Raw genomic sequence first — 57671 nt, forward strand, 5'->3', positions numbered from 1 at the left:
AGCTTCCTGATTCACTTCGTGATCATAATCGGACTTTTTGAACAACCTCTTAAAGCTTCGGGAGGTACACGACAACGTGAGTTCCATTTTGCAGGGTCGCTGGTGGGGCTGGGGATTTCGCAGCGCCGTCATGCTTTATTTCGTCGTATTGATCATTTTTCCGATTTTGGGCATCTACGGGCAATCGTTATCCAAAGGCTGGGCCAGCTTCGCTGAAAATATTACGGAGCCGCTCGCATGGAAAGCCGTACTGCTCACCGTTCGAATGGCGATTATCGCCACGGTCGTTAACGTATTCGTCGGCACGATGGCCGCATGGGTGTTGATCCGCTACCGCTTCCCCGGACGGCGACTGCTGAATAGCCTGGTGGATTTGCCTTTCGCGTTGCCGACGGCTGTGGCGGGGCTCATGATTTTGCTGTTGCTCGGCCCCCACAGCTTCGTGGGCGAGCTGGCGGAGAAGCTCGGCTTTACGATCCTGTTCCACCAGCCCGCGATCGTGATCGCGATGGTATTCGTCACGTTCCCGTTCGTGATTCGGGCGGTTCAACCTTTGCTCGAAGAGATGGACGCCGCCGAAGAGGAAGCCGCGTACATGCTCGGCGCTACGAAAGCGAAGACGTTCTGGCGCGTCGTTCTTCCGAACATGCTCCCGGGCATCCTAAGCGGGGCGATGCTCGCATTCTCTAGGGCGCTCGCCGAGTTCGGAGCGGTCGTGCTCGTGGCCGGCAATATTCCGGGCCGTACATTGATCGCCTCTGTGTACATTTTCGGGGAGATCGAGAGCGATAACGCCGTCGGCGCGACCGCCGTCAGCGTGCTTCTCTTAACTTTTTCTTTCGTCATTCTATGGACGGTCAATTACGTTCAGATGAGGAGGAAAAACGGATGAGAAGACTATGGATCGGATTAACGGTCGCCGTGTTCGGTTTGCTGCTCGTCGCTCCTCTCGTCAGGATCGTAGAAGGAGCCTTCAACGAAGGATGGAACGGTTTCTCGGCCGGTCTTTCCCGGCCGGAGACGCTGCACGCATTGTATATGACCGCATTGATCGTCGTCATCGTCACCGCGGTGAACGCCGTGTTCGGCGTTATGCTTTCCTTATATCTCGTTCGAGCGACGTGGTTGGGCCGCAAGCTTAAGCAGTTGCTCAATAGCATCGTCGATTTGCCGTTCGCGGTATCGCCGGTCATCGGCGGACTCATGATCGTGTTGCTTCTCGGACCGGAAACGGCGCTGGGCGCGTTGTTTAACGACGCCGGCATCGACATCTTGTACGCGTTGCCGGGCATGATCATCGCGACTTTGTTCGTGACGTTCCCGCTTATTATCCGAGAAGTCATGCCGGTACTTCAAGAGATCGGAAGCGCTCAGGAAGAAGCGGCTTCGACGCTCGGCGCCGGCGCGTGGACGACGTTCTGGCGCGTGACGTGGCCTTCGATCCGATGGTGCGTCGTCTACGGCGTCGTGCTGACGGTCGCGAGGGCGCTGGGGGAATTCGGCGCCGTGCTCGTCGTCTCCGGCAACATTTTGTTCAAAACGCAAACAGCGACGACGCTTGTGTACCAAGACGTCGAGAACTTTAGCCTGACCTCCGCCAACGCGATAGCGCTCGTACTCGCGGCCGGCTCGGTCACGCTGCTCTTATTCATGGAATGGGCCAAATCGAGAAGGGAAGTGCATTGAGATGCATATCGAAGTCAGCGGATTGAACAAGAAATTCGGCGAGTTTCAAGCAGTCAAGGACGTCAGCTTCGAGATCGAGAAAGGCCAACTGATCGGCCTGCTCGGTCCGAGCGGCGGCGGCAAGACTTCGATCCTTCGTATGCTAGCTGGCCTCGAATCCGTCGATACGGGTGAAATACTGTTCCACGGCAAACGGGTGAACGATCTGCCTCCGCAGGAGCGCGGCATCGGCTTCGTCTTCCAGAACTACGCGCTCTTCAAGCATATGACCGTCGAAGGCAACATCGCTTTCGGGCTCGAAGTGAAGAAGTGGGCGAAGGATAAAATCAAAGCCCGCGTCGCCGAGCTCGTCGAGCTGACGGGACTGTCCGGCTTCGAGAAGCGTTATCCGCACCAATTGTCGGGAGGCCAGCGCCAACGCGTCGCTTTCGCCCGGGCTCTTGCCCCGGAACCGCAATTGCTGCTGCTCGACGAGCCTTTCGCCGCGATCGACGCGAAGATCCGCCACGAGCTGCGTTCATGGCTGCGCGACATGATCGACCGGTTGGGCATTACTTCGATCTTCGTGACGCACGACCAGGACGAAGCGATCGAAGTCGCGGACCAAATCATGATCATCAACAAAGGCCGCCTGGAACAGAAGGGCACGCCTTGGGAAATATATAAAAATCCTCAATCGCCTTTCGTCGCGGGCTTCATCGGCGAATCGACGATCGTGGAAGACGTCGCCTCGCTGCGCGGCTTCGGCGAAGCGTCGGGATGGCCGGGAACGAAGGCGCTCATTCGCCCGGAATACGTGGAGATCGGCAAGCCGTCGGACTTCGAGCTGTTGTCGGCGACGGCCGCCGGACGCGTCCGCCATGTCCATTTTCGCGGAAGCGAATGGCTGGTGGAAGTCGAAGTCGGCGCGACGCGCCTCGTGACGTATCGTTCGCTGGAGAAAGCCATTTTACATCCGGGCGAGGAAGTCCAAGTGTTGATTCACCGCGCTTACTTGTTCAACGATAACGACAGCTGGGTCATGGAGAACAAACTCAAGGAAGACCCGATGCCGGTTCATATTTAAGTGCGTGTTCAAAAAGTTCGGTTTTCAGCACCGAGAAGGTTGGATGAAGCTAGGGAATGAGGATCGGAGCGTAGGCAAACCTACGTGAGAACCGGAAGTCCCGGCTGAATTCAAGATTCGACGTCGAATAGGCTCCCTGTTATGCTTCGTGATCAAAATCGGACTTTTTGAACTACCTATGATTGGCGGAAGCCTACGAAGGCACCGCGGGAGGACAGCGATGAAGGGAAACCGCATGGCCGATGTTGCGAGCAGAAGCGGCCGAATGGGTTGGATAGCGGCAATATTCGTTCTATTGATCGTTAGCGGCTGCGGCAACGGCCAACCGAAATCGAATGAGGCCGGCGCTTCGGCGAAACCGGCGGGCGACGTGACGCTCGTGATCGGGGCTTACTCCGTCGCCAAAGACGCGTTGCAGGAAATCATGCCGGCGTTCAAAGCCGAGTGGAAGAAGAAGACCGGGCAGACGGTCGCGTTCCAAGAGTCGTACGAGGCGTCGGGCACGCAAGCCCGCGCGATCATCGGCGGCTTCGAGGCGGACGTGACGCTGCTCGCGCTCGAAGGGGATATGCGGAAGCTCGCGAAAGCCGGGCTCGTCGACCAAGAGTGGGCGAACAATTCGTACAAGGGCATGGTCACCCGCTCGATCGTCGTGCTCGGCACGCGGTCCGGCAATCCGCTTGGCATTCGGGATTTCGACGATCTGGCGAAGCCGGGCGTAAAGGTGCTGTATCCGAATCCGAAGACGTCCGGCGGCGCGCAATGGGACATAAACGCGATCTACGGCGCGGGCTTGAAGAAGGCCGAGCGGGAGACGGGCGCGAAAGATCCGGCCGCGGCCAAAAAGTTCCTCGAGGACGTCCACCGTAACATCGAGTCGATGGACAAAAGCGGGCGGGCGTCGATGGCGGCGTTCGAATACGGCGTCGGGGACGTCATCGTGACGTACGAGAACGAGCTGTTGGCGCGGATCGCGCAAGGAGTCGCGTACGACATCGTCGTGCCGTCCAGCACGATCCTGATCGAGAATCCGGCGGCGGTCGTGGATCGCAATGCCGATCGTCACGGCGTCCGGGAAGCGGCCGACGCGTTCGTGGCGTACTTGTACTCGAGCGAAGCGCAGAAGCTGTTCGCCAAGCACGGCTTCCGTCCGGTCGAGGAGAAGCTGGCGGCCGAACTGGGCGATAAGTTTCCGCAACCGAAGGATTTGTTCACGATCGACTATCTCGGAGGTTGGGATCAGGTGCGCGATACGCTGTACTCGAAGCGCGGAATCTGGTATCAAGTGCTGGCGGGTCGATAAAAAGAAAAGCCGACGTAGGTGCGCTAGTCACCGCTCGGCTTTTTTTGGTATACTATTCGAATATCGACGGTCGACGAACAGGGAGGACTTTTTTTGACGAAACCAACCAGCATTCGCATCATGCAGTACGTGTCCTACTTCAAAATCGCTATGTTTCTCGTCATTCTCGCGAGCCTCAATTACGGCGAGATCAAAGAGCAAATGAGCTTTTACGTTCCGTTCTTTATTTTCTCTTTGCTATCGATGATTTACTTTATCGTGGCGATCAACAAACGGAAATATTTCCTGTCCATCGTCTTCGCGTTTCTGAATTTTCTGTTCGGGTTTTTCATTAATCCGATACAGTTAATGGCTTCTTTCCTCGTGATGTTGCTCTACTTGCTCAAGCCGACGAGGGATTACTTCCGCGGCGACACGCGGATCACAACGGCGCCCGCGCAGGAATCGACGGAATCCGGCGAAGCGGCCGGGAACGCGGACGGCGATTCGGATGCCGGCGAGGCAGCGGAGGCGGGAGGGAAGCCTGCCGTCGTATTGGCCAAGCCCCAAGGTCAGCCGAAGCTTCGCAAGGATCCCGAGATCAGCGTTCGCGAAGCGACCGCGGAAGACGCGGATACGTTATACTCGCTCATGATGATCGCATTCGAGGAGTACCGGACGGCGATCCCGCCTTCCAGCGCCCTCGAGGAGACGGAAGAAGGCATCGCGCAAGCGCTCAAGGACGGAACGGAGTCCGCCGCGATCCTGTACGAGGACGATACCGCCTCCGCCATGGTGCGGTTCAAGATCGAAGGGGATTCGATCTACTTCTTCCGGTTGTCCGTCATCCCGAGCCGCCGCAGAAGGGGACATGCCCGCAAGCTCGTCCAATGGATCGAGCGGCACGCGGTGTCCAAAGGGCTTAACGTCAGCCGCTGCAAAGTGCGCCAATCGGTTCAGAACAATCTCGTACTGTACCAGAACATGGGGTACGAGATCGTTGACCAGGAACTGGTCGTCCGTCCGCAAGGCACGGTCAAAGCGCTTACGATGGAGAAAAAGCTGGGCGTCTGAACCGTGGCGTGTCGCCTCCAATCGAATGTTGACGAGCATGCTGCCTCAATTAACGATGAATTTCATCGTTCACATAGGTGGTAACGGCGGAATTCGCGGAAACGGATGCGAAAAAAGTGTCGGCTCAAGACTGTTCGTCTTGAGCCGGCACTTTTTTTATAATCGCGTTACGCGTTCAGCACGAACTTGTCCAGCACGTGCTTGACGCCGTCCTCGTTGTTGCCGAGGGTGACGAAGTCGGCGACGGCTTTCAGCGCCGGAACCGCGTTCGCCATCGCGACGCCGAGACCGGCCGCTTCGACCATCTCGTGGTCGTTCATGGCGTCGCCCATCGCGATCGTTTGTTCCATCGGAATGCCGTAATGGGCGGCTAGGAACCGAAGCGCATGGCCTTTCGTGCCTTCGGGATGCATGAACTCGAGATAATTCGGCTTGGACTTGGTCAAGTGGACGCGCCCGCCGAAACGTTCCTTTAATCCGGGCAGCATCGCGTCGAGCTTCGCGGGCTCGTCGATGATCAGCAGCTTCGTCTGCCGGTCGCTGGCGATGATGCGGGAGAAGTCGGACTCGACGAGATATGGAATTTTGGACTGCTTCGCGTAGCCTTTGACCTTGTCGTTGTCTTCGGGGACGTACAGCTTGTCGTCGATGTAGCTTTGCAGGTGCAAGCCGTTCTGTTGGCAGTAGGCGTGTAGCTCCTCGGCGACGTCGACGGGAACGGAGCGCTCGTACAGCACTTCTTCGTCGAGCAAGTTCTTGATCAGCGACCCTTGGTACGTTATGATCGGGACGTTCAGTCCGACCTGGCGGGCGATTCGTTGGGCGGAGTCGAACATCCGGCCGGTAGCGATCGTCAGATGGACGCCTTTCGCGACGGCTTCGGCCATCGCTTGCCGGGTCGCATCGGTCACCGTCAGCTCGTCGGTCAACAGCGTGTCGTCTAAATCCATGGCGATAAGTCGGTAAGTCATCGGTTTGGTTTCTCCCTTTCCGTCTCTGTTTGTCGTTATATTGTACCGTATCCTTGCGGTCGCGTGAAAGGGAATCTCCACCCGGAGAGAAACAAATCATACTTTCGAACCGTCTAATTCGTATGGAATCGAAACCGTTAGCGATCCTCTTCGCAGCCATCGCAACATAACCCGGCACCGGTTCGTTCAATGGTTACATGAAGAAGGAGGTTTTACCCCTATGAACTTACGTTTCAAAGCGACGACAGGAATCATCGCGTTAACGCTCCTGTTGGCGGGCTGCGGATCCAAGTCCGGAGGCGAGGAATCGCCATCCGCGTCGCCATCCCCGTCGCCGTCGGCTTCGCCTTCCGCGTCCTTCCAATTGCCGTCGGAATCGCCTTCCGAATCGCCTAGTGCGGATCCGGGCGTGTCGATCTTGAAAGATTTCGTCCAGCTTGCGTCGCAAGGGCCGGCGGTTGACGAATTATACGGAAAGCTGAAAACCGATATCGGGCAAGTAAAGCCCGAGCAAGCGGATGAAATGATTCGCGAGTTGGAAAAGTATTACGAGTCCGATCTGCCCGTGCTCGAGAAGAAATACGAAGCGGACGACGTGCAGGCCAAGCTCATCGGCCTGAAATGGCCGATCGACGAGAAGCAGGTCGACGGTCTGAAAGACGATTCGCTGAGCAGCCTCGTTCACGGCACGCTGGAAGGCGGCTATAAGCTGGAAACGGCCGAAGGCTTTATTTTCCCCGTCGTGGATTACGGGAAGTTGACGGATTACTCGGCTAAGACGACGGAAGCGATGAGCGCGTATTTGGACGTAAGAGCCGCGGAGTCGGACAACCCTTCCGCAAGCGACGGAGGACTCATCATTTCGCTCGACGAGCTGGCTTCGCGGACGCTCGCCGCCGAAAGCTACGTCGTCGCTTTCCCGGACAGCCCGGAGCGGGAAGCCATCGAGCAGACTTTCGTTAATTATTTGCAAATGTATTTGATCGGCCTCGATAATACGCCGATTTTCGATTGGGAGACGTTCCATCTGTTGCCGGATACGAAGAAGCAATTCGAGCAGACGGTCGCCGACCATGGCGGTACGGTCACCGGGAAGATGACGAAGCAGCTTCTCGACGTGCTCGCCGAAACGAAAGGCGCCGTATTCGTCGAAGGCATAGACGGCATGCAAGAGGACGTGCCGGCGGTTAAGCAATTCCGCGACAAGCTGGAATCCACGGCCAGAGCCCTGTTGCCGACTGGCAAAAAATAAATAAAACGTTTTCCGTCCCTCCGGGCAGGATTTTCTTCGGGCAAAGCGAATATTCTAGTGATAGAAATCGTTTTCCATCAACGATAACCACTTGGAGGGATTTGCAGTGGCAAGAATCGATTTTCCGAAAGATTTCGTCTGGGGAACGGCGACCGCCTCGTACCAGATCGAAGGCGCCTATCAAGTAGACGGACGGGGATTGTCCATTTGGGACACGTTCTCCCATACGCCGGGCAAAGTGTTCAATAACGACAACGGCGATCTCGCGTGCGACAGCTATCACTGTTACGAGGAAGATATCGCGCTGCTGAAGAAACTCGGCGTGAAGGCTTACCGTTTCTCGATCGCGTGGCCCCGCATTTTTCCGCAAGGAACGGGCGAAGTGAACGAGAAAGGCTTGGACTATTACCGTCGCGTCGTCGACGGGCTGATCGCAGCGGGCATCGAGCCGTGCGTGACGCTGTATCACTGGGATTTGCCGCAGGCGCTGCAAGACAAGGGCGGCTGGGACAATCGCGATACGATAGACGCGTTCGTGAAGTACGCCGAAGTCGTGTTCAAGGCGTTCGACGGCAAAATCAAGCAATGGATCACGTTTAACGAAACGTGGTGCGTCTCCTTCCTCTCCAACTACATCGGCGCCCATGCGCCGGGCAACACGGATTTGCAATTGGCCGTTAACGTCGCCCATCACTGCATGGTCGCGCACGGGGAAGCGGTCAAGCTGTTCCGCGAGCTCGGCATCCCAGGCGAGATCGGCACGACGCACAATCTGTACTGGTTCGAGCCGTATTCGACGAAGCCGGAAGACGTGGAAGCCGCTCGTCGCAACCGCGCTTACAACAACGAGTGGTTCATGGAGCCGACGTTCAAGGGCACGTACCCGCAGTTCATGGTCGACTGGTTCAAGACGAAAGGCGCTACCGTGCCGATTCTGCCGGGCGACATGGAGACGATCTCCCAGAAAATAGATTTCATCGGCGTGAACTTCTACAGCGGCGGATTCGGCCGTTACAAGAAGGACGAAGGCTTGTTCGACTGCGAAGAGGTGCAAGTCGGCTTCGACAAAACGTACATGGATTGGAACGTGTACGCGGACGGCTTGTACAAAGTGTTGTCTTGGGCGCACGAAGAGTACGGCGATACGCCGATCTACATTACGGAGAACGGCGCGTGCTACGAGGACGTACTGGCCGAAGATAACCGCGTACACGACGTGCTTCGCACGGAGTACTTCCGCAAGCACTTCATCCAGTGCCATCGCCTGATCGAGTCCGGCGTTCCGCTGAAAGGCTACTTCGCATGGTCGCTGCTCGACAACTTCGAATGGGTGGAAGGCTACCGCAAGCGGTTCGGCATCGTCTACACGAACTACGAGACGTTCGAGCGTCATCCGAAGGACAGCTACTATTTTATCCAAAAAGTGATCGCAGACGGCGGATTGGACGTATAACCCTCGCCGAGCCTGCCGGAGACAACCCGCCTGCTAACCAGCTGAGCAGGTTGTTTTGCCAGCATTTCTAACAACTTAATCGAAACTGGTTACCATATGATCTGAAACTGGTTACGATGAGATCAAAATCCATCGCTCCGCAGTGTTATAATCTTCCTGCCGGTCGGAATATTCTAATCGTGAACGGGAGTGATGATTGATGAAGAAAGCTTTGCTCAAACAGGTTGGACTTTGGATGTTGGCGATGGTGATGCTGTTTGCCTTCGCGGCGACCGCGTTCGCTGCGAGCGAAACTGAGTCGAACAACACCCTGGCGACAGCCAACGCTTACAATTACGGAGAAGGAGCCGGCGGATTCGTTAACGACAGCGATACGGTCGACTATTGGAAAATCAACAATGTGCCCATGGGATCACATATGTTGAACGGGTATTCCGCGATGTCAATGTCCGTGCTCAGCAGCGGCGGCAGCGTTATCGCAACGAAGCCGGTCGGCGTTTCCAGCATTTCGTTCAGCACGGGTTCGACTGGCCCGATCTATGTCGTCGTCAATTATAACCCGGGTAGCGGTATCTATTATTACGGGTATAGTGTAAATTGATAAGTTGTACGGCCGGCGAAAAAGACGGGCATGTGCCGCTTGCGGGCGAGCGCAGCTCGTTTTTTTTATTTTCGGCTCTTTTTCTTGTACAATATAAGCAAACCCCTGCAAGAGAAAGGATACCGTCATGAAAGTCGTTCTCGCGACGTTGAACGCCAAATACATTCACACTTCGCTCGCCTTGAGATATTTGAAAGCTTATGCCAAGGACGAGTTCGAGGTGGAAATCGCCGAATATACGATCAAAGACCCGTCAATGGGCGTCGCCGCCGATTTGTATTCGAAGAATCCCGACGTCATCGGCTTTTCCTGTTATATTTGGAATATCGAAGAGACGATCGTCATCGTCGATATGCTGCGCAAGGTGCTGCCGGACGTGAAGATCATGCTCGGCGGTCCGGAAGTGTCCTACGACACCGAATATTGGATGAACCGGCTGACTTCCGTCGACTTCATCGTCATGGGGGAAGGCGAGGAGACGTTCCGGGATTTGCTTCGCCAGATCGCGGGAGAACGGAAATATCACTTCGTGTTCGGCATGGCCTACCGCGGCAAGGACGGACAAGTCGTCATTAATCCGCCGAGACCGAAGCTCGAATTGAACGCGATCCCGTCCCCTTACCGGTTCGACGAAGATTTGATTCCGATGCGCAACCGCGTCGTTTATTTCGAGACGAGCCGGGGTTGTCCGTTCAGCTGCCAGTTCTGCCTGTCGAGCATCGAGGTCGGCGTCCGTTACTTCGATATCGAATGGGTGAAGGGCGAGATCAAATACTTGATCGACAACGGGGCCAAGCTGATCAAGTTCGTCGACCGGACGTTCAACATCAAGCGCGACTACGCGATGGAAGTGTTCCAGTTCCTCATCGATAACCATAACGGCTGCGTGTTCCAATTCGAGATCACGGCCGACATCATGCGTCCAGAGGTACTCGACTTCCTGGCGGAGAAGGCGCCTCCGGGCATCTTCCGGTTCGAGATCGGCGTGCAATCGACGAACGATCCGACGAATCTCGCCGTGCAACGCCGCCAGAACTTCGCCAAGCTGACGCGCACCGTGGTCAAGGTCAAGGAGAGCGGGAAGATCGACCAGCATCTCGACCTCATCGCCGGCCTTCCGCACGAGGATTACGATACGTTCCGCAAGACGTTCAACGACGTGTTCGCGCTTCGTCCCGAAGAGCTGCAGCTCGGCTTCTTGAAGATGCTGCGGGGAACCGGCCTGCGAATCGACGCCGCGAAGTACGGGTACGTCTACTCGGACCGCGCGCCTTACGAGATGCTCGGCAACGACCTGATGCCTTTCGGCGATATCGTGCGCATCAAGAGGGTCGAAGACGTGCTGGAGAAGTTCTGGAACGCGCACCGGATGGACCGGACGATGGAGTATTTGATCCGCGAGGCTTATCCGTCTCCGTTCGACTTCTTCCAAGCGTTCGGCGATTATTGGGAAGCTCGGGGATGGAGCCGTATCGGCCATCAGCTGGAGGATCTGTTCTCGAGACTGTGGGCGTTCCTGCGGGACGATGCCCGGCCGGAGCTCGATCGCGACGTCGCCCTCGGCTTGCTGAAGATCGACTATTACTTGCAGCACAAGTACAAGCCGCGCAAGCTGTGGTGGGAAGACAACCGGATGGAGAAGAAGGACTGGACGTCCGGGTTGAAATACGCCGCGGCCAAGCTCGGCATGGACGAGCGGGAGCTTCAGAAGAAAGGCACGCTCGACCGGCTTCCGTTCGATTACGGCGCATGGGTGGAAGAAGGCCGCGTCGATCGTTCCAGACCTTCGGTTCTCGTCTTCCTGTACTCGGGAGAAGAATCGGGGCCGCAATTGCTGGCGCTGCCGCAGCCGGACGGGCTGGCGGCAGGCCTTATATCCGAATAGCGAGGTGCATGTAGGATGGTCTATCAAGCGAATACCGAGCGTTACAAGACGATGAAGTACAATCGGGTTGGACGCTCCGGACTGAAAATTCCCGCCGTTTCTTTAGGTTTGTGGCATAATTTCGGCGGCATCGACTCTTTCGAGAACGGGCGGGCGCTTGTCCGGCACGCGTTCGATCTCGGCATTACCCACTTCGACTTGGCGAACAACTACGGTCCGCCTCCCGGTTCGGCGGAAGAAATGTTCGGCCGTCTGCTCGCGACCGACATGAAGCCATACCGTGACGAGATGATCATCTCGTCGAAGGCCGGCTACAACATGTGGGAAGGTCCTTACGGGGATTGGGGCTCGCGCAAATACTTGATCTCCAGCCTCGACCAAAGCCTGAAGCGGATGGGTCTCGACTACGTGGACATCTTCTACCATCACCGTCCGGATCCGGAAACGCCGCTCGAAGAGACGATGACGGCGCTTGATTACGCCGTTCGTTCGGGGAAGGCGCTGTATGTCGGCATCTCGAACTATCGGGCGCCGCAAGCGAAGGAAGCGATTCGCATCCTGAAGGAACTCGGCACGCCGCTGCTCATTCATCAGCCTCGGTACAGCATGTTCGACCGGTGGATCGAAGACGGCTTGCAGGACGTGCTCGAAGAGGGCGGCGTCGGCTCCATCGTGTTCTCTCCGCTGGAGCAAGGCTTGCTGACGAACAAGTATCTCGGCGGCATTCCGAAGGATTCCCGCGCGGCCGGCGCTTCCGTATTCTTGAACGAAGGCAGCATTACGCCCGAGAAAATCGAAAAAGTACGCAAGCTGAACGAACTCGCGTTGTCGCGCGGCCAGTCGCTGGCGCAGATGGCGCTGGCTTGGGTGTTACGCGGCGAAAGAGTAACTAGCGTGTTAGTCGGCGCGAGCAAGACGAGCCAGCTCGACGACAACGTCGACATGCTGAAGCGCCTCGACTTCTCGGCGGACGAGCTGTCCGCGATCGAAGCGATTTTGAAGTAACGATTATCAGTCATAGCACACATCGCTTAAACCCCCGCGTCTACCGGTGCGGGGGTTTAATTGTGCGTGCGCACAGAAAGCCGTATGACTTCACACCCGAAACCGTCTCCTGTATTCGGAGGGGGATACGCCTTTACGGCCGCGGAACAGGCGGCTCAAATAATATCCGCTCTCATAGCCGCATTGTCCGGCGATTTCTTCCAGCGTTTCATACGTATCCGACAGCAGCAAACAAGCTTTCTCCAACCGAAGCTCCGTAAGGAAATCCAACGGGGCGACGCCGAACGCCGACCGGAAACGCCGGGTCAACTGAACGGGCGTCAATGCGAGCGATGAGGCAATAGTTCGCAGGGAGATCGGTCCGAACGCGCTCTTCGCTATCCGTTTTTTTGCTTCCTCCATCAAAGGATCCGTCGTATCGGACAAGACCGCCAGATTACCGGGTGCTTTCGTAGTCGCCAGCAGCCACAGGTCGTTCAGGAAATGCTCAAGCAGTTCCGGTTGAAGGCCCGGCTGACCGATGAACCGGTAAGTCGATCGAACTCTTGCATGGTCTCCGATGTCGAGCCATCCGGATAAGCTTCCTTCGATTTCTCTTTGCGATAGAGAAGCCGCTTCGACGCGAAAATGAAAGAAGTGAAAGCTAAGAGGCTCCATGACGGTTCGCGCGAAGTCCGTATTCGGCGGACATACGACGACTCGACCGAATTCTCCTACTCCCGTATGAAGGCCGATTTGAAACGAGAATTTTCCTTGCACCGGAGCAAACATTGTCCAACACTCGTATCGATCCCGATCCAAAGCAAACTGTCGTTTGTCCTGCCAAAAGAAATGGGAAACGAGGCGTACCGGGGAGTACATCATCTTTATCGCTCCTTTCTATAATTGAAATAACGGATATGAAATACTGAAAAACCGTGGATTCAATTCGACATAACCACACTTTATCATGAAATGGAGGATATTTTAAGTGATATAGAGGAGGATCCGCATGCGGAATGAAAAGGTTGTCACGGATATTACGGTAGTCGGAGGGGGGCTGTCCGGCGTATGCGCCGCGATTGCCGCCGGAAGGCTCGGCCGAACGGTAGCCCTCGTGCAAAACCGTCCCGTTCTAGGGGGGAATTCGAGCAGCGAGGTGCGGGTATGGGTTTGCGGAGCGACGGGCCACGGAACGAACCGGTATGCGAGAGAAACGGGCATTATAGGAGAATTGTTCTTGGAGAATCAATACCGGAATCCGGAAGGGAACCCTTATTTATGGGATCTCGTCTTGTTGGAAGCCGTTCGGGCCGAACCGAATATCCGGTTGTTTCTGAACACGGACGTGCATGAGGTAGAAGCCGTCGGCGGCGCGGAAGATCGTCGCATCCAAGCGGTAACGGGATGGATGATGGGCTCCGAACGGCGGATTCGTTATGAAAGTCCCGTCTATCTGGACTGCACGGGCGACGGATTGGCAGGCTTCATGGCCGGAGCGGAATTCCGGATCGGCAGGGAAGCCAAAGCCGAATACGGCGAAGAATGGGCGCCGGAGGCCCCCGACGACATCACGCTCGGAAGCACGCTGCTGTTCTATACGAAAGACGCGGGGCATCCCGTTCGGTTTATCGCTCCGGCGTTCGCCAAAGACATTACCCAAACGTCGATTCCAATGAGGAGAATTATCCGAAGCGGCGACTCGGGCTGCCACTATTGGTGGATCGAATGGGGCGGCGAGCTCGATACGGTACATGACAACGAACGGATTCGGGATGAGCTATGGTCGGTCATTTACGGCATATGGGATTATATCAAAAATTCCGGCAAGTTCGACGCGGACAGTCTGACGTTGGAGTGGGTGGGATCCGTTCCCGGCAAACGCGAGTATCGGCGATTCGTGGGCGACTACGTGCTGAACCAGCTCGATATTCTCGCCCAAGAGCCGTTCGACGACCGGGTAGCCTTCGGAGGCTGGTCGATCGATCTTCATCCGCCTCAAGGCATGTACGCGGAGGAAAGCGGATCCCGTCACTTGTTCGCGGACGGTAACTACCATATCCCGTTCCGTTCTCTCTATTCCCGGAACGTCGATAATTTGCTGTTTGCCGGGCGCAATATTAGCGCGTCGCACGTGGCGTTCGGCACGACGAGGGTGATGGCGACGTGCGCCGTCATGGGAGAGGCGGCAGGAACCGGCGCGGCGCTGTGCGCGCAAAAAGGCGTTACGCCCCGCGAGCTTCTGCTGCGCGATATCGCGTCTCTCCAGCAAACGCTGCTCCGGCAGGACGCTTCCCTCATCGGCGTGGCGAACGAAGATCCGCTGGATTTAGCGAGGTCGGCGACGGCGGACGCTTCGAGCACATGCCAGCGGATCGATATCGTCGGCGCATCCGAAGCTTATTCCTTGAACGCGAGCGTAGGGCTGCTTTTTCCGGTTGATGGTCCTCTCGAGAGGATCGAACTGTTACTGGACGCGGATCGCTCCACGAGACTGGACATCGAACTGTGGCATACGGGAAAGAAGATAAACTACGTTCCGGCGGAGAAGGTTTCCGCTTTCTCTATAACGGTACCGGCCGGCGAGAATCAGTGGGCAGAGGTGCCCGTCCTCTATCGTCCGGACGAACCCCGGAACGCGTTCGTCATCGTGCGCGCGAATCCGCACGTTCGTCTGTACTTGTCGGACGAACCGTTGTTCGGCGTTCTCGGGTTCGAACGGCGCCAAGACGAAGGCGAAGGGGACGAATCGCTGGCGGATCTCGCTTGCTCGGATCCCGTCGCGAAGTGGAGCATGCGCGGCGTGCACCGCAAACCGTTCTGCCTGCGCGTTCACCCCCGGACGTCCGCCTATTCGCCAAGTCAAATCCTGAACGGCTACGCCCGGCCTTACGGCGGCCCTAACGTATGGTTGTCCGACCGAATGGCGCCCGGAACGGAGGAGTGGATCCGGCTGACATGGCCGGAGCCGATTCCGTTCGCGGAAATCCATCTTACTTTTAACGACGACGTGAACGAAGATTTGATCAATTTGCATCACCATCGCACGCCATACGAGATCATGCCGGAATTGGTTCGGGATTATCGCTTGGAAATAAAGTCGGAGAAGGGCTGGATCCCGGTTCACGAGGAGAAGGGCAACCGAAAAAGGAAAAGGGTCCATCGGCTTCCCGCCCGGGTGACGACCGATCAACTTCGGCTAGTGGTCGAAGCGACGAACGGGAGCCGGCGGGCTTCGGTGACGGAGATCCGGGTTTACGACTCGCCATGCTCTTGAATCCGATCGATTGGCTGGAAGGTCCGTGGTCCGTCCAGGTACAGGTTGATTAAGCAAGAAGCTCTCCGCTCGTCTTCGACGAGCCGAGGGCTTTCTCCGTTATTGGGAACAAAACCGTTAAAAAAATCAAATCGTCCGGTAGCGGAGCGCGGAATTTCCATTATACAGTTAAGGCGAAAGAGGACGATTGCCGGCAGAGCGAGATCGCAGGCGCGTCCCGCGGGAGTGAAGGGGGAATGTAATGGACGGGAGGCCGTCCGTTCCGTAAGCCGCAGCATCGAGACAGACGAAAGTTTCGGAGCAAGCAGAACGATAAAAAAAGGAGGCAAATCATGATACTTCAATCCTTGGCGTCCATCCGCAGATCGGCTCTTCTCGTCATTGCCGCTCTTCTCGTCGGTTTGTTCGCAACGGTCGCGGCGCCAGCCCCCGCGGCCGCGGCCGGCACGACGTATTACGTCGATTCCGCTTCGGGCAACGACACGAACAGCGGCACGAGCACGAGCGCGCCATGGCAGTCGCTCGCCAAAGTAAACGCCTTTACTTTCCAGCCCGGCGATTCGGTTCTTTTCAAAACCGGCGGCACTTGGACGGGTACGCTGAAACCGCTAGGTTCGGGCACCGCCGCCGAGCGGATCACGTTCGGGCGCTACGGCGACGGTCCGAGCCCGATCCTGAACGGGAACGGTACGCTGAAAGCCGTTCATCTGTACAACGTGGAATACGTGACGATCCGGGATTTCGAGATCGTCAACGACGCGGCGGCCGAAGCGCAGCGCAGCGGCATCTTGGTCGAAGGGAATGGCGTTAACACGCTGGACGGCATTTACATCCTGAACAACAATATTCACCATATCAAAGGGAGTTCGAACCGGGATACGCTCATGTATTTGAACGCCGCCATTTACGTCATGACGACGGACGGCCCGACGGGCTCGCCCGTGGCGAACTTCAACGACCTGCGGATCGAGAACAACCTCATTCACGATACGACGACGATCGGCATGTACATGAACGGGGTCGCGGCCCAGTGGAACGACTACGCGACGTTCTCCAACTGGAACACGAACGTCGTCATCCGCAACAACTTCATCAGCCGGACGGGCGCGGACTCGATCGTCGTCGGCTACGCCAACGCGCCGCTGATCGAGTATAACGCCGGATTGGACGCGGGCGTCAACGGCAACAACTACAAATGGATCGCGAGCATGTGGAGCTGGGCAACCAATAACGCGGTGTTCCAGTACAACGAAGTCGGCCGTACGCGGTTTCAAAATCAAGGGGAGAGCGACTCCGCCGCCTTCGATGTCGATTTCCATACCTGGGGTACGCATATTTTCCAATACAACTACACGCATAACAACGCGGGCGGCATCCTGATGACGATGTACAACTCGCATGCCGATATCGTTTACAGGTACAACATCAGCCAGAACGACGATCATTACCATTGGAACGACACGACGTTCTCGATCTTCACCGAGAATACGCAAGTCTATAACAACACGATCTACAGCAACAATGGTCAAGGACTCCGCATCCGCAATCGGGTCGGTAACGTGTACAAAAACAATATTTTCCACGTAAGCGTTCCGGTGAATTACCCGGCCAGCCCTACGTTCAGCAACAACCTGTACTACGGTCATACGGCTCCGGCGTCGGATACGAGCGCGGTAGCGGCCGATCCCCAGTTCGTACAAGGGGGAGCGGGCATGGACGGCAGATCGACGGTCGGCGGATACAAGCTGAAGTCGACTTCCCCGGCGATCAACGCGGGTGCCGTTATCGCGAGCAACGGAGGCAAGGATTTCTGGGGAACGGCGCTTTACAACGGCGCTCCCGACATCGGCGCGAACGAATATACGGCGACGACGGCTTCCGTACCGCGCTTCTCGGCAGCGAAAACGTCCGCGGCGGTTACGGCGGACGGGGTTCTGAACGAGAGCGTGTGGGCTGCTTCTCCTTCCAAAGCGGCGACCAAAGCGACGCTTGGCGTTCCGGACAACGCGTTTAACTACCGCGTCGCATGGGACGACACGAACCTGTACGTGGCTCTTCAGCAAGAAGACCGCGCGATGTTCAACGACTCGGCCGCTCCATCCGACGACGATTCGTTCGACGTCTATATCGACGCCAACAACAACAAGGGCTCTTCGTACGATACGTACGACCGGCAATATACGATCCGTTATAACGATACCGTGTTATACGAGCGCAATAATCGCAAGACCGGCGTCTTGCACGGCGTGAGCGCTTCGGGCACGACGCTGTCCGCGGAGCTCGTCGTTCCGTGGAGCCATCTCGGCGTCACGCCGACGCCGGGCATGAAGATCGGCTTCGACGCGGCGAGCAACGACGATGACGACGGCTTGTACCGCGAGAGCCAATCGATGTGGGCGGGCACGGCCAACAACTGGACCAACACGTCCGCCTTCGGCGAATTGACGCTGAACGGCAGCGCCCTGGAGGCGGAAGCCGCTTCGGCGATTACGGTCGACGGCGTCGTTAACGAATCGGCGTGGAACGTTACGACTCCGGTCGCCAAGACGCTCAGCGGCACGCCCAACAATACGGCGACTTTCGACGTGAAATGGGACAGCAACAACCTGTACGTGGGCTTTATCGTGCTTGACTCTTCGTTGAAGAACGATTCCGCTAATAGTTGGGAAGACGACTCGGTCGATATTTATCTCGACGCCAATTACAACAAGGGATCGTCCTACGATTCGTTCGACCGGCAGTTCACGGTCGGATACAACGACCCCGCGCTATACGAACGCAACAACCGGACGACGGGCGTCGTGCATCAAATCACGCCGATCGCCGGCGGTTACCAAGGGGAAATCGCCATTCCGTGGACAAATCTCAACGTCGCCGCCGCACAGGATTTGGTCATCGGCATCGACGTGGCGAACAACGATGACGACAACGGCGGACAGCGCGACAGTCAAACGATGTGGACCGGCACCGACATGAACTGGTCCAGCACGGTTAACTACGGCGAGGCTAATCTGAAGCCCTAACGGAACGAGGCCGGCAGGCGGAGAAGGACTCCGCCTGTCTGTCTCTCTTTCCGCAAGAGGAGGGATAGAGAATGGCAAGGGCTAAAAACCGTTATCGCGTCTACGGATTCGCGCTCGTCGCCGCCGTCTTGCTGATCGCGGCCGCTTTCTTGACGATGGCCGCTTTCGCGAACGGGAAGCCGGCATTGGGCGGCGTCGCCCTGCAAGTCAACGGTGAACCCGTTGAGACGGAAGAATGGCGCCAAGCCGTGCTTCGACACCGAGCCGCGGTCTACGCGGAGCTTCAGCCGCTTTCGTCCCAGACCGACCCGACGAAGTTCTGGCGGACGAAGATCGGTGAAGAAACGCCTCTTGAACGTCTGCATCGGGTTGCATTGGAGGAACTGGTCCGCATCAAAGTCCAGCAACAGCTTGCGAAACGGGAAGGACTGCTGGCGGATTCGACTTACGCTGTATTCCTGAAAGACCTGGAAAAAGAAAACCAACGGCGCGAAAAAGCCGTCGAAAAGGGAGAAGTCATCTTCGGTCCCCTTCGATACGACGAAGTCTCGTATTACGACATGAAGCAGGGCGAACTGACCGCCTCGTTGCAAGAGAAGCTCTATCCGGCATCGGATGCTTCCGACGAACGGATCGCCGCCTATTACGAAGAGAACAAGGAGTCTCGGTTCAAGCGAACGCCCGAGGTCGCGTTGCGCCAGTTAATCTTTCCGTTCGCGGAGGGAGGCATGACCCGGGAAGCGGCGGCCGAATGGGCCGAACGCGTTCGGGAGGCGCTCAAGGCGGGAGAAGATTGGGAAGCGGTCCGTCAAAAGCTGGTCTCCCGGGATGAAGTAACGTTCGATACCGAAACGATGGTGCTGAACGAACGTTTCATGAGGGAGGAAGGCATGCGATGGCAGAAGCTGATCGGCGCCGGCTTGCCCTTGAAGACGGGCGAAATCAGCGAAGCGTTCGAAGAGAACGGCGCCTACCGCGTGCTCATCTGCACCGGGATCGAGCCGCAAGGTTACTACCCTCTGGCGGAGGTGAAGGACGGGATCCGGTCCGAATGGAGCCGGAATCAATACGAGCGGCTGGTCGATCGGTTGACGAACGAAGCGGAAATCGAGATCGTACGAAAAACGTTCGATCGGGTCGACGGCACGTAAATGGAGAAAACGGTTACACGGATCTGCTTCGAATGCTATGATATAGGAACTATTTCCAGCTGGAAGCAAAGCGGGTGACCGAGAATGAATCGCCGTCTAAGTCTGACGTTCAAAGTGCTCGTCGGTTTCGTCGCGGTGACGACCATGCTGATCGGACTGTTGCTGTACAACAATTACTACGGCATCAAGGTCGTCCGCGAAGAGGTGTCGGAATCGAATTATTATTTGCTCTTATCGCAAGGCAAGCAGATGGAGAACGCCTTGCAGGAGTCCAGAGACTATCTGCTGCGCTTGATTTCGTCGGATTCCACCAGTCCGGACATGTTCACGCTGGCGAACGCTCCGTCCTCCTCGAGCGATTATTTTTTCGCGAAACAGCGGCTGGACAAGTCGTTTCGGGATAATATGTCCATTTACCGCAACGTAGAGACCTTCTTTACCTATTCGAGGCGCGGAGACGAGATAAACGTCACTTCCCGCAGCTACCGGACGACGGAAGCGGCCGCCGCGATTTGGCGGGAGAAGTTCGCCGCGTTTCGTCCGGAAGACAGCGGCAAGTGGCATTCCGTCGAACGGGGAGACGACAGTTATCTGCTGATTGTCTTCGCCTTTAACGAGAACCTGATGGTAGGCGCGTTCGTCAACGTGGACGAGATGCTCGCGCCGCTGAAGGATATTCGTTTCGGCAAGAGCGGCAGCGCTTTTCTCGTTTACGAGGATGGCAGGATCCTTAGCCGCGATCAAGGGACCGCGGAACGGTCGGAAGAACTGCGGATGGCGCTCGGCGGCTTTCCGGAGGGAAGGAAATCGACCTCGTTCCAGCTTGGCGATACCCATTATTTGCTGATTAGTTATCCTTTTATGGAGCGGAACTTCCGGCTTGCCGTCATATTCCCGGAGCGGGAGCTGCTGCAAAAGCTGCCTTATATCCAAAAAGCGGGTTACTTGATTCCGGCGGCGGGTTTTCTCGTCTTCGCGGCTTATTTCCTGTTCTTGAAGCGGGTGCTTCAGCGGCCGATGAACGGCTTGGTCATCGGGATGCGGCGGATTATCCGCGGCGACGTCGATTTCGAGCTGCCGGCGAGCGGATCCAGCCGGGAGTTAGAATTCCTCACGAATACGTTCAATCGCATGGTCACCCAAATCCGCCATCTGAAAGTGGACGTGTACGAAGAGGCGCTGAAAAACCAACAGGCCGAGTTCAAGCATTTGCAAGCCCAAATCCAGCCCCATTTTTTTTTGAACTCTCTTAACGTCGTCTACAGCTTATCGAAGCTGGAGGAAAACGAGTTGGTCTGCAAAATGACGGAACATCTGGCCGACTACTTCCGGTTCATCATGAGGGCGCATCAGGATACGATACAGCTGTCGGAGGAGACGGCCCATATTCGCAACTATCTGGAAATCCAAAAATTACGGTTCGACGGCAAGCTCTCTTATGAAATCGTCGTTCCTGAAACCATGGGAGGCTTGCCGATCTTGCCGTTAAGCATCCAACCGTTCGTGGAGAACGCGGTCATTCACGGGATGAAAAGAGGGAACGCGCCCTTCGAGGTACGCGTGGAAGCCCGCTGGTCGGCGAGTTCGCCGGAATGGGCGGAAATCCGGGTGACGGACAACGGCAAAGGCTTCGCCGGGGAGCAGTTGTCCCGCTTGCAGAGCGGGGAGTACGCGCAGGGCGACGGATTGCGCCATCTGGGCATCTGGAACGTGAACCGAAGAATGCGGTTGGTCTACGGCGACGATTTCCGCATCGCGTTCGGGGGCAAGGAAGGCTCGGGAGCCGAGGTTCATCTCGTCTTTCGCGCGAACGATCGCTTGGAGGGAGGGAAATCCGTTGACGAGTCTGCTTGTGGTTGACGACGAACCATTCGCGGTCAAAGCGATATTGAAAGGCATCGACTGGGCCGGCGCGGGCATCGACCGCGTTCATGCGGCTTATGACGCCGAAGAAGCGATGGAGATTCTGCGCGAGCATCCCGTCGATATCGTCTTGTGCGATATCGAGATGCCGGAGATGAACGGATTGGAGCTTCAGGAATGGATCAACGGGAACAAGCCGAACGCCGTGACGGTATTTTTGACCGGGCACGCCAACTTCGCGTTCGCGCAGCAGGCTTTGCGGCTGGGCGGGTACGATTATTTGCTGAAGCCGGTCAAGCACGATCTACTGCTGGAAGTCGTGCAACGCGCGAAAGACAAGCTTCGCAAGGAAAGGGAGCGTTCTTTGTGGGACGGTCAAAAATCGATCATCGCGGAGCGGTTCTGGCAGGACGTGCTGGCCATGCGCACCGTGCCTTCGGAGGCGAACCTGAGGCGGGCGCTCGGAGAAGACGCGCCGGAGCCGTCTTCGCTCATGGCCGTCGTATTGATCAGCGTCGAATATTGGCATAAGGAGTTCACTTTTCACGAAGAGGAACTAATGGAATACGCGATTCGGAACGCGGCGGAAGAGCTTTTGCTGCAAGGGCGTCCGGGCCGCGCGGTGCAGGATGCCGCCGGATCGAACCTTGTCTTGCTTTCCGTCGGAGCGGATGAGCCGACGGCTTATCAACAGGGCATGGAGGAGCGGTGCGGGCGGTTCGTGTCGGCGTGCGCGGAGCACTTTTATTGCACCGTGTCCAGTTTCGTCGGTTCGCCGGTTCCGGTCGCGGGAATCGCGGACGCTTACGGGATCCTGCTCGATGCGGAGCGCCGTCATATCTCGGGCGAGGGAATCGTCTATTCCGAAAGAAAGGGAGAGCCGGTCCGGCCGGCGACCCGGCAGTTCGTCGTCCCGCTCGCGTGGGACAACTGGATGACGCTGCTCGAAGCCGGAAAAAGCGATTCGCTCATGCAGAGGCTCGATACGCTGCTGGAGGAACTTAGAAGCCGGGACGGAGACGCGGAAGCGGTGGAAGCGGTCTATCATTCCTTGCTTCACGTCGTCTATCACGTCGCGCATAAGAAGGGCTGGTCGGTTCGTTCGTGGATCGGCGGGCGAAGACCGGGCGAAGAACCGCCCCGCACGATCGCCCAGTTGAAGGCTTGGGCGGAACGGACGCTACTGTCGGGCCTTTGGAACCTGGAACAGGACGACGGGACGAACGCCCGTCTGATCGATCAAATCAAAGCTTACATTCAGACGCGACTGAAAGACGTAACGAGAGAGGAAATCGCGGCGAATGTGTATTTGAACGCTACCTATTTGTCCCGTCTGTTCAAAAAAGAAACGGGCCATTCGCTCGTTCACTATATTATCGACGCCAAGATCCGCCGGGCGAAGGTCATGCTGACGGAGTCCAGGTCCAGCGTGCTTGAAATATGCGACTCGCTCGGCTACGAGAATTTTTCGCATTTCAGCAAGACGTTCAAGAAAATCGTCGGACTGAGCCCTCTCGAATACCGCAAAAGATACCAGACGCTCATGGCCGACAAATCCTGAGGAAATCTTCCGGCACCGAGACGACTCGGTGTTTTTTTTATTCCCGTCCAGATGGTGACAAAACCGTTAAAACTGTCAATCCCCTTCATTGTTGCAAGAGGCCGGCGATCTTACAATTAGTGACATAGGTCCTATCACAGAGACGAGGTGGAAAAAGTCAACACGACGCGAATCAAGAGGCGCTCCTTCCTAAGAAGAGTGTCGAAAGAACGTTATCTGCTGCTCATGCTCCTTCCCGGAGCGCTTTATCTTCTTATCAACAACTATTTGCCGATGTTCGGAACGATCGTCGCTTTCAAGAACATGAACTACGCGGACGGCATCCTGGGCAGTCCGTGGGCGGGCTTCGATAATTTCGAGTTTTTGTTCCGGACGACGGACGCGTGGGTCATTACGCGCAACACGATCTTGTACAACCTGGTTTTCATCGCGTCGAATCTCGTATTCGGCGTTTCGACCGCCATTTTGCTTAACGAGATCCGCATCCGTTTGCTCGCCCGCTTTTTCCAAAGCGTCATGTTCCTGCCTTACTTTCTCTCGGCGGTCGTCGTCGGCTACTTGGGCTTCTCCCTGCTCAGCCAAGAGTACGGCTTCATTAACAAATCCATCCTGGAGCCGCTCGGATTCCGGCAAGTGGCCTGGTACAGCGAACCGGAATGGTGGCCTTACATTTTGCCGATCGTTCACCTGTGGAAAACTCTCGGTTATGTAAGCATCATCTACCTTGCGGCGATCATCGCCATAGACGGCGAGCTTTACGAAGCGGCCTTGATCGACGGAGCGTCCAAATGGAAGCAGATCGTCCATATCACGCTTCCGCAGATCAAGCCGATGATGATCATTCTGACGCTGCTCTCCGTCGGGCATATTCTGAACGCCGATTTCGGTCTTTTCTACCAGGTGCCTCTCGATGCCGGAGCGTTATATTCGACGACGAACGTCATCGACACTTACGTCTACCGGGCGTTGCTTCACATGGGCAACATCGGGATGTCCTCCGCGGCAGGGCTGTATCAGGCTTTCGTCGGCTTCCTCGTGGTGCTGGGCGCCAATTGGCTCGTCCGTAAAATCAATAAAGAACACGCGCTCTTCTAAGACGCCCAAGGATAGGAGAACGAGCCATGACTTCCATTTCGACCGACGTGCCGCAAGCGGCCGTCCTTCCGCTTAAGAAGCGGAAATACCGTCATCCGAACGACGTTAATCCGGCGGCCCATTTTGCGATCAACTTGCTATTCGTAGGTTACAGCTTGTTATGCCTGCTTCCGATCCTGCTCGTATTAGCGGTTTCCTTCTCGGACGAACGCGTTATCGCGTTGCACGGGTATAGCCTTTTGCCCGAGAAGTTTAGCTTGGATGCCTATGCTTACTTATGGTCGGACCGCGAGCAAATCTTGCGAAGCTACGGCGTTTCGATCGTCACGACGTTGGCCGGGAGCGCCGTCGGCCTCCTCATGACTGCGATGTTCGCGTATCCGCTCGCACGCGGCGACTTCAGCTTTCGGACTTTTTTCTCCTTCTTTATCTTCATTACGATGATCTTTAACGGAGGTCTCGTGCCTTGGTATTTGATTTATACCAACGTGATCGACCTCAAGGACACGATGCTCGCTTTGATCGTGCCCGGCCTATTGCTCAACGGCTTTTCTGTCATCATGGTGAGGACGTTTTTCCAGACGACGATTCATCCGTCCCTGATCGAATCCGCCAACATCGACGGCGCCGGCGAGATGCGCATCTTTTTCCGTATCGTGCTTCCGTTGTCCTTGCCCGTCATGGCGACGATTGGACTCTTCTATACGCTCGGTTATTGGAACAATTGGTTCAACAGCATGGTGTTCATCAACGACGATAAGCTGATCAATCTTCAGTACCTGATGTACAAGGCGATGGTCAATCTGCAGGTGCTCTTCGCGAACGCCCAGTCCGGTTCCGGCTCCGGCGTGACGGATCTGGCGAATCAACCGAACGAGACGGTCCGGATGGCCATGTGCATCGTCGGCATGGGGCCGATCGTGCTCGCGTATCCGTTTTTCCAGAAATATTTCGTCAAAGGTTTGACGATCGGAGCGATCAAAGGCTAAGACCGGCGAGAGCCGGATAGCATAGGCAATCCATTCATTTTAGGGAGGATTTACAAATGGCAAAGTCGCGCAAGGCATTATCTCTCGCAATCGCACTGATGGTTGCCGGGGCCGTCGCGCTGAGCGGTTGCTCGGGCAACGGAAACGGCAATAACGCGGAATCGGCGACGCCTTCGGGCAGTAAAGCGAGCGAGGAGAGTTCGCAGTCGCCTTCGGCTTCGAAGGAACCGGAGCTTCCGCCTTACAAAATCACGATGTTCGTTCCCGGGGCGGGCGCGCCGAAGGACCAAGACCAGGTCAACCAAGCGATCAGCGATTACTTGGAGGACAAAATCAACGTGTCGTTCGAGCTGACGGTCATCGAATGGGCCAGTTGGCAGGAGAAGATGAACTTGAAGTTCGCCTCTTCGGAGTCGTTCGACTTGATGTGGACGTCTGCTTGGGACGGCTTTACGACCAAGATCAAGCAAAAAGCGATCATCGACATGACGGATTTAATCGACAATTTCGCCCCTGAAGCGAAGCAAACGATCAATCCGGCGCTGCTGGAGGGCTCCAAGTACGAAGGTAAAAACTATTCGCTTCCGGTAAACAAAGAGATGGCCAGTCAGAGAGGGATTCTGCTTCGCAAAGACCTGGTCGAGAAGCACGGCATCGACGTCACGACCATAAAGACGTTCGAAGATTTGGAGCCGATCTACCAGAAGATCAAGGACAGCGAGCCGGGCGTGACGCCTCTTTACATCGACAAGGGCTCTAACTTGCCTAACATGGCTAGCGTAGGGGATTTCGATACGGTCGGCTCAGGCAGGGACGGCATCATTCGCGGTTCTACCGATTATAAAGTGCTGAATACGATCGAAACGCCGCAATACCGCAAATGGATCGATATGGCTCGCAAATGGTTTTTGGCCGGCTACGTGAACAAGGACGCCGCTACGACGCAAGATATGGGTGGCGCGCTGAAAGCGGGGAAAGCGTTCTCGGTGTTTGATTACTTGAAACCGGGCAAAGACGCAGAGGTCAGCACGTCGACAGGCTTCCAATGGATCCAAGTGCCGCTCACGAAACCGATCATCGCCACCGGAGATACGACGGGTTCGATGATGTCGATCTCGCGCACGTCCAAAGATCCGGAACGCGTCATGCAATTCCTCAATTTGCTTTACACGGACAAAACGCTCGTCAATCTGCTCGCTTTCGGCATCGAAGGCAAGCATTATGTGAAGGTAGCGGGCAAAGACAACGTCATCGACTTCCCGGAAGGCGTAACCGCCCAGACGTCTGGCTACAACTTGAATGCGTCTTACATGTTCGGCAATCAATTTTTGGATTATCTGTGGGCGAACGAAGATCCGATGAAGTGGGACAATTTCAAGAAATTCAACGAGTCCGCCGAAACTTCCCTGGTGCTAGGCTTCAACTTCAACCCCGAGCAGGTCAAGAACGAATCGGCGGCGATCGCCAACGTGGCGAAGGAGTTCGACCCGGGCCTTGTCACGGGAACGCTGGATCCGGAAGAGATCATGCCGAAATATTTAGATAAGTTGCGGGCTTCGGGCAGCGACAAGGTGGTCGCCGAGAAGCAGAAGCAGTTGGATGCCTGGCGGGCATCCAAATAAGACGTGAAGGGATCGGGCGAGAAGAGGAGCGGATTCGGAAGGCCGGGATCGTCTCTGCCCCGGAGCGCTCCGGAAGAGCAAGGCGTGGCGTCCGAATCCGTGCTGGCCTTCTTGGACGCGATGAAGCAAGGGGGGCAGGAGCTGCACAGCTTCATGCTGGCGAGGCGCGGCCATGTCGTAGCCGAAGGATGGTGGTCGCCCTATCGTCCGGAGCTCCCGCATTCATTGAATTCGCTAAGCAAGAGCTTCGTCTCGGCCGCGATCGGCTTGGCGGTCGCGGAAGGGAAGCTGACGGCCCGGGACGATATCGCGGCTTTCTTTCCGAAGGAAGCGGCGGCCGCGGGGCCGAGGGAAACAGCCCGATTGAAAGTGCGTCACCTGCTGACCATGTCGACGGGCCATTCCCAGGACACGATATCGGCCATGTTGCTGAGCGACAACTGGGCGGCCGCATTCCTGAACGCGCCTCCGGAGCACGAGCCGGGCACCCGATTCATGTACCATACCGGCGCCACTTACATGCTGTCCGCCATCCTGCACAAAGCCGCGGGTTGCCACCTTCTCGATTATTTGCGCCGCCGGTTGTTCGATCCGCTGGGGATCGAGGCGGAAGGCCACGCGACGTGTCCGCGCGGCATTCATGCAGGCGGGTACGGACTTAGCATGAGGACGGAAGACGTCGCGAAATTCGGTCTGTTGCTCCTAAGGCAGGGGATCTGGAACGGCGAACGCCTGTTACCCGAAGGCTGGGTGGAGGAAGCGACTTCCGCGCATATCCCGACCGGGGCCGATGCTAGCAATGATTGGGCGCAAGGGTACGGATACCAGTTTTGGCGATGCCGGCATGGCGCCTATCGGGGCGACGGGGCTTACGGACAGTTCTGCGTGGTGATGCCGGAGCAGGATTCCGTCGTCGTCATGACGGGCGCGATCGCGAACATGCCGTTCGCGCTTGAGGGAATCTGGGCGCATTTGTTGCCGGGGATGTCCGGGGATTCGACTCGGCCTGCCGTAAGGCTCGCGGAGAAGCTGTCCCGGCTCGTTCTCGAACCGCCCGAGCGCGGATGTTTATTGCCGGAAGATCCCGATCGGTTTAGCCGTCGGTACGCTGTCGAGCTGAACCGTTCCGGCATCTCGGCCTTGGCTTTCTCGTTCGGGGAGAAGACGGATTCGGTATCGTTCGATGACTCGGCAGGACCGCAAACGATGATCGTCGGACACGGGCAGTGGGAACGCAACGAAGTCCGATTGGCAGGGATTCGGGTTCTGGCGGAAGCGAGCGGACGTTGGTTAACGCGGACCGATTACGAGATCACGCTTCGCCTGCCGGAGACGCCTTATTGCGACGTTTGGCTTTGCCGATTCGAGGACGACCGCGTGCGCATGGACGTTAACCGTAACGTGGAAGTATACGGCGGCATTACGGACGTGGCTCTTCTGCCCGGGTTGTCGGGAAAAAGTCCGAATTAACATTCGGCGCCGCGCAATCCATAAAGGATCAGCCCCGGAGGGCCGTTCTCGGTCTCCGGGGCTGATCCTTTTATATACCTATTCCAGCCTTTCTGATATTCTTTAATCACTTTGAAAGGTGAAATTTATAAATAAGAATGAGAAGGAGCCGAATATACTTATGAGCAATGCGATTGTTAGACGGATCGAGGATTTGGAAAGGTTAAAACCGCCTCTTACTGCTAAACCCGATCTGGAACAATATTGGGAGCATACCCTAACCCAATTCGCCCGTAAACCTTTGAATTCAACAAGAACCCTTGTAGAAACGCCCTTATCCTACATGGAAGCTTATAAGATCAAATATGAAGGCTTCGACGACACTCCGATTTATGGTTGGTATTTGTTGCCGCGCTTCCGGAAGGCTTCGGATAAGCTGCCTTGCGCGGTATTATTCCATGGCTATACGGGAAGCAGCGGTTATCCGGAGGATTACGCGGCGTACTTGCTGATGGGAATGGCCGTATTCGCCGTCGACGTGAGAGGCCAAAGCGGAGAGACGGGGAACCTGATGCCTCAGGATTACGGGATGATCTCCGGCTGGGTTACGCAAGGGATCCTGGATCGGGATACTTGTTACTATAAGGCGATTACGATCGACGCGATCAAAGCGTTGGATTGGGCAAGCGAGCAGCCGGAAGTCGATCCGTCGCGCATCTGCGCCTCCGGCGGCAGCCAAGGCGGCGGACTCGCAATGATCGCGGCGGCGTTGTCGGACAAGCCCGCGATCGCCGTCGCCCATATTCCGAACATGTGCCAGATCGATTTCGGCGTACTGAATTCGAGCAGCTCCCTATCGGAGGTCGCCAAGTATATCGAGCGATTCCCGGACCGCATGGAGAAAGCGCTGAATACGTTAAGCTACTTCGACAATCTCAACCTGGCGCATCGCATTCGCATCCCGTTGTTCGTCACGGTCGGCTTGAAGGATCTGACGACGATGCCGGAGACGATCTACGCGGCTTACAATCGGGTGGAGTCCGAGAAGACGATCGTTCCGTACCCGTTCACCGGCCATGCGGTGACGTGGGATCAGAATCGGCGGGCGATGACGTTCATTTCCGAGCGGTTCGAGCTTTCGTGAATCGCGACCAGCCTCCGAGGCTAACCGGTTAGCCTCGGAGGCTGTTTAGTTGCCGCTGGCCTAAGACGTTCAGACTTTGTCCTTATACAGCTCCCGGACGACATGGCCGAGCTCGGGCAGGACGAGCCGCGTCATCGCAAGCCTTACAGCCCCGGTCGAGCCCGGCATCGAGAAAACGGCGGTACGGTCGCCGATCGTGCCGGCGATCGCGCGGGACAGAATGGCGGCCGTCCCGATGTCCTCGGCGAAGCTTAAGTAGCGGAACAACTCGCCAAAGCCCGGCATTTCCTTTCGCAGCCGGTCGCGTACCGCTTCGTAGGTCGTGTCCCGCGCGGCGATGCCGGTGCCGCCGTTCAGCAGCACGACTTCCGCTCGCGGATCGTTCGCCGCTTGATCCAGCAGCTCCGATATGCCGTCGTACTCGTCCTTCACGATCGCATACCTCGCGACCGAATGGCCGTTCGCTTCCAGCAGCTCTATGATTAACTGCCCGCTCTTGTCGGTGTCCGGCGTGCGCGTATCCGACACGGTTATGACCGCGCAAGAGACGCTCTTCGGCGCCTCGAGCCGATGTTCTTCCACGGATGTATTCGACATTTGCATTCGCTCCTTGGTTAAGTCGCGCACGTTACTCCGATTGCGGCTCGGCGCTCCGGCCGGAATCTTCGTCTTGCCCGGCGATCGGATCCGTCTGTTCCGGGGGCTGCGCCGGCGCGGGTGCTTTCACGAGCCGGTCGACGATCGCGGGAACGACGAGCGTGAGCGCGTACGCGAGCGTCATCCATACGGTGTAGCCGTGGTGTTGGCCTTCCGTGAACGACGGGAACACCGAGTCGCGGTGCCACTGGGCGAACGTGTTCAGCAATAAGCCGACGACCGTCGCCGCGAAGCCGAAGCGGGTCGCGGCCCCGCGTTCCGGAATCAGGCGCAGCCTGACGACGAGCGAAAGTCCGATGAGCAGGAGGAACGATAGCATCTCCAGCAGGAACAGCGATGTTCCGAAGTAGGGCTCGCCGACTTCGAGCATGACCCATTTACCGAACAGAAGGAAAAACAAGGTCGGAACCGCCCACACGGCGGCGCCCAAGCCTACGTAAGTCAATCCTTGCCGCACGCCGATCCACCCTTTCCGTTATCCGATGTCTGACTGTTACCTTCATATCTTTCGACGGTAAAAGCGCGAATCCTGCCGAATCAAGGAACGAGGCTGCGAAGCACCGTCATCGCGCCGTCCAGCGTATAGCCGCCCAGATTGGCCGGAAGAAGGAAGCAGTCGCCCGCTTTCGCGTCGACGAGCCCGCTCGCCCAGCCGATACTGCCGGACCCTTCGCACACGATGACGATCACGAAGCTGTTCGCGGACGTCGACTGCGACCAAGGGCCGTTCACGATGCCTTTGTCCGTTTTGAAATACGGGGATTCCGCGAGCGTCAGCCATTCGCCCGGCTTCGTGCCGTTCGTGTCCATGCGCGCCGCGCCGGAGCCTTCGTACGCCGTGACGTTGAGCGAATCCTCGACGTGCAGCTCGCGGGGCTTGCCGTCCAGACCCGGGCGGTCGTAGTCGTAAAGACGGTACGTCGTGTCAGAGTTTTGCTGGATTTCCGCGACGAGGACGCCCGCGCATAACGCGTGAACCGTACCGGCCGGTATGTAGAACGTATCTCCGGCTTTCACCGATACTTCCTGCAGCGTATCCATGATCCGTCCTTGCTCGATCGCCTCGGCCATCGAAGCGCGGTCGACGCCCGGCTTCAGGCCGTAGATGATTTTGGCGTCCGGCTTGGCGTCCAGCACGTACCACATCTCCGTTTTGCCCAGCTCGCCCTTCGGCAGGCGATCGTAATGGTCGTTCGGATGGACCTGGATCGACAGGTCGTCGTTGCAATCGAGCAGCTTAATGAGAAGCGGGAACCGTCCGTTGCCCGAAGCGCCGCCCTTCGAACCGAACCATTCCGCGCCGACGAGCTCGCGAATGTCGTCCAGCCCTTTGCCCGCGAACGCGCCGTTCGTGACGTGGGAGACGCCGTTCGGGTGATCGGCGATCATCCAGCCTTCGCCGATCGCGCCCGCAGGAACGTCGAAGCCGAATTTCTCGAGGGCGCGGCCGCCCCATACTCTCTCTTTGAATTCGGGTTTGAAATGAAGCGGATAAGGTTGGATTGCCGTGTTCGTGCTCATCTTATCGGTTGCCCCCTCTGGTCGTTTGGAAAAATTCGATCGATTCGCCGTCCGGACCTTCGAAGAAGAAATAACGGCTTCCGTTCGGAAGCGTCGTGATCTCTCCGTCGAGTCCGGCAAGCGCCAATCCTTGCGCGCGCGCGTATTCTTTCTCGATGTCGTCGACGGTGAACGCGAGGTGATGGACGCGTCCTTCGCGTCCCACTTCCCCCGTATAGCCTTCGATCAGCTCGACTTCCGTCTCCGAAGCGCCGGGGAAAGCGAGGAACGCGAGGCGGATGACGCCGTTCGTGTGCGTCAGCGTCTCCAGATGCTTCAAGCCGATTACATTCTCGTAGAAGGGAATCGAAGTTTCCAAGGATCGAACGATGACGCCGACGTGCTCGATTTTGCGGATTGCCATGGATAAACCTCCTATTTCTTAATGAGTGCGATCAAATAAGGAGAAGCGTCTTTTTGCGGAAAACGGTACAGAGCCGCTTGCGCGACCGTCTGCGGAACGGCTGCCGCCCATGCGAGCACGGCGTCCGATTCCTCGCGTCCGCCTTCGTGGCCGGGGTAGACGACGACGGTGACGATGCCTTCCGGCCGAAGCAAGCCGAGCGCGGCGTTAAGCGCCGCGAGCGTGCTTCCCGGCTGCGTGATGACCGGAGATTCCGCGCCCGGCAAGTAGCCGAGGTTAAACATGACCGAGGCGAGCCGGCCGTGAAGCGCCGGAGGCAATAACTCGACCATCCGCTCGTGCCCCGCGTGGACGAGGTCAACGGCGGGCAGCTTAGCGCCCTCGTCCAGAGCGGACGCTTCCAGCCTCGCTAGAGTGCTGGCCAGCGCCCGTTCCTGCACGTCGAACGCGTACACGCGGCCGCCGGGTCCTACGGTCCGGGCAAGGAAAAGCGTATCCGAGCCGTTGCCGGCGGTCGCGTCGACTACGGCGTCCCCGGGGCGGACGCGTTCCGCGATCCATCGCTGGGCTTGCGTCAAGACGGATAGAAAGCCCATCTTAAGCGCCCCTCCAGGCTTTGCCTTGCCAGCTGTTTCTGCGAACGAGCTCCGCGTCGATGGCGTTCAACACTTCCCATTTGCGCAAGCTCCACATCGGACCGATGAGCAAGTCGCGCGGCGCGTCTCCCGTCAGCCGGTGGACGATCATGTCCGGAGGCAGCATCTCGAGGGAATCGACGACGAGGGACACGTATTCGTCTTGGTCGAGGAACCGCAGCAGGCCGTCCCGCCACTGGCGCACCATCGGCGTCTTGCGCATAAGGTGCAGCAAGTGGATCTTGATGCCTTGCACGTCCATGTTCGCCACCGCCTGCACCGTTTCGAGCATCATTTCCCGAGTCTCGCCGGGAAGGCCGTGAATGATATGGGCGCAGACTCGGATGCCGCGCGCGCGAAGCCTTTCGACCGCGTCGACGAAGCAGGCGGTGTCGTGGGCCCGGTTGATGAGCTCGGACGTCGATTCGTGAATCGTCTGGAGGCCCATCTCGATCCATAAGTACGTCCGATCGTTCAGTTCGGCCAAATAGTCGACGACGTCGTCGGGCAAGCAATCCGGACGGGTCGCGATCGATAAGCCGACGACGCCGGGCTGCTCGAGAATCGTTTCGTAGTACTCGCGAAGCGTCTCTACGGGCGCGTAAGTGTTCGTATAAGCTTGGAAATATCCGATATATTTCGCTTCCGGCCACTTGAGATGCTGCCGGTCGCGGATATGGTTGAATTGCGAGACGAGATCGTCCCTTCTGCTGCCCGCGAAGTCGCCGGAGCCTCTCGTGCTGCAGAACGTGCAGCCTCCCGCGGCGATCGAGCCGTCGCGGTTCGGGCACGTGAAGCCGGCGTCGAGCATGACCTTGAATACTTTATTGCCGAACGTCTCCCGCATCTCGTGATTCCAAGTGTGGAATCGTTTGTCCGCCCACAACAATGCGGATCTTCCGTCCGTAGCCATCGTTTCCATTGTTGCATCCGTCCTTTACCGAAGTCGGTATAATTGTAGCGAAAAACGCGCGAAATTGCGAGGAAATGCCGTTCCCATCGCCGCGGCAGATCGGTCGGCGCCGTACCGATACGAAACGGACATGGAAAATGGGCCGCAACGGAAGGCGTTTCCTCTTGCTATACCTAACATGAAGTGTTATATTAAAAGTGCGCCAAATCAACAAACTAACCTTACATCGATCCTTTTCGCAGCCTAATTTATACCTCGTCGAACAGTCGGGCAGGCTAGGTGCAACCGTACAATATTAACGGATTGGAGAGATGAATGGAATGAACGCGAACGTACGCATTCCCCAAGGGGACGATACGATCAAGGTGGAACTGACGTTGAAGGAAGCGATGGCGTTGGCTGGAATCAAGTTCCACAACAACCACAACGTCGAAGTGTCCGCCAAGAAGAAATTGAATCACTTGATCGAAGATCAGTACATCGAAGAGCACAGAACGATTAATTAATCGATCGTCGCGAACGATAACGCAGGCCGGTTCCCTTAGGGGCGCCGGCTTTTATGTCGGGTTCGTGGAATTGCTCGAGAACGATCGCCGTTAACGAATAAAGGAGAGGGCGTTTCGCTTGAACGTGCTCATTACGGGAGAGAACAGAGGACTCGGGCGCGCGATGGCCGAGGAAGCGTTGGCGAGGGGTTGCCGGATGAGGGCTTCGGGTTTGTCGATTATGATGGAAACGCGATGAAGATCTGATGAAGATCTAATGAAGCATGAATATACGACGGGCTGCCGAAGGCTATTCGGCAGCCTATTTTTGCATGCGCCGCTTGACGAACGAATAGGTTGGTTATATAGTTAGTTACATGAGTAACTAACCGACTAACGTGGTGGTGAGAAGATGAGCTTTACGATGGACGATAGCCGCCCCATTTTCCAACAAATCGCGGAACGGATCGAGAACGACATCCTTGAAGGCAGGTTGCCGGAGGAATCGCAAGTGCCTTCGACGAATCAGTTCGCCGCATTCTACCAGATCAATCCGGCGACCGTGCTGAAGGGCGTCAATCTTCTCGTCGATCAACAAATCCTGTACAAGAAAAGAGGGATCGGCATGTTCGTGTCCTCCGGCGTCCGGGAGAAGATCCTGGAGAACCGCAAAGAAAGGTTTTACGAGCAATACGTCTTCGCGATGGTGCGGGAGGCGGAGAAGCTCGGCATATCCGCGGAGCAATTGACCGAAATGATCAGAAGGAAGGAGACGGGCCGATGAACGCGATCGTGGAGCTGGAAGGGTTGACGAAGGCATACGGAAAAACGAAGGCGGTGGACGGCGTCAGCTTGAAGCTGGAAGAAGGTAAAATCTACGGGCTGCTCGGTCGGAACGGCGCGGGCAAAACGACGATCATGCATATGATTACGGCCCAGCTGTTCCCGACGGCAGGCAAAGTCCGGGTGTTCGGCCAAGAGCCATACGAGAATGCCAACGTGCTCAACCGGATTTGCTTCATTAAAGAGAGCCAGAAGTATCCCGATACTTTCCGCGTCGTCGACGTCCTCAACGTATCGAAGCTGTTCTTTCCGAACTGGGACGCTGCATTCGCCGGCCGGCTCGCGGAGGAGTTCCGTCTGCCGCTCAAGCGCAAAGTAAAGAAACTGTCTCGGGGCATGTTGTCGTCGGTCGGCATCATTGTCGGGCTCGCCAGCCGCGCTCCCCTTACGTTCTTCGACGAGCCTTACTTGGGGCTGGATGCGGTGGCGCGCAGCCTGTTCTATAATCGGCTGTTGGAGGATTACGCGGAGCATCCGCGAACGATCGTTCTTTCGACCCACCTGATCGACGAAGTCAGCCAATTGCTGGAACACGTCATCGTCGTGGACAGAGGCCGAGTTCTGCTCGACGAAGAAGCCGACGCGCTCAGGGGAAGGGCGTCCGCGATCGCCGGTAGCCTTCAGAAGCTGGATTCGTTCGTCGAGGGCAGGGAAGTGATCCATCGGGAACCGTTCGGCGGTCTCGGGACGGCGACCGTCATGGGAGAACTCGGAGAGCGCGATCGCCGGAAGGCGGCGGAGCTCGGCCTTGAAATTACGCCGGTATCGTTGCAGCAGATGATCGTTCAGCTGACGCAAGCCAAAGCCGATCGGGGAAGGGGGACGGCGATATGAGCAAGCCGTTCGGAATCGTGAAGACGTATTTAACGGATAAATGGTCGTGGGTCGCTTTGCCGTGGGTCATTCTTTTCAGCAGCTTCTCTATTAACTTGCTGCTCGCCGGCTCGATCGGGGACGAGATGACCACGGGAGGACTCGCTTCGATTTTCATTTACACGTTCGTGTTAGGCATCATCAGCTTGAGCCAGACCTTTCCGTTCATCATCGGGTTCGGCGCGAGGCGCAAAGATTATTTCGCCGGCACGGCGGCGACGATCTCGATCGTGGGCGCGTGCAGCTCCGTCGCGCTCGCCGTGCTGGCATGGATCGAGCGGCAGTCGGACGGCTGGGGAGTTCATCTGCATTTCTTCAGCTTGCCTTATTTCAGCGACGGTTCTACGCCGATGACGGCCTTGTTCTTCTTCGGCGCGATGACTAATCTATTTTTCGCTGGCTTCGTCATCTCGAGCATACATCGCAAGTTCGGCCGCAACGGCTTGTTTCTCTTCTTCGCTTTGATCGGTTTGGCGCTGACCGCGACGTTCTATTTGCTCTCTTATTACGAGGGGTGGCAGATGCTGGGCGATTGGCTTGACGGAGGGACGTTGCTGCAGTTGACGGGAACGCTCTTAGCGATCACCTTCGTTTACGGCGCCGCTTCCTACGCGCTTCTTCGCAGGGCGACGGTTTGATTCAAGCGTTATTCGACGACCAGGTTGCCGATCATGTCGGCGTGACCTTGCCCGCATTGAATGTTGCAATGGTATTCGTACGTGCCGGCCTTATTAACGGTGAACGATTTCGTTTCGCCGTTTTTGACCTTTACGCCGAGATCGGCGATTTCGATGCCATGAACGCCTTGGTCATTGGTTAGCGTCAAGTTGATCGTATCGCCTTGCTTGACTTTGATTTCGGGTTGGTCGAATTTCCAATTCGCCGCGTGGATCGTTACGTCCTTCGTCGCTCCGCCTCCGGCGGCCCCCGAGGCGGCAGGAGTGCTTGCGACCGGCGAAGGATTATTATCGTTGTTGCCGCATGCGCTTAGCATCACGACAGAGGCGCAGGCGACGAGCCCGAAGTACAAGGACGGTTTTATTTTCATCCAATGATCCTCCTGAAAGTTATCGAATTTGCCTATTCCCTATTTTGCCCGGATGAGGGGGAGCGATATCCATGGTCTTCCGGGGAAATCGCCCAGCGGTCTTTCCGGGAAGCGACCCTTTACAACGGACGAGACTTTCGGCACAATAAGAGTCATTGACGACAAGCGACAAGCGTTACGGGAGGACTAGGGCATGCGGCTTCGCGGTAAAAAGAACATCAGGGAAAGCTTGGAAAAGCAACCCGATCTCGTCGTGCTGGAACCTCAGCGGATGAGAGGGCGTTGGCACGAGTTTTTCGGCAACGACAATCCGATCCATATCGAATGCGGCATGGGCAAAGGCCAGTTCATCAGCAGGCATAGCGCCAACAATCCGCATATCAATTATATCGGCATGGACATGTACGACGAATTGCTGAAGCGGGGAAGCGAGAAAGCCCGGACGATCTGGCTGGAGGAGAAGGGCTCGAACGAGGTGCCGAACTTGGCGCTCGTAAGAGGCAACGTGGAGTTTCTGGATAAAATGTTCGAGCCTGGAGAGCTCGAGCGCATCTACTTGAATTTCAGCGATCCTTGGCCGAAGGCGAAGCACGCCAAGCGCCGACTGACCCATCCGAAGTTTCTGCTGAAGTATAAGGAAGTGCTGAGCGAGAAGGGCGAAATCCACTTCAAAACGGATTCGCTGAGCTTATTCGAATTCTCGCTGAACAGCTTCTCGGACGTGGAATTCCAGATGCGGAACATTTCGCTAGACCTTCATCGCGAAGGCAGAAGAGACGATCTCGTGCTGACTGAATACGAGACCAAGTTCGTCGGCAAAGGAATGCCGATCTACCGGTTGGAATCGGTCGTCGGCGACGCGGTTCAGCAGGAGCATCGCCGTCAAGTCGCCGATGCGCTCGAAGAGCAAGCACGCAGGGGGCCGATGAAAAATTACGAGTCGGACGAAGAGGACGACGACGCGGACGAGACGAATTCGGCTTCGAAAGAGTAATTCTCCATAATCAGAGGAAAAGCCCGCCATCCGGCGGGCTCAGGCTGTCGAGAAAGTCCGTATGTTTCGAATGCATGGACGTTTTTTTGATCCCCCGTTCAACTCGGCGATTTTCGCGCCTTTGCGCCGACAACCTGCAATAATGCAGGTTGTTAGCTCATTTCTTTCGATATACGCAAACAACCTGCAAATATGCAGGTTGTTTGCCGCTTTCGCGAGAATCCGGTCATTTCGTTTTATCAAACTGTATATTTGCAGGTTATTGAGCCGTTTGACCGATTTCGTGCCGATTAAACTGCACTTTTGCAGTTTGTTGGGAGAGCAAAAGCCCTTTGCCTAGCGAAATAAGGAAGCCTTACTAAACGCGCGGTTTCTCGACGATCTGAGCCCGCCATCCGGCGGGCTTTTCGTATTAGATCCACAACGATAAGGCGACGGCCGTCGTGCTTCCGAGCACCGCGCCGGCGACGGTGTCGCTGGGGAAATGGAGTCCGAAGTATACGCGGGAGAGGGCGACGCCGATGCCGACGGGCAGCAGGACGGGGATCAGCATCGGCTGCACGAGCATCCAAGGCGTAAGCATCGCGAAGGCGGCCGTCGTATGGCCGGAAGGGAACGAAGGATCCTTCAGCGGCTTGCGGTTCGTATTCGTCTGCGGGAACACCTGGTAAGGACGAAGGCGCGGCGCGCTACGCTTGGCGATCGCGACCGGGACGTGGCTGACGGCGACGGCGGCGAGGGCGATCCAGCCGGCGTGGCTCCAACGCTCGGGCGCGAACAGCCCGGCCGCCAGAGAGAAGCTCAGGCTGAACGTCGCTCCCGCGATAAGCGACAATATATGAAAGAGCCAATTCAAAGCGGAACGGTTCCAACGAATATTCACGTACATGAACAGCGGGCGTTCGACTTCTTGGAGCATGCGGTAGATCCGGCTCATGAACCCACTCTCCTTCGGCTGTTTAAGTCTGATTTCATCTTATAGCGCCAATGTCAGCGCAGTATTAACGAGGAGATGATCTTCCGTTAACGTCCGTTCCTTATAATGGGGGCAAACGGATAGGAGGGTGACCCATGGAGAAATTGCGGTTGGCGCTTTTCACCGATACGTATGCCCCCGAGATCAACGGAGTCGCGAAGACGCTGGAAAGGTGGGTGGCGTACTTGCGCGATCAAGGCCATGAGTGCCTCGTCTTCGCTCCTTCCCGGCCGCGGCGGGAGAAGACGATGTCGGAGACGGCGGAAAGGTTGTCGAGCCTGCCCTTTTTTCTGTATCCCGAATGCCGGCTTGCCATACCGCGATCGGCGGAAGCGGAACGCAAGCTGCTGAAGTTCAAGCCGAACGCGATTCACGTCGCGACGCCGTTCGGCACGGGAGTCGTCGGCCGCCACCTCGCGATAAAACACGGAATTCCGCTCGTGGCGTCGCATCATACGCATTTCGCGCGATATTTGCCGTATTACAATCTCCAGTGGTTGGGTAAACTTCTATGGAGATATTTGCATTGGTTCCATCGGCCCTGCCGAAAGATCTACGTTCCGTCGAATTCGGTACTCGAAGAATGCCGCTCGGAAGGCTGGGCTCGTCTCGAAGTTTGGGGAAGAGGCGTCGATGCGAAGCGTTTTCGTCCCCATGATAATCGCGCGGCTTTGCGAAGGGAGCTGGGGTTGAACCCGTCTACGTACGTTGCGCTATACGCCGGCAGAATCGCGCCGGAGAAGGATCCCGGGGTCGCGGTGGAAGCGGTGTCCTTGCTCGATCGTCGGGGCGTCGACATTGCGTTCGTCGCCGCGGGCGACGGGCCGTTTTCCGGCGAGCTTCGGGAACTGGCCGCAAGCAAAGGGATACAAGCTCGCTTTCTAGGTCCGATTGCCCAAGAGAACCTCCGGCTGTGGATGGCCGCTTCCGACGTTTTGCTGTTTCCTTCCGCGACGGAAACGTTCGGCAACGTCGTACTGGAAGCGATGGCTTGCGGGCTGCCGGTCGTCGGCGCCGCGGGAGGAGCGGTTCCGGATACGGTCAAAGACGGAGCGAACGGACTTCTCTGTCCGCCGGGCGACTCCGGCGCGTTCGCGGAGGCGCTTGACCGGTTGCGGCGCGGCCGCGCGATGAGGGAGCTGCTGTCAGAAGCCGGACTTCGGCATGCAAGGGAGCGCTCTTGGGACGAGGTGTTTCGAAGGCTGAAAGAAAGCATGGAGGAATCGGTCGGCGTCCATAGCGCGGCGTTATGAGAAAACGCTCAACTTGATGAAAGTTTTATTAGAGTCGCGAAATCGGCGCAAAAAGGAGCTAAGACGTAGCATAACCCTCGTTCCCCGGCGATGTCAGCCGGATAACCGCCCATGTCGGCCGTCAGTCGCGATTATGGGAGAATAGCCCTTTGACAAAAGGGACCAAAAAAAAGAAAATCAAGAAAGTCGTTTTCATCAGACTTTCACAATGAGAGAAACAGAGACAGAGAAAAAAGAAAAAGGGATCTAGGGGGTACAACTGAATATGTTCAATAATTTTCTTTTGGCCGTGCAAGTGGTGTTCTTCGTCGTCGGGGCATACCAAGTCGTTTTGTCCTTCTTCGGCTGGTACCGCAAACGGGAGCGGATTACGCACAAGCCGACCAAATCGTTCGCGTTGCTCGTCGCCGCGCATAACGAGGAAGCCGTCGTCGGAGCGCTCGTCGACAATTTGCTGAAAATGGATTATCCGCGAGAGTTGTACGACGTATTCGTCATTTGCGACAATTGCACGGACGGCACCGCCGATGTCGTGCGCAAGTATCCGGGCGTTCACGCCTGCGAACGCACGAATCCGAACGAGCGGGGCAAAGGCTACGCGATCGAGTGGATGCTCGCGAAGCTGTGGAAGCATCCGCGCCAATACGACGCGATCGTCATGTTCGACGCCGACAATCTCGTCGCGACGAATTTCCTGCAATACATGAACGAAGACCTGTGCAACGGCTATCGCGTCATCCAAGGCTACTTGGATACGAAAAACCCGCACGATTCCTGGGTCAGCGCCGCGAACGGCATCAACTACTGGTTCTGCAACCGGTTATGGCAAATGCCGCGCTATAACTTGGGATTGTCCAACTTCCTGGGCGGTACAGGCATGTGCTTCGAAACGAAGCTGTTGAAGGAAATGGGCTGGGGCGCGACGAGCCTTGTCGAGGATCTCGAGTTCACGATCCGCTGCATCCAGCGCGACATTTATCCGAAATTCAATTACGACGCCCGCGTGTACGACGAGAAGCCGATCACGTTCAGAGCTTCTTCCCGCCAGCGGCTCCGTTGGATGCAAGGTCACTTCGACGTTACCCGCCGTTACATGCTGCCGCTTCTTTGGCAAGGCATCAAGGAACGCAGCCTGGTGAAGATCGACGCGGCGATGTACGTGTTCAACGCGTATAACTTCCTGATCGGCTTCTTGCTGACCGCGACGCTCTGGTTCGATCTCATGCTGCCCGGAGAACCGCATTTCGATTCGATCTATTCGGTGGCGCCGGCTTGGCTTGCCATTCCGATTTCCGTCTATATTTACTTGCAGGTTCCGCTCTCCATGTTGCTCGAGAAGGTCAACTGGAAAGTATACTTCCGTCTCCTCACGTTCCCGATTTTCTTCTTCACGTGGTGGCCGATCACGTTCTACGCGTTCTTCACGCAGAACAACAAAACGTGGAGCCATACGCAGCATACGCGCGTCCTGAGGCTCGAAGAAGTGCAAGGCAAGCAAATGTAATTCCTCGCGTTGACTTCGTCATCGCGGCATGATATAGTGATCGTTGTGACTGATAAAGTAATTTTCAGCACGCGCAAGCAGAAGCACCCGCTTCTCACCTCATCGGCTTCGGCTGACGGGTTAGCGTAGCCGACGATACGAGCGCGGATGCTCCGGTAATCCGTATGCCGATAACGTTAGGACTAGGATGCGGGTCGTAGAGACCCGCATTTTTTTATTGCCTTGCGCAGCGTAACATGCAGTTTATTTCGGAGGTGGAACATTATTAGCAAGGACCATCAAATCAACGATGAAATCCGGGCGAAAGAAGTGCGTTTGGTCGGCCCTGAAGGCGAACAGATCGGCATCAAACCTTTCCGCGAAGCAATGCAGATGGCGATTGACGCGAACCTTGACCTGGTCAACGTAGCGCCGCAGGCGAAACCGCCCGTGTGCCGCATCATGGACTACGGCAAGTTCCGTTATGAGCAGCAGAAGAAGGAAAAGGAAGCTCGGAAGAATCAGAAAATCGTCGATCTTAAAGAAGTTTGGTTTCGTGCGAACATCGAAGAAAACGATTATCAAACGAAATTTCGCAATGTCGTGAAATTTCTTAAAGAAGGCGATAAGGTGAAATGCTCCGTGCGGTTCCGCGGTCGCGAAATTACGCATGCCAAGCTCGGACAGAAGATCTTGGAGCGCGTCGCGAACGAAGTGACTGACCTTTGCATCATTGAACGTTTGCCTAAGCTCGAAGGCCGCAGCATGATTATGATTTTAGCTCCGAAACCCCACTGACAGGAGGATACATTCCATGCCTAAGATGAAAACGCACAGCAGCTTGAAAGACCGCTTCAAAATTACGGGAACGGGTAAAGTCAAACGCTACAAAGCGTACAAAAACCACTTGCTCTCCCACAAATCCGGACGCGCCAAGCGCGTACTGGCAGGCCAACCATTGATGGCCCAAGGCGACGTTCGTCGTCTGCAACAACAACTCGCAAACCTGAAATAACATCCGTTATTACGTATACGAACACTTCCGGGAGGTAATGAATCATGGCAAGAGTCAAGGGCGGATTCGTCACGCGCCGTCGTCGCAATAGAATGTTGAAGTTGGCAAAAGGTTACTGGGGCGCGAAACATCGCCTGTTTAAGAAAGCGAAAGAACAAGTAATGAAGTCCCTCATGTACGCATACCGCGACCGTCGTCAGACGAAGCGGAACTTCCGCAAATTGTGGATCGTGCGTATCAACGCCGCAGCTCGCCTCAACGGCCTGAGCTACAGCAAACTGATGCACGGCTTGAAATTGGCCGGCATCGAAGTGAACCGCAAAATGCTCGCGGACCTCGCGGTGAACGACATCGGCGCGTTCAACTCGCTTGCAGGCGCTGCCAAAGAAAAAATCAACGCGTAGTTCATGCGCGTAGACAAGCCCCGGGCAACCGGGGCTTTTTGGCATCTTCGGGGGCTCGCGGGGGTACGGTGCGACAAGTAGCGTAGTGCTACTATGGCGCGTGATCGGCGGAGCGCGAGTAGTTGTAAGTAGCGCAGTGCTACTATGGCGCGTGATCGGCGGAGCGCGAGTAGTTGTAAGTAGCGCAGTGCTACTATGGCGCGTGATCGGCGGAGCGTGAGTAGCTGTAAGTAGCGCAGTGCTACTATGGCGCGTGATCGGCGGAGCGCGAGTAGTTGTAAGTAGCGCAGTGCTACTATGGCGCGTGATCGGAGGAGCGCGAGTAGTTGTGAGTAGCGCAGTGCTACTTGGGCGCTCGATTGACGGCGTTTGGATTTAGCTGATAGTAAGCGGTTCGTTTTTTGCCTAGGGATGCGGGCACGAGATGACCGACTTCGGTTAAGCGACGAATATGACGATTGACGGTTATGCGATGCCATCCCAGTTCTTTAGCAGCTTGAGTCGGAGAGAAGGGACCGTTGGCGCGCGAGGCGAACCCAATATCGCCCGGCCGACCGGATCTGGAATATCGGCGACCGTATGACTCGTCCGTCCATTGGAAGATCCCCACTTCCCCAGGGTGTGAAGGAGCAGCTGCTGGCATTTCCTCGGATGCTCGACGATGTCGTCGTAAGACATCCGTATGACCTTCCAGTCGTCTAGAATCAAGTGATTTTGACGGAACAGGTGGTCGGAGAATTTCCACCGGTCGGCATTGCACCAGTGAGGGCCGTAGCCGTCGATTTCGATCGCGATTGCCGCTTCGGGCAGCATCCACGCAAAGTCCACGTACCGAAATCCATCCTTAAAATCTTTGACTTCGTACTCGGGTGATAAGCCATTGAAATGACCAAACGACGGTCACCACACGGAAGCGAGAAACGCTTTCTGGGCATGCTTGAGCCCTGAAGCGAGAATTCTTTTTCTCTCGCCGACGCAAGCACGCGATTGTTGCTTCAGCCATTCCTCGAATTGAGGCTCAAATGTGCGAGAAACAGTTTTATCCTTTGCCATGCCGCCACGCTCCTCCAAAATAAATAAGCGCCGCCCGTCCCGTAGGGACGAACGACGCGTGCTTCGCGGTCATCATCACTTGCATCTTACGCGATCGGCGACTCTTTCAGCAAGTCCCATTTTCCCGGCCGGAGGACAGGCGTACAAGCACGACAGGCCTTCCGGTCATAAGCTATTGGACAACGGGGACGACAATTGTCGGTATTCCGGATGGTTGCTTCGCCGTTCGCACCGCAAGCATCGAGGAAGGAGTGTTGTAAGATGGCGCAAATCACGCGTTCACAAGTCAACCGTCTCGTCGGGAAAGAAATCAAGGCCATGCGCAAAGACGGCTCCGTCGTGACGGGCAAGCTCGTCCGCGTTCAAGGCAACCGGCTCGTCGTCGAACCGGCGAAGAGTAAGAAAGTGCGGACGAAAGCGATCATTCCGCTCGTATTGTTCGATCTGCTGGCGATCGGTACGCTGGACGGCGGCTGGGGTTGGGGCGGCGGATACGGATACGGCTATGACGGGTACGGCTACGGCGGCGGTTGGTGGTAAAGATGCATCCTCTGGCGTAACCGGGCATCCGCGCGATCGGACAAGATCCGGGTGCTTGGCAATCGAGCTTCGAGCGAAGGAAAAAGCGGCGGCTATCGTCCATTGAGGGACGGCGGCCGCCGCTTGTCGCGGGATGGAGGAAGCGGTTGCTCGGACGATCAAAGAATTTTCGCAAGCTCGATCACTTTCAGCGACTGGATCCAACGGACGCCGCCGTAGCCGTGTCTTTGGTAGAAGCGGAGCGCGCGGGAATTGTCTTCGTCGACGAATACGCGGGAAATGCGGCATCCTCTTTTGCGTCCGTACTGCTCGGCGTGTTGCATGAGTTCGCTTCCCCAGCGTCTGTTCTGGTGGGAAGAATCGACGGCGAGCAGATCGATGATGAGAGTGTCGGTGCGGAATTCCATATGAAGAAAACCGAATGGCGTGCTTCTGCGGGACTCGGAGGCGACTAAAGTCGCGCCTTTGCGAATGCGCCGCGTAATGTCGGAATAAAGCCGGCTGTCCCTCGGATGCTGCCAGGGGGATATCGGCACGAGCTGGGTGCGGACAAGCTCGACGATGCCGCGATCGTCCCGAGGCTGTCTCCATCGAATCAAGAGGGGTTCCTCCCCGTACGATTATCCTTGGCGTCCCGCGAAGGATCGATCCGATGCTCGGACGCCGATCGTACAGCTTATGAATTAGCGATCGGAACGGGAACGGCGAAGATGTGTATTGACTAACGTCTTGGTGAAGAATATAATAGTGTCTAAATCGACTGAAGCAAACTGCCGTGATGAGGATAAAGCAATGGGGCTCTTATGCTCAGAGAGTATCGGATTAGCTGAGACCGATATCTTAATCCCTGTTAGCGAAGTCTCCTCGGAGCTGTTCGCCTGAACCGCCGCTTGGCGCACTAGGGTGAATCGGAATAGCGCACGTTATTGCGCTTAAAGTACTCATGTTCCTCGCGGGTTCGCGAGTGCATCGTACTTTACAAGGCCGTCACCGCGAGGTGAACGGCAAACTCGGGTGGTACCGCGGAAGCTATAGCCTTTCGTCCCTTGACAGCCATTATTGGCTTCAGGCGACGGAAGGCTTTTTTGATTCATCGAAAGGAGGAAAAAGGATGACTGCTCAGGGAGTTCAAGTGAAATCCAAAGAAGAGTTGATCGAAAAATGGAGCAAGCCGGAAGTGATTACGGGATCTGAAATGCTGCTTCGTAGCTTATTGCTGGAGGGTGCGGAGTGCGTCTTCGGTTATCCGGGCGGCGCCGTACTGTTCATCTACGACGCGATGCACGGCTTTACCGACTTCCAGCATTTGCTGACTCGGCACGAGCAAGGCGCGATTCACGCGGCTGACGGCTATGCGCGTTCCACCGGCAAAGTCGGCGTATGCATCGCCACGTCGGGACCAGGGGCGACGAACCTCGTAACGGGCATCGCTACCGCGTACATGGACTCGGTACCGCTCGTCGTCATTACCGGCAACGTCGCGACGACATTGATCGGTACGGACGCTTTCCAAGAAGCGGATATCGTAGGCATCACTATGCCGATCACGAAGCACAGCTACTTGGTTCGCAAAGCGGAGGATTTGCCGCGCGTCATCCACGAAGCTTTCCATATCGCCAATACCGGCCGCAAAGGTCCCGTGCTCATCGATATTCCGAAAGACGTTTCCGCCGAGAAGACGTTATTCCAACCGGTGAACCAAGTGAACCTGCGCGGATACAACCCGACGGTTCAACCGAACAAAGGTCAAGTGGAGAAAATGATCCGCGCGATCGAGAAAGCCGAGAAGCCGGTCATTCTGGCGGGCGGCGGCGTCGTCTACTCCGGAGCGCACGAGGAATTGTACGAGTTCGTAACGAAGACGGGCATCCCGACGACGACGACGTTGCTCGGTCTCGGCGGATTCCCGAGCGGCAACGAGCTGCACATGGGCATGCCGGGCATGCACGGCACTTGGACCGCCAACACGGCGATCCAATCGGCGGATTTGCTGATCAATATCGGCGCCCGGTTCGACGACCGCGTAACGGGCAAGCTGAAGGGTTTCGCGCCGCACGCGAAAATCGTCCACATCGATATAGATCCGGCGGAGATCGGCAAGAACGTGCCGACGGACATTCCGATCGTGGGGGACGTCAAAGCGGTGCTCCAGCAAGCGAACGCGATCGCCAAGTTCGCGGGCAAAGCCGACGCATGGCGCAAGCAAATCGCGCAATGGTCCGCGGAGAAACCGTTTAAGTATATCGATTCCGACGTGGAGCTTAAGCCGCAGTGGGTCATCCAGATGATTCACGAGACGACGAACGGAGATGCGATCGTAACGACGGACGTCGGCCAGCACCAGATGTGGGCCGCTCAGTATTATCCGTTCAACAAACCGCGTTCGTGGGTCACTTCCGGGGGACTCGGCACGATGGGCTTCGGATTCCCGTCGGCGATCGGCGCCCAGATGGGCAACCCGGGACGCACGGTCGTCTCGATCAACGGCGACGGCGGCATGCAGATGTGCGCGCAAGAGCTCGCGATTTGCGCCATCAACAACATTCCGGTTAAAGTGGTTATCATCAACAACCAAGTTCTCGGAATGGTTCGCCAATGGCAAGAGCTTATTTACGACAACCGGTATAGCCATATCGACCTATCCGGCAGCCCTGACTTCGTCAAGCTGGCCGAAGCCTACGGCGTCAAAGGCTTCCGCGCATCGAACAAGGAAGACGCGCGCAGCGCATGGGAGGAAGCATTGAATCATCCGGGGCCTGCGGTCGTCGAGTTCGTCGTCCGTAAGCATGAGAACGTGTATCCGATGGTTACCCAAGGAAGCACGATCGATCAGATGATCATGGGGGATTCCGAATGAACCGTAAATATACGATCGCGATTCTAGTCAACGACCAACCGGGCGTGCTGCAACGGGTTTCCGGCCTGTTCGGCCGCCGCGGGTTCAACATCGAGAGCATTACCGTCGGCGCTTCGGAAGAAACGGGTTTGTCCCGGATGGTTATCGTCACGACGGGCGACGACCATACGCTGGAGCAAATCCAGAAGCAATTGTACAAGCTCATCGACGTCATTAAAGTGATCGACATTAGCGCGAATCCGATGGTCGCCCGCGAGCTGGGCCTCATCAAAATCGGCTCCGAGCCGTCCACCCGGCCTGAAATTCTGGGAATCGTGGAGACGTTCCGCGCGGCTGTCGTCGATATCGGCCCTTCGTCGCTAGTCGTTCAAGTCGTCGGCGATTCCGAGAAAATCGACGCGATGATCGAACTGCTGAAGCCTTACGGCATTCGGGAGCTTTCCCGAACCGGCGTCACGGCAATGAACAGAGGTTTGAAGTAAAAGCAAGAAAGCACGGAGCGCCCGCTCGAAGCGGGGGTTCGAGTGGAGCGAGCCTCGGGCTTTAGCACGATGTCGCGACGGCGCGTTAGCGCCGCCATTGGAACGCCCGCTTCGAGGGTCGACATATTCGCATCATCACCCATTTTAAGGAGGAACACATTCCCATGGCAGTTAATCTTTTTCATGAGAAAGACGCCGACCTCGGCGTTCTTAAAGGCAAGACGATCGCGGTAATCGGCTACGGCAGCCAAGGCCACGCGCAAGCGCAAAACCTGCGCGACAGCGGCCTCAACGTCATCATCGGCCTTCGCGAAGGCAAATCCGCGCAAGCGGCGCGCAACGACGGCTTCGAAGTTCTGAACGTAGGCGACGCGACTCGCAAAGCGGACGTCGTTCAGATCCTGATGCCGGACGAAACGCAAGCCAGCGTATACAAAAACGAAATCGAGCCTAACCTCAAAAAAGGCGCGGCTCTGATGTTCTCCCACGGCTTCAACGTACACTTCGGCCAAATCGTCGCTCCTGCGGACGCGGACGTCCTGCTGGTCGCTCCGAAATCCCCGGGCCACATGGTTCGCCGCACGTACGTCGAAGGCTTCGGCGTACCGGGATTGATCGCGATCCACCAGAACGGCACGGGCAAGGCGTTCGAAATCGGCATGGCTTATGCCAAAGGCATCGGTTGCACGCGCGCGGGGGTTATCGAAACTTCCTTCCGTGAAGAAACCGAAACCGACTTGTTCGGCGAACAAGCGGTATTGTGCGGCGGCGCTTCCGCGCTCGTTAAAGCAGGATTCGAGACGTTGGTCGAAGCCGGCTACGCTCCTGAAATGGCCTACTTCGAGTGCTTGCACGAGCTGAAGCTGATCGTCGACCTGATGTACGAAGGCGGCCTCGCCTCGATGCGCAACTCGATCTCCAACACGGCGGAATACGGCGACTACGTCACCGGACCTCGCGTCGTAACGGAAGAGACGAAGAAAGAAATGAAGCGCGTTCTTTCCGACATCCAACAAGGCAAATTCGCTCGCGACTTCATCTTGGAGAACCAATCCGGACGCGCGTTCCTTACGGCTACACGCCGCAACGAAGCCGAGCATCCGATCGAAGTCGTCGGCGCGCAACTGCGCGGCATGATGCACTGGATCAAGAAATAAATAACGGACGAGCAACGAAAAACCCCGGCAAGCCGCCGGGGTTTTTGTTAAATCCCGATAATCGGCATGTTAGAATCTTGTGCTATAATAAAGAACAAAGTCACGTAAGGCTTCAGGAGGTGCGATAGTTCAGCTATGAGAAAAATCTATGTTTTCGATACGACGCTCAGGGACGGCGAACAATCTCCCGGCGTTAACCTGAATACGCAAGAAAAAGTGGAAATCGCGCTTCAACTCGAGAAGCTGGGCGTCGATCGTATCGAAGCCGGCTTCCCCGCGGCATCCCCGGGCGATCTCGCGGCGGTCAACGCCGTCGCCCGCGCCGTGAAGAACGCGTCCGTCATGGGACTAGCCCGTTCGGTGGAGAAGGACATCGACGCGGTACAGGAAGCGCTGAAGGGCGCGCAGGATCCGGCGATCCACATCTTCCTCGCGACGTCCCCGATCCACCGCAAGCACAAGCTGCGGATGGAGAAGGAGCAAGTGCTGGAGACGGCCCAGAAGGCGATCCGTTACGCGAAGAAATATTTCAGCCGCGTCGAATTCTCGGCGGAAGACGCAGGCCGCACGGAGCTGGATTTCCTGTGCGAAGTGACGTCTCTCGCGGTACGCGAAGGCGTATCCGTCGTGAACATTCCGGATACGGTCGGTTACTTGAATCCGGCCGAGTTCGGCAACATCTTCAAGACGCTCAAGGAAAACGTCGTCGGTATCGAGAACATCCAGCTGTCGGCGCATTGCCATGACGACCTCGGCATGGCGACGGCGAACTCGCTGGCCGCGATCTTGAACGGCGCCGATCAGATCGAAGGCACGATCAACGGCATCGGCGAGCGAGCAGGCAACACGGCGCTCGAGGAAGTGGCGCTCGCGCTCGCGACACGCGCGGATTATTTCCAGGCGACGACGTCGCTGAACTTGAAGGAAATCGCGCGCACGAGCCGGCTCGTCAGCAAGCTGACCGGCATGGTCGTGCCGGGCAACAAAGCGATCGTCGGCGCGAACGCGTTCGCGCACGAATCCGGCATCCACCAAGACGGCATGCTAAAGGAAAAGACGACGTACGAGATCATTTCCCCGGAAACGATCGGCCTCAGGGACAGCAAGCTCGTGCTCGGCAAGCACTCCGGACGCCATGCGTTCCGCGAGAAGCTCGTCGACCTCGGTTACGAGTCGTTGACGGAAGAGCAAGTGAACGCGGCGTTCGGCAAGTTCAAGGACGTGGCCGACCGCAAGAAGAACGTTAGCGACGAGGACATCCGCGCGCTGCTCGAAGAAAAAATCATCGAGACGCCGGAAGTGTTCGCGCTGGAACAGCTCGTCGTATCGTTCGACAGCCATTCGACGCCGAGCGCGACCGTTACGCTGAAGACGCAGAAGGGCATCGCGAAGCAAGCTTCGGAAGGCAACGGCACCGTCGACGCGATCTATCAAGCGATCGACAAGCTGACCGGAGAAGCGGTCGAGCTGGACGATTACACGATCAAGTCCGTCACCGACGGCACGGACGCGCTCGGCGAAGTGCACGTCGTGCTGAAGCAAGGCGAGACGTCCGCGCAAGGCCGCGGCGTCAGCACGGACATCTTGGAAGCGAGCGCGCGGGCTTACGTGGACGCGTTGAATCGGCTCGTCGACAAGCGCAACGCGCCGGCCCGCAACCGTCGCGACAACGTCACGTTGATCTGAGTTATTCAGACGATATAAGTTTTACGCTTATTCCATTCTGAATAACCTTCGCAAAGCTATCCGGCGTCCAGCGGACGCCGAATGCGTTTTTGCTTGTCTGATCCGATTTTTCGATCCGAAGAAATGGGGAAGCCGTTCATGAATTATCGTTTCTCTAGCAAGGTGGATACGTTCACCTCTTCCGCGGTACGCGAGATATTGAAGCTTACGCAACGCAACAACATCATATCCTTCGCGGGCGGTTTGCCGGCGGAGGAGCATTTCCCGGTCGCGGCGATCGGAGAAGCGTTCCAACGCGTGCTCGCCGCCGGCAACAAGGCGTTGCAATACGGCTTGACGGAAGGCTATACGCCGCTACGCGAAAGCATATGCGAATGGATGGGCCGCAAAGGCATTAAAGTAACGCCCGAAGACATGCTTCTGACGACCGGCTCGCAGCAGGCGATCGATCTGTTGACGCGGATCTTCATCGACGCGGGCGACGTCATCCTCGTCGAGAAGCCGACGTACTTGTCCGCGCTCCAGGTGTTCCGTTCTTACGGCGCGCGGATCGTATCCGTCGACGCGGACGAAGACGGCATGGACGCCGCTGATCTGGCAGCGAAGCTGAAGCAATACCGGCCGAAGCTCGTCTACGTCATCCCTACGTTCTCCAATCCGACGGGGAAAGCGTGGAGCGTCGAACGGCGCAAGGCGGTATTGAAGCTTTGCCGCGAGAACGACGCGCTCATTCTCGAAGACGATCCATACGGCGAGCTGAAGTTCGGAGATGCATCGGTGGCGTACCCGTCGATCTTCTCGCTCGACGAACATCCGAACGGATCCGGCGTCGTCTACACGAGCACGTTCTCCAAGACGGTCGCTCCGGCTCTCCGTACGGGCTGGGTCATGGGCGATCCGGAAATTATCCGCCATATGACGCGGGTGAAGCAAGCCGCCGATTTGCATTCGAGCTCGCTCGATCAGCAGACGCTGTACCAACTGATGAAGCACTTCGATCTGGATGGCCATATCGAGTTCGTACGCGGGGAATACGAGGCGCGCATGCGTCAGATGGCCGATCTGTTGAAAGAGCAGCAGTGGCCGGGCGTCAAGTGGAACGAGCCGAAGGGCGGCATGTTCTTCTGGCTTGAGCTCCCAGAGTCCGTCGATACGGCCGAGCTCATGAAGACGGCCGTCGACTTCGGCGTCGCGTTCGTTCCCGGCGTCTCCTTCTTCGCGGACGATGCCGCCAAGAAGAACAGACTGCGGCTGAACTTCACGCACAACGACTTCGAAGGCACGATCGAAGGCTTTAAGCGGCTGAACCGGGCGATGGAGACGGTGTTGGTGAAGTAAGGTTTTCGAAGATCGTCTTGCGAAAGGCGGCACTCGCGTGCCGTCTTTTTTGCGTTCCATAGGCAAGATCCGCCATTTCGATAATCCTGCCAAGAAGAAAGTAATATAGCCCCGTTATTCCTTCGTCGCTCCTATGTCACAATGATTGCAAGCGCATTCAAAGCGGAAGAACCGCTTCTTTCGGAAGCGGGATGACAGCCAAAGCGCATGCGGCGATTGGAAAATCCGAACGGTAAAAGGAGAGTAGGGTTATGAGACAGGGGAGGAACAAAATCGTCCGGCTGGCGGGAACGGCTTTGCTGGCGATCGCGATGCAAGCGGGACTCATGCCGATCGGTGCGTCGACGACTCATGCGGCGCTGCCGTCAGTCGATGCGGTCTCGGTGGCGCCCGTAACGGCGCTGCAGAACGGCCAACGCAGCGACTTCATTATGGGGGTGGACGTCTCCGAGCTTTACGCGTTGCGCCAATCGGGGAAAAAGTTCTACGATACGGACGGCACGGAGCTTAGCGCTCTGCGCATCATGCAGAACCACGGCGTCAATTATATCCGCCTGCGGCTATGGAACGATCCGACCGACGCTTTCGGCAATCCGATCGGCGGAGGCAATACCGATCTGGCTAGCGTCATGGCCGTAGCCAAAGAAGCGAAGCAACTCGGCATGGGCGTGCTGCTTGACTTCCATTACAGCGATTTCTGGGCGGATCCGGGCACGCAGACGAAGCCGAAGGCATGGACGAACGACACCGGAGCGACGCTGGCAAGCAAGGTGTACGACTTTACGCACGACTCGCTCGCGGCGCTGGAAGCGGCGGGGGCGCTCCCGGACATGGTACAAATCGGGAACGAGATCAACGGAGGGCTGCTCTGGCCCGCGGGAAGCGGCGCATCGAACGCGGCTCCTTTGTTGCAGAAGGCTTCCGAGGCCGTACGGACGATCGATCCGGACATCAAGATCATGATCCATATGGCCGGCAATTCGAGCGGACTGGCATCTACGTTCACAGGTAACTTGAACGCTTGGACGACGGGCGCCACGGCGGTCGATTTCGACGTGATCGGAATATCGGATTATCCGTTCTGGCACGGAACGATGGATCAGAACAAAACAATTCTAGAAACGTTGGCGAGCACGTACGGCAAACAAGTCGTCGTCGCCGAGACGTCGTACGGCTGGACGCTGGACGAAGGCGACGAACAGCTCAACGTCTTCAGTCAAGCCAACGCTTACGTATCGGGCTATACGCCGACTCCGCAAGGGCAGGCGACGGAAGTCAGGGACATCATCGATAACGTGGCTAGCGTACCCGATGGAAAGGGGCTCGGCGTGTTTTATTGGGGAGGCGCTTGGCTTCCGGGGATGGAGACGGGTTGGAAGACGGGCTACGGCAGCGGATGGGAAAATCAGGCGCTGTTCGATTACAGTGGCCGCGCGCTACCTTCGCTAGATGTTTTTAAACTCGTAAGGTCATCGGGTTCTACGCCTACTGCCACATTAACGGCTGCGGACACGGTAACCCTCACAACAACCGTAGGAAGCACCTTGTCGATGCCTTTAACCGTGAAGGGACAATACAGTGACGGCTATTACCAATCGGTAGCGGTAACTTGGGACATATCAGCCGACATTACCTCTCAGAAGGGTGTCTACACCGTTACCGGAACGATTAATGGAAGTTCCGTTCAGGCGACGGCGATCGTGACCGTAAAAGCGGAAATACCGCCGAACTTGCTTGTGAACTCCGATTTGGAAAACGGCACGACGGGTTGGACGAGTTCCAACGCAAGTATTGCGAAACCGACCAGCACCGATGCCACGACGCACTCTGGGAATCATTCCATACATTATTGGTACGGCAGCAATTTTAGCAACGCTTCGGTATCGCAATCGGTATATGATGTTCCGAATGGAACGTACACATTGTCCGTTTGGGCGGATGGTGACGCGAAAGGCGCGACCGAGGTACCGTTCTTGTATGCGACAGGTTACGATGAAGGCCATCCTGACGCTACGCTAACGCAGAATTTTAGTCCAACCGGTTGGAACCAATGGAATCAATATTCCATTACAGTGCCTGTCACATCCGGCCAGGTAACGATCGGAGTCAATATTAACGGTGCAGCAGGCGCTTTCGGCGACGCGGACGATTTCTACTTTGGCCTCGTTAGCGAAGATACCGACATATCGGCATTTCAAGTGCAGCCGGTGAGCGCTTCGACTCCCGATGGCAGCGTGCTTGCCGACTGGGCAACCGTACCCGGGTCCGTAAAATATATTACGCTTGGCACCGATACGCCGGGAGCAAGTATTTACTATACGACGAACGGGGATGCCCCGAATTACGCAAGCGGCTCAAGCGTAACCCAATATTATTCGGGTCCGATTGCCATTACGGGAAAGACGGTTATTAAAGCTTATGCGTCCAAGCCGGGTTATACGAGCAGCGCAGCTTCCACCTACAACTTCGCCGCCGGTTACTCGAGCAGCGATACGCTAGTGCCTGACGGAGAGTTCGAAACGGTCGGACAATTGGGAGCTTGGAGTTTGGACGGAGGTACGCACGGAAGCGACGGGGCAGGCTATACGTTCGATACGAATAACTTTGGTCCTTTCGCGGGCTGGAATTCGTTTAATTACTTCTCAAGCAACGCTTATGATATCACCTTGTCTCAGAAGGTGACGGGTCTGACCAACGGTGTGTACTCGTTGACAGCTTACTCGATGGGACAGCCGAATCTGATAACCGGCGCCGATGGCTATTACACCAATGACTCAAGCGTGGGAACGATTCAGTTGTCGGCATCCGCATCCGGCGCGAGCAAGTCGGCCAATGTGCTCAACCAGGGCTGGAACGTCTGGCAGCCTTACCAGGTCGCAGGCATACAGGTGACTGACGGCACGCTCGACATCGCTTTCTCCGTGGAAGGGAGCGCCGGTTATTGGGGGTATCTCGATCATGTTGCTTTGACGAGAACAGGAGATATCCCAAGCCCGACTACGCCTTCGCAACCGAATCCTCAGCCGACTACGGAACCGGTATCTGTAGATAAAGGCACAGTGAAGGTAGAAGCGAAGACGGATGCGGGCGGTACGGCTGCCGTCGATCTGAAGGCGAGCGATCTGCAGGCTGCCGTTAAGTCGGCGATCGGAAATAACGTCAGCATTCAAGTGAAGACTGGCGACAACGCGAAAGAGGTACAAGTCGGTCTTCCGGCAGCGCAAATCGTCGAAGCCGGCGAGCAAGGCGTGAAAGAGATTTCGGTCGATACGGGACTGGCTATTGTCACGATCCAGCCTGATTTGCTCAAAAAGGCGGGAGTGTCCGCGAACGATGAATTGATGCTCGCTGTCAAGAAAGTCGATACTGCCTCTTTGCCGGAAGCCGTACAAGCCAGCGTGGGCGGCAATACCGTGTACGACTTCAATCTGAGCCTTGGCGGAAACAAAATCAGCGATTTCAAAGGCAACGAAGTGCAGGTCGCGATTCCGTATACGCTCAAGCCAGGCGAGAATCCGAACAAGGTTGTTATCTATTTCATCAACGACAACGGCGATCTGGAAATCGTGAAGAACGGCAAGTACGATCCTGCTACCGGAATGGTGGAGTTCAAGGCGAAGCACTTCAGCAAGTATGCGGCAGCTCATGCCAGTGTCGCGTTCAGCGACACTGGGTCGGTCGCATGGGCGACAGAAGCGATCGACGCGCTGTCGGCAAGGGGAGCCATCAACGGCGTCGGCAACGGGAAGTTCGCGCCGAATGGCGAAATAACCCGCGCTGAGTTCGCAGCGATGCTCGTCCGCGCGTTCGATCTGGAGGATGCGTCCGCGACGACGGAGCTGAGCGACGTGAAAGCGGGAAGCTGGTATTACGCGGCGATCGCTTCGGCCGGCAAGCTGGGCATCGCGGGCGGCAAGCCGGACGGCAGCTTCGGCCCCGGTGAGCGGATCACTCGTCAGGATATGGCTGTCATGGCTTATCTGGCCGCGAAGATCGCCGGGGCGGACCTGACCGCGCGCCAGGCGGAGATCGCGTTCTCCGACCGCGACAACATATCCGCTTACGCTTCCGAAGCGGTCAAGGCGATGCAGCTCGCAGGCGTCGTCCAAGGCGTCGACCATGGCGCGTTCGACCCGGCCGGGCAAGCGACGCGGGCGCAAGCCGCTGCGATCGTCTATCGAGTTTACAAGTTAGACCTATAACGCATCGAAATACAAGAAAACCGGTGGATCTCGCAAGCGCGCGAGATTCACCGGTTTCTTTCGTTATTCGATCGCAAGGTTTTCGTCCGACCCGGGCAGCTTTGCATCCGCCAGTTCGGCATGCTGGGCGGGAATCTTCACTTTGACGACAGTGCCTTTACCGACGCTGCTCTCTACCGTTAACCCGTACGGATAACCGAAGATGAGCTCCAGCCTATGATGGATATTTCTCATGCCGTACCCGCCGCTTTTCTTCTTGGCGGGACCGATCAACATATCCTTCAGCCGATCTTCCGGAATGCCGACGCCGTCGTCCGCGACGACGAGCTCGATACCTTCAGGGTCCATCATGCAGGCGATCGTGACGGTTCCGGTCGGCGTTTCCTTCTCCATGATGCCGTGAAGGATCGCGTTCTCGACGAGAGGCTGCAGCAATAGCTTTAACGTACGGTATTCATAGAGTTCCTCCGGAACGTCGACGACCAGCTCGATTCGATCCCTGAACCGCATGTTCTGAATGCGGACGTAAGCCGACACGTGCTCGATCTCGCTGCGGATCGAGATGAAATCTTCGCCGTTGCTCAAGCTCAGTTTATAGAAGTCCGACAGCGACGTAATCAGGATCCGAATATCGTCGGCGTTGTATTTCATCGCCAGCCAATTGACCATGTCGAGCGTGTTATACAGGAAGTGGGGGTTAATCTGGGCTTGGAGCGCTTTGAGCTCCATATTTTTCGCTTCGAGCCCGAGCTGGTACTTGTCCGCCGCCAAGTCCTCGATTCGCGTGATCATTCGATTAAACGTCATCGTCAGCTGCCCGATCTCGTCGTTGCTGCCGGGATCGAGATCGGCCTTGACGTTATCGACGCCGACCTTCCGCATGTTCTTCGTCAACTTCCGAATGCGAATCGTGCCGGACGCGGACACCCAGAAAGCGAGCGGGAACGTCAAAGCGGCGACGGCCAAGAAGATGACGAACATTTGGTTTCTCGATTTTTGCGCGATTTCCACGATATCGCCATGCGGCACGGCAAGCATAAAGCGCCAATCCGTATGCTCGACGGGCACGGAAGCGACGAGCGTCTTTTCCCCGTTCAACAGCACCGTCCGGAAGGCGCTGCTATCGTCGTCGTCCCCTTCCAGCGCCCCGATCATCTCGTCCGTGCTCTCGGGCCGATTCTGGCTGGAGCCGGCGATCAATTCGTTGCCGCTGTTCACGAGCAATGCGGTCGTGTGCTTCGTGAACAGCGCCTGATCCAAGATTTGAACAAGCACGCTCTTCGGCATCTCGGCGCGGAGCAAGCCGGCGAAGTCGTTGCCGAAGGACGGACTGGTCACTTTGCGGAAGAACGAGATCGTATCGCCGTCCGCGGCGGTGACCGACTCCGACGGAATCCATATATAGGGCCGGTCGCTGCGAACGAT

At 56.8% G+C, this 57671-nt stretch carries 51 protein-coding genes (1 of these 51 only partly in view); 37 read left to right on the forward strand and 14 right to left on the reverse strand.

The genetic code is table 11. The features are described 5' to 3' along the window. Positions 1-130: 130 nt before the first annotated feature. From cysT to ACFPPD_RS17820, 5 genes are all read left to right on the forward strand, one after another. Complete coding sequence (gene cysT, locus ACFPPD_RS17800) at positions 131-892, forward strand: sulfate ABC transporter permease subunit CysT (RefSeq protein ID WP_378082763.1); 762 nt, start codon at positions 131-133, stop codon at positions 890-892. Then, entirely contained in the window at positions 889-1686 is a 798-nt protein-coding gene (locus tag ACFPPD_RS17805; RefSeq protein ID WP_209749018.1) for a sulfate ABC transporter permease subunit, read from the forward strand. The genes cysT and ACFPPD_RS17805 overlap by 4 nt, the downstream gene beginning before the upstream one ends. A gap of 1 nt (position 1687) precedes the next feature. Further along, the gene (locus tag ACFPPD_RS17810) at positions 1688-2752 is read left to right on the forward strand and encodes a sulfate/molybdate ABC transporter ATP-binding protein (protein WP_209749017.1); all 1065 of its coding nucleotides are present in this window, start codon (positions 1688-1690) and stop codon (positions 2750-2752) included. 220 nt (positions 2753-2972) lie between these two features. Then, positions 2973-4055, forward strand: coding sequence for a sulfate ABC transporter substrate-binding protein (locus tag ACFPPD_RS17815; RefSeq protein ID WP_378082734.1), 1083 nt, complete (start codon positions 2973-2975; stop codon positions 4053-4055). Positions 4056-4148: 93 nt separating this feature from the next. Beyond that, complete coding sequence (locus tag ACFPPD_RS17820; protein ID WP_378082735.1) at positions 4149-5108, forward strand: GNAT family N-acetyltransferase; 960 nt, start codon at positions 4149-4151, stop codon at positions 5106-5108. Positions 5109-5275: 167 nt separating this feature from the next. Here ACFPPD_RS17820 and ACFPPD_RS17825 read toward each other — a convergent pair whose 3' ends face one another. Next, on the reverse strand, positions 5276-6079 hold the full coding sequence (locus tag ACFPPD_RS17825; RefSeq protein WP_209749016.1) for a Cof-type HAD-IIB family hydrolase: 804 nt from the start codon (positions 6077-6079) through the stop codon (positions 5276-5278). Positions 6080-6299: 220 nt separating this feature from the next. On the opposite strand from ACFPPD_RS17825, the gene ACFPPD_RS17830 reads away from it, so the two are divergent. From ACFPPD_RS17830 to mgrA, 5 genes are all read left to right on the forward strand, one after another. Next, entirely contained in the window at positions 6300-7331 is a 1032-nt protein-coding gene (locus ACFPPD_RS17830; RefSeq protein WP_209749015.1) for a hypothetical protein, read from the forward strand. 106 nt (positions 7332-7437) lie between these two features. After that, entirely contained in the window at positions 7438-8784 is a 1347-nt protein-coding gene (locus tag ACFPPD_RS17835) for a GH1 family beta-glucosidase (RefSeq protein ID WP_209749014.1), read from the forward strand. Positions 8785-8983: 199 nt separating this feature from the next. Continuing rightward, entirely contained in the window at positions 8984-9385 is a 402-nt protein-coding gene (locus tag ACFPPD_RS17840; RefSeq protein ID WP_209749013.1) for a hypothetical protein, read from the forward strand. 127 nt (positions 9386-9512) lie between these two features. Then, complete coding sequence (locus ACFPPD_RS17845; RefSeq protein WP_209749012.1) at positions 9513-11270, forward strand: B12-binding domain-containing radical SAM protein; 1758 nt, start codon at positions 9513-9515, stop codon at positions 11268-11270. Positions 11271-11285: 15 nt separating this feature from the next. Next, complete coding sequence (mgrA, locus tag ACFPPD_RS17850; RefSeq protein WP_209749011.1) at positions 11286-12275, forward strand: L-glyceraldehyde 3-phosphate reductase; 990 nt, start codon at positions 11286-11288, stop codon at positions 12273-12275. 90 nt (positions 12276-12365) lie between these two features. Here mgrA and ACFPPD_RS17855 read toward each other — a convergent pair whose 3' ends face one another. Next, complete coding sequence (locus ACFPPD_RS17855; protein ID WP_209749010.1) at positions 12366-13046, reverse strand: helix-turn-helix domain-containing protein; 681 nt, start codon at positions 13044-13046, stop codon at positions 12366-12368. A 220-nt stretch (positions 13047-13266) separates the two neighbouring features. On the opposite strand from ACFPPD_RS17855, the gene ACFPPD_RS17860 reads away from it, so the two are divergent. The 10 genes from ACFPPD_RS17860 (at position 13267) to ACFPPD_RS17905 (ending at position 29428) form a co-directional block, all read left to right on the forward strand. After that, a complete protein-coding gene (locus ACFPPD_RS17860) occupies positions 13267-15531 on the forward strand; it encodes an FAD-dependent oxidoreductase (protein WP_209749009.1) in 2265 nt (754 codons plus the stop codon). Positions 15532-15863: 332 nt separating this feature from the next. After that, positions 15864-18554: a sugar-binding protein gene (locus tag ACFPPD_RS17865; RefSeq protein ID WP_209749008.1), complete on the forward strand. Its 2691-nt coding sequence runs from the start codon at positions 15864-15866 to the stop codon at positions 18552-18554. 71 nt (positions 18555-18625) lie between these two features. Then, complete coding sequence (locus tag ACFPPD_RS17870) at positions 18626-19705, forward strand: peptidylprolyl isomerase (protein ID WP_209749007.1); 1080 nt, start codon at positions 18626-18628, stop codon at positions 19703-19705. 84 nt (positions 19706-19789) lie between these two features. Next, a complete protein-coding gene (locus ACFPPD_RS17875; RefSeq protein WP_209749006.1) occupies positions 19790-21565 on the forward strand; it encodes a cache domain-containing sensor histidine kinase in 1776 nt (591 codons plus the stop codon). After that, the gene (locus ACFPPD_RS17880; protein ID WP_209749005.1) at positions 21543-23129 is read left to right on the forward strand and encodes a response regulator transcription factor; all 1587 of its coding nucleotides are present in this window, start codon (positions 21543-21545) and stop codon (positions 23127-23129) included. The genes ACFPPD_RS17875 and ACFPPD_RS17880 overlap by 23 nt, the downstream gene beginning before the upstream one ends. Positions 23130-23354: 225 nt before the next feature. Continuing rightward, entirely contained in the window at positions 23355-24224 is an 870-nt protein-coding gene (locus ACFPPD_RS17885; protein WP_209749039.1) for an ABC transporter permease, read from the forward strand. A 26-nt stretch (positions 24225-24250) separates the two neighbouring features. Further along, complete coding sequence (locus tag ACFPPD_RS17890; protein WP_209749004.1) at positions 24251-25213, forward strand: carbohydrate ABC transporter permease; 963 nt, start codon at positions 24251-24253, stop codon at positions 25211-25213. A 56-nt stretch (positions 25214-25269) separates the two neighbouring features. Continuing rightward, positions 25270-26835, forward strand: a complete 1566-nt coding sequence (locus ACFPPD_RS17895) for an ABC transporter substrate-binding protein (RefSeq protein ID WP_209749003.1) — start codon at positions 25270-25272, stop codon at positions 26833-26835. A gap of 84 nt (positions 26836-26919) precedes the next feature. After that, on the forward strand, positions 26920-28305 hold the full coding sequence (locus ACFPPD_RS17900) for a serine hydrolase domain-containing protein (RefSeq protein ID WP_378082739.1): 1386 nt from the start codon (positions 26920-26922) through the stop codon (positions 28303-28305). A gap of 160 nt (positions 28306-28465) precedes the next feature. After that, on the forward strand, positions 28466-29428 hold the full coding sequence (locus ACFPPD_RS17905) for an acetylxylan esterase (RefSeq protein ID WP_209749002.1): 963 nt from the start codon (positions 28466-28468) through the stop codon (positions 29426-29428). A 69-nt stretch (positions 29429-29497) separates the two neighbouring features. On the opposite strand, the gene ACFPPD_RS17910 is transcribed toward ACFPPD_RS17905, so the two are convergent. The 6 genes from ACFPPD_RS17910 to mnmL form a co-directional block, all read right to left on the reverse strand. After that, positions 29498-30025: a MogA/MoaB family molybdenum cofactor biosynthesis protein gene (locus tag ACFPPD_RS17910; protein ID WP_209749001.1), complete on the reverse strand. Its 528-nt coding sequence runs from the start codon at positions 30023-30025 to the stop codon at positions 29498-29500. 31 nt (positions 30026-30056) lie between these two features. Then, positions 30057-30542 carry a hypothetical protein gene (locus tag ACFPPD_RS17915; protein WP_209749000.1) on the reverse strand — a complete coding sequence of 162 codons (486 nt, stop codon included), beginning with the start codon at positions 30540-30542 and terminating at the stop codon, positions 30057-30059. 80 nt (positions 30543-30622) lie between these two features. Beyond that, a complete protein-coding gene (locus tag ACFPPD_RS17920; protein ID WP_209748999.1) occupies positions 30623-31606 on the reverse strand; it encodes a type I phosphomannose isomerase catalytic subunit in 984 nt (327 codons plus the stop codon). A gap of 1 nt (position 31607) precedes the next feature. Continuing rightward, positions 31608-32009: a VOC family protein gene (locus ACFPPD_RS17925; RefSeq protein WP_209748998.1), complete on the reverse strand. Its 402-nt coding sequence runs from the start codon at positions 32007-32009 to the stop codon at positions 31608-31610. An 11-nt stretch (positions 32010-32020) separates the two neighbouring features. After that, a complete protein-coding gene (mnmM, locus tag ACFPPD_RS17930; protein ID WP_209748997.1) occupies positions 32021-32605 on the reverse strand; it encodes a tRNA 5-(aminomethyl)-2-thiouridylate-methyltransferase MnmM in 585 nt (194 codons plus the stop codon). Between the two features lies 1 nt (position 32606). Further along, positions 32607-33557 carry a tRNA modification radical SAM protein MnmL/YtqA gene (gene mnmL, locus ACFPPD_RS17935; RefSeq protein WP_378082767.1) on the reverse strand — a complete coding sequence of 317 codons (951 nt, stop codon included), beginning with the start codon at positions 33555-33557 and terminating at the stop codon, positions 32607-32609. Between the two features lie 320 nt (positions 33558-33877). Between mnmL and ACFPPD_RS17940 the strand changes: the two genes are divergently transcribed. The 4 genes from ACFPPD_RS17940 (at position 33878) to ACFPPD_RS17955 (ending at position 36396) form a co-directional block, all read left to right on the forward strand. Beyond that, on the forward strand, positions 33878-34063 hold the full coding sequence (locus ACFPPD_RS17940) for a hypothetical protein (protein WP_209748995.1): 186 nt from the start codon (positions 33878-33880) through the stop codon (positions 34061-34063). Positions 34064-34454: 391 nt separating this feature from the next. Beyond that, positions 34455-34826, forward strand: coding sequence for a GntR family transcriptional regulator (locus ACFPPD_RS17945; protein ID WP_209748994.1), 372 nt, complete (start codon positions 34455-34457; stop codon positions 34824-34826). Further along, entirely contained in the window at positions 34823-35719 is an 897-nt protein-coding gene (locus ACFPPD_RS17950) for an ABC transporter ATP-binding protein (RefSeq protein WP_209748993.1), read from the forward strand. The genes ACFPPD_RS17945 and ACFPPD_RS17950 overlap by 4 nt, the downstream gene beginning before the upstream one ends. Further along, complete coding sequence (locus ACFPPD_RS17955) at positions 35716-36396, forward strand: hypothetical protein (protein WP_209748992.1); 681 nt, start codon at positions 35716-35718, stop codon at positions 36394-36396. Before ACFPPD_RS17950 ends, ACFPPD_RS17955 begins: the two co-directional genes overlap by 4 nt. 8 nt (positions 36397-36404) lie before the next feature. On the opposite strand, the gene ACFPPD_RS17960 is transcribed toward ACFPPD_RS17955, so the two are convergent. Continuing rightward, complete coding sequence (locus ACFPPD_RS17960) at positions 36405-36806, reverse strand: cupredoxin domain-containing protein (protein ID WP_209748991.1); 402 nt, start codon at positions 36804-36806, stop codon at positions 36405-36407. A 193-nt stretch (positions 36807-36999) separates the two neighbouring features. Between ACFPPD_RS17960 and trmB the strand changes: the two genes are divergently transcribed. Further along, positions 37000-37800, forward strand: a complete 801-nt coding sequence (gene trmB / locus ACFPPD_RS17965; protein ID WP_209748990.1) for a tRNA (guanosine(46)-N7)-methyltransferase TrmB — start codon at positions 37000-37002, stop codon at positions 37798-37800. 412 nt (positions 37801-38212) lie between these two features. Here trmB and ACFPPD_RS17970 read toward each other — a convergent pair whose 3' ends face one another. Then, a complete protein-coding gene (locus ACFPPD_RS17970) occupies positions 38213-38737 on the reverse strand; it encodes a phosphatase PAP2 family protein (protein ID WP_209748989.1) in 525 nt (174 codons plus the stop codon). Between the two features lie 134 nt (positions 38738-38871). On the opposite strand from ACFPPD_RS17970, the gene ACFPPD_RS17975 reads away from it, so the two are divergent. The 5 genes from ACFPPD_RS17975 (at position 38872) to rplT (ending at position 42931) form a co-directional block, all read left to right on the forward strand. After that, the gene (locus tag ACFPPD_RS17975) at positions 38872-40029 is read left to right on the forward strand and encodes a glycosyltransferase family 4 protein (RefSeq protein ID WP_209748988.1); all 1158 of its coding nucleotides are present in this window, start codon (positions 38872-38874) and stop codon (positions 40027-40029) included. Positions 40030-40294: 265 nt separating this feature from the next. Beyond that, entirely contained in the window at positions 40295-41533 is a 1239-nt protein-coding gene (locus tag ACFPPD_RS17980) for a glycosyltransferase family 2 protein (RefSeq protein ID WP_209748987.1), read from the forward strand. 282 nt (positions 41534-41815) lie between these two features. Then, positions 41816-42310 (forward strand): translation initiation factor IF-3, encoded by a 495-nt coding sequence (gene infC, locus ACFPPD_RS17985; protein WP_209749037.1) that lies wholly within the window; start codon positions 41816-41818, stop codon positions 42308-42310. A gap of 16 nt (positions 42311-42326) precedes the next feature. Beyond that, positions 42327-42527 carry a 50S ribosomal protein L35 gene (gene rpmI, locus ACFPPD_RS17990; RefSeq protein WP_209748986.1) on the forward strand — a complete coding sequence of 67 codons (201 nt, stop codon included), beginning with the start codon at positions 42327-42329 and terminating at the stop codon, positions 42525-42527. Between the two features lie 44 nt (positions 42528-42571). Then, positions 42572-42931: a 50S ribosomal protein L20 gene (rplT, locus tag ACFPPD_RS17995; protein WP_209748985.1), complete on the forward strand. Its 360-nt coding sequence runs from the start codon at positions 42572-42574 to the stop codon at positions 42929-42931. Between the two features lie 465 nt (positions 42932-43396). Here rplT and ACFPPD_RS18000 read toward each other — a convergent pair whose 3' ends face one another. Both ACFPPD_RS18000 and ACFPPD_RS18005 read right to left on the reverse strand, forming a co-directional pair. Then, positions 43397-43759 (reverse strand): hypothetical protein, encoded by a 363-nt coding sequence (locus tag ACFPPD_RS18000; protein WP_209748984.1) that lies wholly within the window; start codon positions 43757-43759, stop codon positions 43397-43399. Positions 43760-43831: 72 nt separating this feature from the next. Continuing rightward, positions 43832-43984: a hypothetical protein gene (locus ACFPPD_RS18005; protein WP_209748983.1), complete on the reverse strand. Its 153-nt coding sequence runs from the start codon at positions 43982-43984 to the stop codon at positions 43832-43834. Positions 43985-44245: 261 nt separating this feature from the next. Here ACFPPD_RS18005 and ACFPPD_RS18010 point away from each other — a divergent pair, with 261 nt between their 5' ends. Beyond that, positions 44246-44524 carry a 50S ribosomal protein L33 gene (locus tag ACFPPD_RS18010; RefSeq protein ID WP_209748982.1) on the forward strand — a complete coding sequence of 93 codons (279 nt, stop codon included), beginning with the start codon at positions 44246-44248 and terminating at the stop codon, positions 44522-44524. Positions 44525-44682: 158 nt separating this feature from the next. On the opposite strand, the gene ACFPPD_RS18015 is transcribed toward ACFPPD_RS18010, so the two are convergent. Next, positions 44683-45123 (reverse strand): GNAT family N-acetyltransferase, encoded by a 441-nt coding sequence (locus ACFPPD_RS18015; RefSeq protein ID WP_209748981.1) that lies wholly within the window; start codon positions 45121-45123, stop codon positions 44683-44685. Between the two features lie 512 nt (positions 45124-45635). Here ACFPPD_RS18015 and ilvB point away from each other — a divergent pair. From ilvB to ACFPPD_RS18045, 6 genes are all read left to right on the forward strand, one after another. After that, positions 45636-47381, forward strand: a complete 1746-nt coding sequence (ilvB, locus tag ACFPPD_RS18020; RefSeq protein WP_209748980.1) for a biosynthetic-type acetolactate synthase large subunit — start codon at positions 45636-45638, stop codon at positions 47379-47381. Continuing rightward, positions 47378-47863 carry an acetolactate synthase small subunit gene (ilvN, locus tag ACFPPD_RS18025; protein ID WP_209748979.1) on the forward strand — a complete coding sequence of 162 codons (486 nt, stop codon included), beginning with the start codon at positions 47378-47380 and terminating at the stop codon, positions 47861-47863. Before ilvB ends, ilvN begins: the two co-directional genes overlap by 4 nt. A gap of 164 nt (positions 47864-48027) precedes the next feature. After that, the gene (ilvC, locus tag ACFPPD_RS18030) at positions 48028-49020 is read left to right on the forward strand and encodes a ketol-acid reductoisomerase (protein WP_209748978.1); all 993 of its coding nucleotides are present in this window, start codon (positions 48028-48030) and stop codon (positions 49018-49020) included. A 135-nt stretch (positions 49021-49155) separates the two neighbouring features. After that, entirely contained in the window at positions 49156-50706 is a 1551-nt protein-coding gene (locus ACFPPD_RS18035) for a 2-isopropylmalate synthase (protein WP_209748977.1), read from the forward strand. A gap of 138 nt (positions 50707-50844) precedes the next feature. Then, positions 50845-52044 (forward strand): aminotransferase-like domain-containing protein, encoded by a 1200-nt coding sequence (locus ACFPPD_RS18040; RefSeq protein WP_209748976.1) that lies wholly within the window; start codon positions 50845-50847, stop codon positions 52042-52044. A 251-nt stretch (positions 52045-52295) separates the two neighbouring features. Then, the gene (locus ACFPPD_RS18045; RefSeq protein ID WP_209748975.1) at positions 52296-56246 is read left to right on the forward strand and encodes a glycosyl hydrolase 53 family protein; all 3951 of its coding nucleotides are present in this window, start codon (positions 52296-52298) and stop codon (positions 56244-56246) included. A gap of 63 nt (positions 56247-56309) precedes the next feature. On the opposite strand, the gene ACFPPD_RS18050 is transcribed toward ACFPPD_RS18045, so the two are convergent. Then, positions 56310-57671, reverse strand: partial view of a sensor histidine kinase gene (locus ACFPPD_RS18050; protein WP_209748974.1) — the 3' portion only. The gene runs 465 nt beyond the window's last position; 1362 of the gene's 1827 nt are visible here — the last part of the coding sequence; the start codon falls outside the window, past its right edge — the gene reads right to left on this strand; its stop codon occupies positions 56310-56312.

Source organism: Cohnella suwonensis, assembly GCF_042655365.1.
Lineage (GTDB): Bacteria > Bacillota > Bacilli > Paenibacillales > Paenibacillaceae > Cohnella > Cohnella suwonensis.

Excerpts from the sequence above, each read along its gene's own strand:
- ACFPPD_RS17845 (WP_209749012.1), top strand. The coding sequence starts at position 9,513 with ATGAAAGTCGTTCTCGCGACGTTGAACGCCAAATACATTCACACTTCG.
- ilvB (WP_209748980.1), top strand. The coding sequence starts at position 45,636 with ATGACTGCTCAGGGAGTTCAAGTGAAATCCAAAGAAGAGTTGATCGAA.
- ACFPPD_RS17890 (WP_209749004.1), top strand. The coding sequence starts at position 24,251 with ATGACTTCCATTTCGACCGACGTGCCGCAAGCGGCCGTCCTTCCGCTT.
- ACFPPD_RS17830 (WP_209749015.1), top strand. The coding sequence starts at position 6,300 with ATGAACTTACGTTTCAAAGCGACGACAGGAATCATCGCGTTAACGCTC.
- ACFPPD_RS17855 (WP_209749010.1), bottom strand. The coding sequence starts at position 13,046 with ATGTTTGCTCCGGTGCAAGGAAAATTCTCGTTTCAAATCGGCCTTCAT.
- ACFPPD_RS18010 (WP_209748982.1), top strand. The coding sequence starts at position 44,246 with ATGGCGCAAATCACGCGTTCACAAGTCAACCGTCTCGTCGGGAAAGAA.
- ACFPPD_RS18035 (WP_209748977.1), top strand. The coding sequence starts at position 49,156 with ATGAGAAAAATCTATGTTTTCGATACGACGCTCAGGGACGGCGAACAA.
- ACFPPD_RS18045 (WP_209748975.1), top strand. The coding sequence starts at position 52,296 with ATGAGACAGGGGAGGAACAAAATCGTCCGGCTGGCGGGAACGGCTTTG.
- mgrA (WP_209749011.1), top strand. The coding sequence starts at position 11,286 with ATGGTCTATCAAGCGAATACCGAGCGTTACAAGACGATGAAGTACAAT.
- mnmM (WP_209748997.1), bottom strand. The coding sequence starts at position 32,605 with ATGGGCTTTCTATCCGTCTTGACGCAAGCCCAGCGATGGATCGCGGAA.
- ACFPPD_RS17860 (WP_209749009.1), top strand. The coding sequence starts at position 13,267 with ATGCGGAATGAAAAGGTTGTCACGGATATTACGGTAGTCGGAGGGGGG.
- ACFPPD_RS17825 (WP_209749016.1), bottom strand. The coding sequence starts at position 6,079 with ATGACTTACCGACTTATCGCCATGGATTTAGACGACACGCTGTTGACC.
- ACFPPD_RS17805 (WP_209749018.1), top strand. The coding sequence starts at position 889 with ATGAGAAGACTATGGATCGGATTAACGGTCGCCGTGTTCGGTTTGCTG.
- ilvC (WP_209748978.1), top strand. The coding sequence starts at position 48,028 with ATGGCAGTTAATCTTTTTCATGAGAAAGACGCCGACCTCGGCGTTCTT.
- ACFPPD_RS17810 (WP_209749017.1), top strand. The coding sequence starts at position 1,688 with ATGCATATCGAAGTCAGCGGATTGAACAAGAAATTCGGCGAGTTTCAA.
- rplT (WP_209748985.1), top strand. The coding sequence starts at position 42,572 with ATGGCAAGAGTCAAGGGCGGATTCGTCACGCGCCGTCGTCGCAATAGA.
- ACFPPD_RS17840 (WP_209749013.1), top strand. The coding sequence starts at position 8,984 with ATGAAGAAAGCTTTGCTCAAACAGGTTGGACTTTGGATGTTGGCGATG.
- ACFPPD_RS17920 (WP_209748999.1), bottom strand. The coding sequence starts at position 31,606 with ATGAGCACGAACACGGCAATCCAACCTTATCCGCTTCATTTCAAACCC.
- rpmI (WP_209748986.1), top strand. The coding sequence starts at position 42,327 with ATGCCTAAGATGAAAACGCACAGCAGCTTGAAAGACCGCTTCAAAATT.
- ACFPPD_RS18005 (WP_209748983.1), bottom strand. The coding sequence starts at position 43,984 with ATGGCAAAGGATAAAACTGTTTCTCGCACATTTGAGCCTCAATTCGAG.
- trmB (WP_209748990.1), top strand. The coding sequence starts at position 37,000 with ATGCGGCTTCGCGGTAAAAAGAACATCAGGGAAAGCTTGGAAAAGCAA.
- ACFPPD_RS17960 (WP_209748991.1), bottom strand. The coding sequence starts at position 36,806 with ATGAAAATAAAACCGTCCTTGTACTTCGGGCTCGTCGCCTGCGCCTCT.
- ACFPPD_RS17870 (WP_209749007.1), top strand. The coding sequence starts at position 18,626 with ATGGCAAGGGCTAAAAACCGTTATCGCGTCTACGGATTCGCGCTCGTC.
- cysT (WP_378082763.1), top strand. The coding sequence starts at position 131 with ATGCTTTATTTCGTCGTATTGATCATTTTTCCGATTTTGGGCATCTAC.
- mnmL (WP_378082767.1), bottom strand. The coding sequence starts at position 33,557 with ATGGCTACGGACGGAAGATCCGCATTGTTGTGGGCGGACAAACGATTC.
- ACFPPD_RS17815 (WP_378082734.1), top strand. The coding sequence starts at position 2,973 with ATGAAGGGAAACCGCATGGCCGATGTTGCGAGCAGAAGCGGCCGAATG.
- ACFPPD_RS17865 (WP_209749008.1), top strand. The coding sequence starts at position 15,864 with ATGATACTTCAATCCTTGGCGTCCATCCGCAGATCGGCTCTTCTCGTC.
- ACFPPD_RS17885 (WP_209749039.1), top strand. The coding sequence starts at position 23,355 with ATGCTCCTTCCCGGAGCGCTTTATCTTCTTATCAACAACTATTTGCCG.
- ilvN (WP_209748979.1), top strand. The coding sequence starts at position 47,378 with ATGAACCGTAAATATACGATCGCGATTCTAGTCAACGACCAACCGGGC.
- ACFPPD_RS17945 (WP_209748994.1), top strand. The coding sequence starts at position 34,455 with ATGAGCTTTACGATGGACGATAGCCGCCCCATTTTCCAACAAATCGCG.
- ACFPPD_RS17955 (WP_209748992.1), top strand. The coding sequence starts at position 35,716 with ATGAGCAAGCCGTTCGGAATCGTGAAGACGTATTTAACGGATAAATGG.
- ACFPPD_RS17875 (WP_209749006.1), top strand. The coding sequence starts at position 19,790 with ATGAATCGCCGTCTAAGTCTGACGTTCAAAGTGCTCGTCGGTTTCGTC.
- ACFPPD_RS17975 (WP_209748988.1), top strand. The coding sequence starts at position 38,872 with ATGGAGAAATTGCGGTTGGCGCTTTTCACCGATACGTATGCCCCCGAG.
- ACFPPD_RS17980 (WP_209748987.1), top strand. The coding sequence starts at position 40,295 with ATGTTCAATAATTTTCTTTTGGCCGTGCAAGTGGTGTTCTTCGTCGTC.
- ACFPPD_RS17970 (WP_209748989.1), bottom strand. The coding sequence starts at position 38,737 with ATGAGCCGGATCTACCGCATGCTCCAAGAAGTCGAACGCCCGCTGTTC.
- ACFPPD_RS17950 (WP_209748993.1), top strand. The coding sequence starts at position 34,823 with ATGAACGCGATCGTGGAGCTGGAAGGGTTGACGAAGGCATACGGAAAA.
- ACFPPD_RS17940 (WP_209748995.1), top strand. The coding sequence starts at position 33,878 with ATGAACGCGAACGTACGCATTCCCCAAGGGGACGATACGATCAAGGTG.
- ACFPPD_RS17905 (WP_209749002.1), top strand. The coding sequence starts at position 28,466 with ATGAGCAATGCGATTGTTAGACGGATCGAGGATTTGGAAAGGTTAAAA.
- ACFPPD_RS17895 (WP_209749003.1), top strand. The coding sequence starts at position 25,270 with ATGGCAAAGTCGCGCAAGGCATTATCTCTCGCAATCGCACTGATGGTT.
- ACFPPD_RS17910 (WP_209749001.1), bottom strand. The coding sequence starts at position 30,025 with ATGTCGAATACATCCGTGGAAGAACATCGGCTCGAGGCGCCGAAGAGC.
- ACFPPD_RS17925 (WP_209748998.1), bottom strand. The coding sequence starts at position 32,009 with ATGGCAATCCGCAAAATCGAGCACGTCGGCGTCATCGTTCGATCCTTG.
- ACFPPD_RS18040 (WP_209748976.1), top strand. The coding sequence starts at position 50,845 with ATGAATTATCGTTTCTCTAGCAAGGTGGATACGTTCACCTCTTCCGCG.